Consider the following 40,973-nt stretch of genomic DNA (forward strand, 5'->3'; position numbering starts at 1 on the left):
CTACCCGGTCTGAGCCGCCGGAAATCCGGGGCGCGGCCCCGTCACAAGGTAAACTGCCCGCTGTTCCGCGTGGACCGGCGGGCTTTTTTTGGCCCGCGTCCCGCGCCTTCCCGATTCACCGCCTGACCCGCTGCCTGACCCGCCGCCTGACCGATATGCGCCTGCCTCCCGATTCGCTTGCCTTCCAGATGCTTGGTGCCGCCGCCGCGGTGCGCGCTGTCAGCGAAGGCACAGCCTTGCCCCAGGCGATCGAGGACGCCGCCGCGCAGCTGAAGCTGGACCGCGTGCGCGACGCCGCCACGCGCGGCGCGCTGCAGGACATCGCCTACCGCACCATGCGCCAGTTCGGCACCGCGCGTGCGCTGGTGACCAGACTGGTGACGCGGCCGCCCGGCGCGCAGGTCGATTCGCTGCTGGCGGTGGCGCTGGCACTGTTGCTGGAACACGGGCCGGGCCCGCGCGAGCGTCACGACGGCGCCGACCCGGCGCGCCACGATGCCGACGCCGGCCGTCCGGGCTACAGCACCTTCACGGTGGTCGACCAGGCCGTCAGCGCGGCCGCCTCCGAACCCAAGACAGCGCATGCGCGCGGACTGGTCAACGCGGTGCTGCGCCGTTTCCTGCGCGAGCGCAAGGCGCTGCTGGCCGAGGCCAACCGCGACGAGCAGGCGCGCTGGAACCTGCCGCCGTGGTGGCTGCGCATGCTGCGCGAGGCCTACCCCGACCAGTGGATGGCACTGGCCGCCAGCGCCAACGTGCGCCCGCCGATGACGGTACGCGTCAACACCGCGCGCGTGTCGGTGCAGCAGTACCGCACCGACCTCGCCAACGCCGGCCTGGCCGGCCACGTCGTCGGTCCGCAGGCGGTGCGCCTGGTGCGCGCGGTGCCGGTGAACCAGCTGCCCGGCTTTGCCGAAGGCGCGGTCTCGGTGCAGGACGCCGGCGCGCAACTGGCCGCGCCGCTGCTGGAGGTGGGCGACGGCATGCGCGTGCTCGATGCCTGCGCGGCGCCCGGCGGCAAGACCGGGCATTTGCTGGAGCTGGCGGATATCGAAGTGACCGCGGTCGAAAGCGATCCGCAACGCGCGACACGCATCGGCGAGAACCTGGCGCGCCTGGGCAAGTCGGCAAAGATCGTGGTCGGCGATGCCAGCCGGCCCGCCGACTGGTGGGACGGGCAGCCCTTCGACCGCATCCTCGCCGACGTGCCGTGCTCGGCCTCGGGCATCGTGCGGCGCCATCCCGATATCCGCTGGCTGCGCCGCGAAACCGATATCGCCAAGCTCATCACCGAGCAGCGCCGCATCGTCTCGCAGCTGTGGCCGCTGCTGAAGCCGGGCGGCATCCTGGTCTATGTCACCTGTTCTATTTTCCCAACGGAGGGCGAGGAGCAGGCGCGCTGGTTTGGTGAGCACCTGGCAGATGCGATACGATTGCAGGCGCCGGGGCAGCTGCTGCCCGGCACCCATGCAACGCTTGCCGCGGGCGCGGACGGTGACAAGGCCACCCTTGACAGCACCGGCCGCACCGACGGTACCAGCCTGCCATCCGATCACGATGGCTTCTTCTACGCCCGCTTCCAGAAACGCGCCTGATCTGATCCGATGCCGAGCATGCCGCGCCTGTCAGGCTTTCGCGTTGAAGTGGACCTACGCTGCAGACGGCTGACGCGCTGGGCCCTCGCGCTGCTGCTGGCGCTGGCCGCCGTGCTGTGGCTGCCGCGTGCCGCGCAGGCACAGGTCATCGAGGCCACCGAGGCCCGCGTCGAATACCAGGACGGCGGCTTCGAGCTTGCCGCCAGCTTCGACTTCGACCTGCCGCCCGCGCTCGAGGACGCGCTGCACAAGGGCATCTCGCTGTATTTCGCGGTCGACTTCCAGCTGTCGCGCTCGCGCTGGTACTGGTTCGACGACAAGCCGGTCAACACCACCCGCAGCGTGCGGCTGTCGTACCAGCCGTTGACGCGCCAGTACCGCATCTCCACCGGCGGCCTGCAGCTGCCGTTCACGCGGCTGAAGAGCGCACTGCAGTTTATCCAGCGCGTGCGCGGCTGGCGCGTGTTCGAGCGCAACGCGGTCAAGCCCGGCGAGACCTACAACGCCGAAGTGCGCATGCGGCTGGACCTGTCACAATTGCCCAAGCCGTTCCAGATCAATGCCGTCAACACGCGCGACTGGAACCTGGCGTCCGACTGGCGGCGCTTCACCTACACCGTGCCGACCGACCTGAGCACGCCGCCCGCGCCGCCGCCGCAGCCACCGGCACCGCCACCCGCAATGCCTGCATCGCCCGCATCGCCCGCACTTCCGGCCTCGCCGACCCTGCCCGCGCCCGCACCGTCTCCGGCCTCGATGCCTGCCGCGGCCAATGAGCGCGGCCTGATGGAAGGACGCGGCCTGTATCTGCAGGCCGCGTCGTACGCGCTGTCGCCGGCGATGCTGGCGCAGCCCGCGCCGAGCCAGCCATGAGCAGCCCGTTGTGGGACAGCCGGTTCCGGCGCGTGCTGTACCGCGTCGTGGCCGGCATCATCGTGTTCCTGGCGCTGGTGCTGGTGGGCCTGCTGGCCGGCGCCTCGGCCAATACCGAATTCTTCGATCGCTATTTCACGCTGCTGTTCAAGGTGAACCTGGTGATCGGCGCGCTGCTGGTGCTGACCGTCGGCGCGCTCGCGGTCACGCTGTGGCTGCGCTATCGCCGCGGCAAGTTCGGCACGCGGCTGATGACCAAGCTCGCGGTGTTCTTCGGCGTGGTCGGCGTGCTGCCCGGCGTGCTGATCTACCTGGTGTCGCTGCAGTTTGTCTCGCGCAGCATCGAGTCCTGGTTCGACGTGCGCGTGGAAACCGCGCTCGAGGCCGGACTGAACCTGGGGCGCTCCACCATCGACAGCTCGCTGGCCGACCTGCAGGTCAAGGCCCGGCTGATGTCCGAGCAGCTGGCCGGCGCTTCGGGCGTGGCCACTTCGCTGCAGCTGAACCGGCTGCGCGAGCAGTACGGCGTGCAGGAAGCCGCCATCTTCACCGGCAGCGGCCGCGTGCTGGCATCCGCTTCCAGCAACTATGCCTCGCTGGTGCCGGACCTGCCTTCCGGCGTGCTGGCGGAACAGGCGCGGCTGGCCGGTGGCTATGCCGCGGTGGAGGGCGGCACCGATCCGTCGAGCGATATCGGCCAGGCTGCCGAGCGTGTCGACAGCAGCCACCTGTATCGCCTGCGCGTGATCATTCCGCTGGGCGCGGCACCGGGACCCGCGCAGGATTCGGTCGGCGCCGCCAGCGCGCCGCGTGCGCTGTCGCGCTCGCCGCGCTGGGCCGGCTCGGGCCTGTCGGTGGAGCGCAGCCCGGAAGACTCGCCGTCGAGCGGCTTCGGCCTGGTCGGCGAGACCGTGCGCGAAGAGCGCTACCTGCAGGTGCTGCACCCGGTGCCGGCCGTGCTCGCGCGCAATGCCGACGAGGTCCAGCGCGCGTACCAGGAGTACCAGGAGAAGGCACTCGGCCGCACCGGCCTGCGCAAGATGTATATCGGCACGCTGACGCTGACGCTGTTCCTGGCGGTGTTTATCGCGGTGATGCTGGCGCTGCTGCTCGGCGGCCAGCTGGCGCGGCCGCTGCTGATGCTGCTGCAGGGAACCAAGGAAGTCGCAGAGGGCGATCTGTCGCCCAAGCGCGAGCTGAAGAGCCGCGACGAGCTGGGCATGCTGACGCAGCAGTTCAACCAGATGACGCGCCAGCTGGCCGAGGCGCGCCTGGCGGTGGAGGAAAACCGCGCCGCGCTGGAGCAGTCGAAGGCCTACCTCGAAAGCGTGCTGCAGAACCTCACCGCGGGCGTGCTGGTGTTCGACCGCCGCTTCGTGCTGATCACCGCCAACCCCGGCGCCGAACGCATCTTCCGCCAGCCCTTCGGCGCGGTGATGGGCCTGCCGATGGAACAAATCCCCGGCATGGGCACGTTCGGCGAGATCGTGCGGCAAGCCTTCTCGGACCAGAACACCAGCGAGGTGCTGGGCGGCGCCGAGCACTGGCAGAAGCAGATCGAGCTGCCGCAGGGCGAGGAGCAGCCGCTGACGCTGCTGGTGCGCGGCGCGCGCCTGCCCGGCGGCGAGCGTGACGAGCCCGGCTATGTGATCGTCTTCGACGATATTTCCGATGTGATTTCCGCTCAACGCTCGGTAGCGTGGGGCGAGGTGGCACGGCGCCTGGCACACGAGATCAAGAATCCGCTCACGCCGATCCAGCTCTCGGCCGAGCGCCTGCAGATGAAGCTCTCGCCCAAGCTCGAGGGCACCGATGCCGACGTGCTCAAGCGCGGCGCCGCCACCATCGTCAACCAGGTAGCCGCGATGAAGCGCATGGTCGATGATTTCCGCGACTACGCGCGCACGCCGCCGGCGGTGCTGCAATCGCTGCAGCTCAACAGCCTGGTGGCCGAGGTGCTGCACCTGTACGGCATCGACGATCCGGCGGTACACGAGCACCCGGTGATCCATCCGACGCTGGGCAGTGCGCTGCCCGATATCAAGGGCGATCCCACGCAGCTGCGCCAGGTCATCCACAACCTGCTGCAGAACGCGCAGGACGCGGCCGCGGAGAACGTCGCGGCCGGTAGGGCGGCGCCCCATATCACTCTGCACACCGAGACTGTAGAATACAAAGATTCTGCCGGCGAGAACCGGCAGGCCGTCAAGCTCACCATTGCGGACAATGGTCCCGGTTTTGCACCACGCATCCTGAGCCGTGCGTTCGAGCCTTATGTGACCACCAAAGCCAAGGGCACGGGTCTCGGGCTCGCGATGGTAAAGAAGATCATTGACGAACACGGCGCGCGCATCGAACTGCGCAATCGCATGGAAGGTGCCGAGATCGTCGGTGCGCAGATCTCGATCCTGTTCGTTAAACTGGCATAGTCAACATTGGCGTCCGGTCCCGGAACGCTGCGGTGGGGTTAAGAGGGGAAGTATGGCAACCATCCTCGTAGTCGATGACGAAATGGGAATCCGGGAGCTGCTCTCGGAGATCCTCAGCGACGAAGGCCATGTGGTCGAACTCGCGGAAAACGCGCAACAGGCGCGCGATTACCGTGCGGCGGGCACGCCCGATCTCGTGCTGCTCGATATCTGGATGCCCGATACCGATGGCGTCACGCTGCTCAAGGAGTGGTCCGCGCAGGGACAGCTGACCATGCCCGTGATCATGATGTCGGGCCACGCCACCATCGATACCGCGGTCGAGGCCACCAAGATCGGCGCGCTCAATTTCCTGGAAAAGCCGATCGCGCTGCAGAAGCTGCTGTCCGCGGTGGAGCAGGGCCTGGCCCGCGGCATCGAACGCCCGCGCAGCACCACCACGGCCGCGGCCGCACCCGCGACCGCGCCGGCCGCGGAGCCCGGCACGGCCGCCGCCACGCCCGAGGCTATCGCCGAAGCCGCACCCAACGGCAGCCCGGCGCGCGTGCCCGAAGCCGAGATGCAGTTCTCGTTCGACATGCCGCTGCGCGAAGCGCGCGACCTGTTCGAGCGCGCCTATTTCGAGTACCACCTGCTGCGCGAACACGGCAGCATGACCCGCGTGGCCGAGAAGACCGGGCTGGAGCGTACCCACCTGTACCGCAAGCTCAAGCAGCTCGGCGTCGAACTGGGCCGCAACAAGCCGGAACCGGCCGAACACTGACGCAGTGCCCTACATGACGCTTGACTGGCCCTGAAAGACCCGTTATAGTTTCGCTTCTTTGGCCCGGTAGCTCAGTCGGTAGAGCAGAGGATTGAAAATCCTTGTGTCGGCGGTTCGATTCCGTCCCAGGCCACCAGAACAGGAAAAGCCCGGCTCTTGCAGCCGGGCTTTTTGCATTGGACGGCTCACGTCTGTGTGCATGCCATGCCGCCCGCACGTCGCCGACGCGACGCAACACCCAATCCAGAAGTAAAAATCTTCTACTTGGCAGCCGATCCATGTCTCTCTAGGATGCCCTGACGCGCTGCCACCAGGCGGGGCGGCCGGGCCGGCCAAGCCGCATTGCGATGCGCAGCCATAACGCGGATACCCCGGCCCCGGGGCCGATACTTTCTTACCGGGGGTTGGATGGACACACTGATCGGGACGGACAAGCACTGGCCGCCGCAGACCGCGGCCGGCGAGCGCGGCTTGTGGAAGAGCACCATGGCGGCGGCCAGCCAGGCGCTGGGGGCGGCAGGGCGGATGCAGCAGGCGGTGTCGCAGACCCTGAAGCTGCAGAACAAGATCCGCGCGCTGCGCGACGAGCTGCATCAGATGGAAGCCGAGCGCGATGTCTACCGCGAGCTGCACGCGCGCACGGTGGAAGAGCTGCACCAGGCCATCGACCGCAGCCCCGCCGAGATCAGGCGGCTGCGCGCCGAGACCGAATCCATGCAGGTGCGCCATCGCGCCTACAAGCTGCTGGTGCAGCACTACATGCGCATCGGCACGCCGATCGATCCCGCCGTGTTTGCCGAACAGCGCAGCCGCGTGCAGCAGCACATCCTGTTCCAGCGCCGCAAGGGCATCCCGGTGGCGAATATCGTGGTCGAGGATATTGCGTTCCTGTTGCGCTGAAGGGCGCTGATTCTGCCTTGAACGGCGCGATTCGAAACCCGGCGTCAGCACACAACATCGTCGGCGCGCATTGACGCGCCCCGGCCGCGGCGGAACACTGTCGCGACCGCGCGCGCAGCCGCTGCGCCGCGGCGTTGCCCTGCTCAGGGCAACGACCTGCCACCGTTCGAGGCGTCGTCTCAGGCGACGTTGTCCATCTTGTTGCTGCGCGCTGTCCCCACCGTTTCCGCTACTGGTCCTGATACAAGTCCACGGACGTGCCTTGCTTCCACCCATGCTTCGCGCCGCTGCGCCGGCGCAGCGCAGCGATGAGTACGCTGGCACGCCGCCTGGTGGCGGAAGGACTTGGCACTGCGCTGCTGGTAGCGATCGTGGTCGGCTCGGGCATTCGTGCCGAGCGCCTCGCCGCCGGCGATACCGCGCTCGCGCTGCTGGCCAATTCGCTCGCCACCGGCGCCGGGCTGGTGGCGTTGCTGGTATCGCTGGGGCCGGTCTCGGGCGGGCATTTCAACCCGGTGGTGAGCCTGTCGGCGCTGGTGCAGGGGGTGCTGGCGCCGCGCGATGCGCTGCGCTATGTGCTGGTGCAGCTGGCGGGCGGCGTCTGCGGCGTGCTCGCGGCGCATGCCATGTTCGGTGAGCCGGCACTGGCGTGGTCGGCGCAGAGCCGCACCGGCGCGTCGATGTGGTGGAGCGAGTTCGTGGCCACCTTCGGCCTGGTTGGCGTGGCCATCGGCACGCTGCGCAGCCGGCCGCAGCTGGTGCCGTTCGTGGTGGCCGGCTACATCACCGCGGGCTACTGGTTCACGTCGTCGACCTCGTTCGCCAACCCCGCGCTGACGTTGGCCTGCGCGCTGACCGATACCTTCACCGGAATCCGGCCGCAGGACGTGCCAGGTTTCGTGCTGGCGCAGATCGGCGGCGGACTGGCGGCCACGCTGCTGTTCCACTGGCTGTTTCGCAAACCCGCCGCGGTGGCACCGGCGCCGGTCAGCAGCCTGGGGGGCGTGACCAGCGGCGCAGCTACCAGCGCAACTACCAGCGCCGATTGAGCTGCACGCCGAAGATCGAGCCGCTCGGCTGCGATGCCCATGCGTCCGCCGGCGCGGTGTAGCCGATGCCATCCACATCGCTGGCGCGGCTGTAGGTGTAGAAAGCGCGCAGATTGGCATTGCCGGCCGACTTGCCCAGCGTCAGCGTCGGCGCCACCGTCAGCGCAGTGCGCTGCCCGCTGACGCCGAAGCCCGACGAGATCTGGTCGTGCGACACCTCGAAGTTCAGCCGGAACTGGCTGCTGGCGACGTACGCGGGACGCAGGCGCGTGGTGGTCCATTGCAGCGTGCCGACCGGCGAACGGTCGAACTGCAGGCTCTGCTCCACGGCACCGCTCAGCCCCCAGCGGCTCTTCCATTCGATCGAATCGGCCACGCGCGTGCGCGACAGCGACGGTCCCATGCCGGTATAGCCGGTCATGGCGTTGCGCGAACCCGAGCCGAACTGCACCCCCAGCCGGTTGGTGCCGAACAGCACGCCTTTCTGCTCGTGCAGCGCCGACGCCCACCACGCCCCGCCCGAGTCCTCCACCAGCGGCTGGGCTTCCACCCGCGTGAAACCGAGCTGGACCGAACCCTGTTCATTGGTGGGGATCGGCGCGGTGCGCAGCGAATGGTAGCTGGGCAGGTTCTGGCCGTTCTGGTCGGCGCGCGCGGTGTACTGGTAGCTCAGGCCGATATCGCCGATCAGCCTGGCGTTGTCGACGCCGAAGCGCATTGCCGTCGAATTGGGCGGCAGCAGCCCGGACGACATCAGGAACGGCGCGTTGTCGCGCCGGCCGGCCCACATGGTGGCGCCGTCCAGCACCGCCAGTCCGCTCACCGCCGTATAGAACTGCGGCACCAGCGCATAGGGATCGATCGCCGCCGGGCGGCCGTTGACGGTGGTGGCGTCCGTGCCGCGCGCCTGCGCGATCAGCATCACCTGGGCGCCGCCGTCGAGGTCCAGCACCGACTCGCGGATCCGGACCTCGCCCGCGCTGCGGCAGGCCAGCCCGCTGCCGATGCCGGTGGACAGCGCGCCGCCGGGGCAGGCGCGCATGGTGGACGGGCGATCCTCGACCGCGGCGCGGCCGCTGTAGCTCAGGCGCCACACGGACTCGCCTGCCGGATCATCGGCGGGCAGCTGGGAATGCAATACCGGCGGCGCATCCGACGGGGTGCCGGCGTCCGCGGCGCCTTGAGCCGGGGCAGGGGACGCCTCCGCCTGGAACTCGCCAAGCCTGGGCGGGAACAGCACCAGCGGCGGTGGCGGCGGGGCCGGGGGTTCGGGTGGGCCGACGAAGTCTGGATCGACCGGCGGCAGGGCCGAGGCGACGCTGGTGTCCGCCGAAGCGGGTACGGTGACGCTCGCCGCGGGCGCGGCTTCGCCGGCGATCAGCGCGGCGAGCGGATCCTCGGTGGTGGCGGGCAGGGGCGCTGGCGCTGTGTCGGCGGTCGCCGCTGCCACCGCTTGGGCTGGTGCCGCCGCTGACGCGGTGACGGTTGCCGGCACCGCCGGCCGCGGCGCGATGCGCGGCGGCTGCAAGGCCGCCGCGGCCTCGTCAGCGCCCGTCACCGGAGCGCCGCTCTGCGCGCATGCCGCCAGCCCCCAGGCGGCCAGCACGGCAAAGCCGACGCGGCGCAGCGGCACGCGGCGGCCTGCGCAAGCGCCAGGCGGCTTCAAGGGGAGTAGACGAGAACAAGCAGGCAATTGGTACGGCAACGGGGCGATTCAGCGGGCAACGACGATATCCGGCAGGCAGGGCTCCGGAGGCGGGACTGTTTTTTATCAGCCGAGACCATTTGACCGCAAGCCGGGTTACAAAATCCATCACACCGTGCGGCGTCTCACAATACGAAAAACAGCGGAAATGACGCAATCGACTAGCGAAAACCCGCACTTGCGCGGGGCCCCGTGCCGAAAGGGCCACCGCTATAATCGGCTGGCTTGTCTTTCGGGTAAGACAGCCCTCGGCCGTGGGCGCGTTCCAGCGTCCGGCATGCAGGGCACGCCGCCGTGCCCGTTCGCCACAGGCACTGCGCTGCGCAGGCCGCCGTACCCCGGCGGCCGGTGCGTCACGGTCCGGCGCGCGGCCTCATGCAAGCCGGCGCCCGCATCCGAATCAATATCTATAAGAGGAGAAGTGGAGATGGAACGTCGTTCCTTTCTGTTGAAAGCGTCGGCCGTGGCTGCCACCGGGGCACTGGCCGCGTGCGGCAAGGGTGAAGAGAAGGCAGCGCCTGTCGCCGCCAGCGGCCCGGCCGCGCCGGCCGTAGTGGGCAGCAACCCCGCCGTGGAATGGCGCCTGGCCTCGAGCTTTCCCAAGTCGCTCGACACCATCTACGGTGGTGCCGAGCTGCTGTCGGCCCGCGTCAAGGAACTGACCGACGGCAAATTCAACATCAAGGTCTTTGCCGCCGGTGAAATCGTGCCGGGCCTGCAGGTGCTGGACGCGGTGCAGAACAACACCGTGCAGATCGGCCACACCGCCGGCTACTACTACTTCGGCAAGAATCCGACGCTGTGCTTTGACACCACCATCCCGTTCGGCCTGACCGCACGCCAGCAGAACGCCTGGATGATGCAGGGCAACGGCATGAAGCTGATGCGCGAGTTCTTCAAGGAATACAACGTCGTCAACTTCCTGGGCGGCAACACCAACGCACAGATGGGCGGCTGGTTCCGCAAGGAAATCAAGACCGTGGCCGACCTGCAGGGCCTGAAGTACCGCATCGCCGGGTTTGCCGGCGTGGTGCTGTCGCGCCTGGGCGTGGTGCCGCAGCAGATTGCCGGCGGCGACATCTACCCCGCGCTGGAGAAGGGCACCATCGACGCGGCCGAGTGGGTGGGCCCGTACGATGACGAGAAGCTGGGCTTCTACAAGGTGGCGCCGTTCTACTACTACCCGGGCTGGTGGGAAGGCAGCGCGCAGCTGTCGTTCTACGCCTCGGCCAGCGAGTTCGAGAAGCTGCCGGCGCTGTACAAGCGCGCGCTGGAAACCGCCACCATCGAGGCGCATACCAACATGATGGCCAAGTACGACACGGTCAACCCGCAGGCGCTGGCGCGCCTGCTGGAAAACGGCGTCAAGCTGCGTCCGTTCTCCAAGGAGATCATGGAGGCCTGCTTCAAGGCGACCCAGGAGTCCTACGCCGACGAAACCGCGAAGAACCCGTCGTTCAAGAAGATCTACGACGACTGGCGCGTGTTCCGCAACAACCAGGCGGCCTGGTTCAACGTGGCCGAGCAGGGCTACGCCCAGTTCAGCTTCGCGCGCAAGCTGTAAGCCGCTTGGCGCCCGGGCAGCCGGGCCCGCCGCAAAACCCCATGGTCCTCCGGGAGCATGGGGTTTTTTGTTGGCGGCGGCCGCACGCGGTGCGCGCCGGCGGGGATGGCGCGGCCCCGGTAGAATCGCCGGCATCGATCGGAAAACCTTATGCAACTCGGCATTCTCTACGCCCTGCTGGCGTACCTCATCTGGGGCCTGCTCCCGCTCTATATCAAGTCGCTTCCCGGCATCGCCCCGATGGAGATCCTGCTGCACCGGATGGTGTGGTCGCTGGTCTTCCTGGGGCTGATCCTGGCCTGGCGCCGCCAGTGGGCGTGGCTGGGCCAGGTGGCCAGGGACCGGCGCCTGTTGCTGTCGTTTGCCGCCAGCGCGGCGTTGCTGTGCGCCAACTGGTTCCTCTATATCTGGGCGGTTTCGGCCAACCGCGTGGTAGACGCCAGCCTGGGGTATTTCATCAATCCGCTGTTCAGCGTGCTGCTCGGCGTGGTGTTCCTGCATGAGCGCCTGCGCCGGGTGCAATGGCTGGCGATCGCGGTGGCGGCCGCCGGCGTGGCCTGGCTGACGGTGGCGGCGGGGCAGCTGCCGTGGATCGCGCTGGGTCTGGCCGCCAGCTTTGGCGGTTACGGGCTGCTGCGCAAGACCGGTGCGCTGGGCGCGCTGGAAGGGCTGTCGCTGGAAACGCTGCTGCTGTTTCCGCTCGCCGCGGCGGCGCTGGGCTGGCTGTTCACCACCGGCCAGGACAGCTTTACCCACGCAGCGCCGGGTACGCGGTGGCTGCTGTTGCTGGCCGGGCCGGTGACGGCGGTGCCGCTGCTGTTCTTTGCCGCCGGCGCGCGGCGCATTCCGCTGTCGCTGCTGGGCCTGCTGCAGTACACCGGTCCGACGCTGCAACTGCTGCTGGGCGTGTGGCTGTGGCACGAGCCGTTCCCGGCGCAGAAGCAGGTGGGCTACGCGCTGATCTGGCTGTCGCTGGCCTTGTATGCGGCCGAAGGGCTGTGGATGAATGCACGGCAGAAGCCCGCCGGCATCCAATCGATCAATGAGACGACTTGAAAATCGACATCAGTCATTCATCCAGCTGATAATTCTCATATAGCCGTTCCGCTGCCCCCATGTCCGCCCCGCCTGACGCCAGTGCCGCGGTCCAGCGCAAGATCATCCATTGCGACTGCGACTGCTTCTACGCCTCGGTCGAAATGCGCGACGACCCGTCGCTGCGCGGCCGGCCGATGGCCGTGGGCGGCGCGCCTGACCGGCGCGGGGTGATCGCCACCTGCAATTACGAGGCGCGCGCCTATGGCGTGCGTTCGGCGATGGCGTCGGCGCAGGCGCTCAAGCGCTGCCCGGACCTGCTGATCGTGCGTCCCGCGATGGACAAGTACCGCGAGGTCTCGCGCCGCATCTTCGCGATCTACCGCGAATACACCGCGCTGGTCGAGCCGCTGTCGCTGGACGAGGCTTACCTCGATGTCAGCTTGTGCACGCACCATGCCGGCAGCGCCACCCGCATCGCCGAAGAGATCCGCCAGCGCGTGCGCGAGGAGGTCGGAGTCACCGTGTCGGCCGGCGTCGGCCCCAGCAAGTTCGTCGCCAAGATCGCCAGCGACTGGAACAAGCCCGACGGCCTGTTCGTGGTCAGGCCGGCCGCGGTCGATGCCTTTGTCGCCGCGCTGCCGGTCGAGCGCATCCATGGCGTGGGCAAGGTCACCGCGGCCAAGCTGCGCCGGCTGGGGGCCGAGACCTGCGGCGATCTGCGGCCGTGGTCGCCGGACCGCCTGCAGCGCGAGTTCGGCGTGTTCGGGGCGCGGCTGTACAAGCTGTGCCGCGGCGTCGACGAGCGCGCGGTCACGCCCGAGCGCGAGCGCAAGTCGATCAGCGTGGAAGAGACCTATGCCGACGACCTGCCCGACCTGCAGGCCTGCCTGGCCGAGCTGGAGCCGCTGATCGCCATGCTGGAGGCACGCATTGGGCGCGCCCAGGCGCACGACACCATCGACAAGCTCACGGTAAAGCTGCGCTTCTCGGACTTCCGGCAGACCACGGTGGAATGCCGCGGCCATGCCCCGGACCGCGGCGTCTATGCGCGGCTGCTGGCCGAGGGCCATGCGCGCCGGGGCTTGCCGGTGCGGCTGCTTGGGGTTGGGGTGGGCACGAGCGACCGGGATACCGCGCAGCTGGAGTTGTTCGACTGACCGCCGGCTTATTTATGCGATTTATCAGCAATGACGTACTGAGCATACATCGATAAATCGCATCGATAAACCAGCTTACTGCAGGTCGTTGCGCATCACCAGCAGCCACGGCATATGCGAGTTGGTGACCCCGTCGAGCCGCCCCGAGTCGCCCAGCTCGATCTCTTCCATCGATACCGATTGCTGGACGTTGCCGCCGATGGCGCGCACCACACGCGCGGCCGGATCCACGGCGACCACGATGTCGCAATGCATCGGCGTGGTGCCGAAGCCGATCTCGGCGATGTCCTCGAGATAGCGGTCACGGCCGCGGCCGGCGCAGATGATGTCGCCGGGGCGCGGCATCGCCGGCACCGGCTCGATGCGGAACGCGGGGCGGGGCAGGATGCCGTCGCGGGCGTCGACCACGTACATCGAGTGCGACTGGCCGGTCAGGAACTGGCGCTCGTCCAGCCCCGCCTTGCGCAGCACCCATGACACGAAGACCGCCGACCAGGCCCAGGCGCCCTGCGTGACCTGCCTGCAGCTGGGCGTTTCGCCGACGATGCCCCAGTAGCGGCGCGCCAGCGTGCAGCCCAGCGGCGTGGCCTCCATGCCGGTGCCGTCCGGGAAGGACAGGCAGCTGGCTGCCGGCGGCGGATTGCCGTTGGTCTTGGACTCGGTATCGGTGGTGGCCACGGCGGGCGCCGCGGCGTCGGTGGGGGACGCCAGCGGCAGTTCGGGGGGCAATTCCGGCGCCGGCACCGGGCTGTAGGTCACGCAAGAGGTGTCATCGCGGCCCAGCCGCACCACCTGTCCACCCCAGCGGGCCCATTCCTGGGTGGCGATCTCGACGATGCGCTCGCGCGGCGTGGCGCCCGGGCTCGTCACCGGCCGCTCGGTATCCGGCAGCGCCCGCGCCTGCGGCCGGGCCGGTTCGATAACGGTGGTGCAGGCGCTCAGCAGCGCCAGCAACGCGGCCGCGCAGGCGGCGCGCAGCGGGGCGGGCGCCTGTGGAGAACACTGTGGAATCGGCTGTGGAAAGCGTTGTGCATAACGCTGTGGAGATCGGCGGCGCTGCGGACGGGCAAACATGTTGGCCCCACATGGCACGGCGCCCGGCATGGCGAATTCTGGCCAAGGCTGGACGCCTGTTGGAAGACTTGGCGCGCCATCGCCCAGGCGCTGAGCGGGCGATGCGGCAAATACTGCAGGATATTCAGATCACGACTGTGGATAACGTCCCCCGCCTGGCGCGCGCCTGCGCCCTCGGGCACCGGGGCGGCGGCATGGCGGGGTCAGGCAATGCCGGGCTCTGCAGTGCAGCCCGTCAGGATCACTGGTTGACAGCGTCCTTGAACTTCTGGCCAGCCTTGAACTTCACGGTCTTGGCGGCTTCGACCTTGATTTCTTCACCGGTACGCGGGTTGCGCGCCATGCGCTCGCCACGCTCGCCCTTGCTGAACGTGCCAAAGCCGATGAGGCTCAGCGTGTCACCCTTGGCCACTGCGTCCATGATGGCCGACAGGGTCACGTTCAGTGCCTGTTCCGCCTTGGCCTTGGTCAGACCGTCCACCCCGGCTGCGATAGCGTCGATCAGTTCGGTTTTCGTCATGCTTCACTCCGTATCGAGTTGATAAAACACAGGCGTCCGCGACCGGGCGGCCAGGCTGGCACCGCTCCGGCAAAGACGCCGCGGGCCACATGATACCGTGTCGGACAAGGCGCACCGGGAACAGATTGTTACCTGGCAGTTTCCGCGAGGCCGCGCCAGCACGGGGCTGGAGGCAAATCGAGCTTGCGGGAAGGGGGCTGCCGTAGGCGGCATAGCGGCGTAAATGGCAACTGCGCGGTAACTGCGCGGTAACTGCGCGGCAGATGCCGAAGGTCACGGGACGTGGCTGCCGCGATCGATGCAGCACGGTATACCCGCATGCCAGGCACCTTCAGAAGGCCGCTGACAGCCTCGAGATCCGCTGCGAGGGTCCGGGCACCCCTGGAGCTCCTGAACGGACTGGAGGCGCTGTACGGGCTGCAACGCATCCAACTGCACTATGGTGCATGCCCCAGACCGAGCTACCGCCGGCCTTGCCCGGCGTTATTCGGCCCATGCATGGGCCCCTCGGGTACCGCACCGAACCGTGATGAGCTGGCATCCGCGTATACCGCCGATTGCGGCCTTGCCGCCCGGTATACGTCGCGGGGTATACGTCACCGGTATACGCACCGCCCGAACGGGCAAACAGAAAGTCTCTCGCAAACCCGCCGTTTACGCCTGTCGCCTTTCGGACGAGGCCTCGGGCCTGGGCTCGTTCTTTCGGTTTACCTTTTTCTTTCATGTATACAAATAGTAGTAGTAGGTAAACACCCGCAGCCGCTGTGGAAAACCCCGTAAACATCTTTGCCTTCAAGGGTTTACGTAAACGAGAAGTGGTCTCATCGAATGTTGGCCGAAGTGGAAGACTCCACCCAATGGATGAGGTGCGAGCTGAACCCCCTCCGACTTATGCCCGAGGCATCCCCATGCCAGCCCCAGGCGGCCCACACCCAATCCGCGTGCTTGTCCACAGATCGGGCCAGGGTTATCCACACGCGGGGCGGTAAACGGCGCGGCGTATACCGGGTGCGGCGACTCGGCGGGGGAGGGGATGTATACGTCGTTCGTGCCGGCTGCAGCCAAGAACGGCAGCGTTGCCACGTATACGTGTCGCGGTCGCCCCGGTATCATCCCCGATCGCGCCGGGCGGCCGGCACCGGCCACCACCCAGGCACAACAGGCGAAAGCACGGAAAGGCAAATGGCGGACAAGGCAAAGCGCAAGGCAGCGGGCGAGGGCAGCAAGAAAACGGCGAGCGACCGGATCGAGGTGCGCCAGTCAGGCGTGCACGGCAAGGGCGTCTATGCCATCGCGCCGATTGCCGAGGGCGAGCGCGTGATCGAGTACAAGGGCGAGCACATATCGTGGAAGAAGGCGCTGGAGCGCCATCCGCACGATCCCAGCGATCCCAACCACACCTTCTACTTCAGCCTGGACGACGGCAGCGTCATCGACGCCAAGTACGGCGGCAACCGCGCGCGCTGGATCAACCACGCCTGCGAGCCCAACTGCGAGGCGCGCGAAAAGAAGGGCCGCGTCTTTATCCACGCGCTGCGCGACATTGCCCAGGGCGAGGAGCTGTTCTATGACTACGGCCTGGTGATCGACGCGCGCTATACCGCCAAGCTGAAGAAGGAATTCGAGTGCCGCTGCGGCAGCCCGCAATGCCGCGGCACCATGCTGGCGCCGAAGGAAAAGAAAAAGAAGGCCAAATAAGGCCGCCGCCCGCGCAGCAGCGGGTTCAGGCCACCGACCCTGCCGGCTCGCAGGGGATCCGGATCACGAAGCGCATCACCGCGCGCCGCTCGGGCGTGCTGTCCGTGGCGGAAGGTTGAGTCGCCGCGCCTGGCGCTGGCGGCACGTCCTCGATGCGGATGGTGCCGTGGTGCAGGGTCACGATCTCATGCACTATGGCCAGCCCCAGGCCGGCTCCGCCCGCCTGGTCGGCGCGGCCGCCGCCGGGCTCCGGGGCGCGGTCGCCGCGGAAGAAGCGCTTGAATACTTCCTCGCGCCGCTGCGGCGGGATGCCGGGGCCGTTGTCTTCCACCATTACCACCGCCATGCCGCGGTGGCCCATGGCCTCGCCGCCGGCGCGCACCGTGATGCGCCCGCCCGACGGCACGTATTTCACCGCATTGTCGATCAGGTTGGACAGCGCCTCGCGCATCAGCAGCCGGTTGCCGCGCACCACCGCCGGCGCGCTGCCGGTGAAGGTGGGGCCGGGCAGGATCTCGAAGCCCAGGTCGATGCGTCGCGCCAGCGCCTGCGGCACCCATTCGGCGCCGATCTCGAAGGCCAGCTCGGCCAGGTCGAAGTGTTCCACCGGGCCCAGCCGTTCCAGCGACAGCCCGGGCTCGGCCCGCGCCAGCGACAGCAGCTGGTTGGACAGCCGCACCGCGCGGTCGGCCGCGGTCTGCACTTCGCGCAGCGCATGGCGGGCCACTTCCAGCGAATCGGCGGTCTGGGCCCGGTCGGCATGCAGCTTGACCGCGGTCAGCGGCGTGCGCAACTGGTGCGCGGCATCGGCAATGAACTTGCGCTGCGCGTCGAGCGCGTCGCGCAGCCGCGCCAGCAGCGCGTTCAGGCCGCGGATCAGCGGCGCCACCTCGGCCGGCACCTGGGTTTCGTCCAGCGCCGCCAGCGAGCGCGCGGTCTGGCGATTGAGCTTGTCGGCCAGGATCTGCAGCGGCACCAGCTCTTCCTTGAGCACGTGCGACAGGATCAGGCTGCCGACCAGCAGCAGCAGGATCAGCGGCACCGACACCGACAGCAGGATCTCGTTGGCGGCGGTCTCGCGCCGGTCCAGCAGTTCCGCCACTTCCACCACGATGGGCCCGCGCGCCGGCTTGCCGGCCTCGCTGGTACCCAGCTCGTCGACCGCGGCGCTGGGCAGCATCACCGGCAGGCGCACCGCGCGCACCTGGCGTCCGCTGAACCAGGCGTAGAACAGCCGCGCATCGTGCAGCGTGGTCTGGCCGGTGCCGTAGCCCAGCCAGGTATCCATGCCGCCGATCAACCCGTCCGGGCCGTGGATGCGCCAGTAGATGCGGTCGGTGCCCTCGGCCTCGACCAGCGTCTGCGCGATCATCGGGATGTCCTGCTCCAGCCGCGGGCCGGCGATGCGGATCTGCTGGGCGATATTGTTGGCCACCCCGTACAGCGCGCGGTCGAACACCTGCGTGGTGTAGTGCGCCGCCAGCCAGTAAGACAGCGAGCCGCTGGTCAGCACCAGCGCGAACAGCGGCGTGGCCAGCGCCCGCAGCAGGTGCACGCGCAGGCTGATATTGGAGCCGGGGCGGGCGGACTGGCGCGTCGATGCGGGCGCGGCGCCGCCGGGGTCAGCCGCGGCGGAAGCGGGAGGCACGTTGCGCGTTGCAATGCGCGAGGCGGTGCGCCAGGAGACTTGGGAGGAGGTGCGGGAGCGGGGCCACATTGCCGGTTGGGCCTGGGACAGCGCCGGGGATCAGGACCGTGCGCCGGGCGGCGCAAGCGGCAGGAGCGCTTTCATTGTCCGGCGCGGATCTGCAGCAGGTAGCCGAAGCCGCGCACGGTGACGATCTCGACGTCGCTGTCCTCGAGCTTTTTGCGCACGCGGTGCACGTAGACCTCGATCGCGGTGTCGCCGACGGTATCGCCGCCTTCGCCTGCGGGGTGGGCAAAGGTGGCCAGGTGGTCCTGCAACTGAGCCTTGCTGACCACGCGGCCCTGGCGTTGCAGCAGCAGCTCCAGCACCGCGAACTCGCGCGGCGACAGCTCCAGCGGGCGCGCGTCGATAAACATGCGGCGATCGTTGCCGGACAGCCGCAGCCGGCCCAGGCGCACGTCGCGCTCGGGCGCGGCCTCGCCGTGCTGGCTGCGGCGCAGCAGCACGCGCACGCGCGCTTCCAGCTCGGGCAGGGCGAAGGGTTTGATCAGGTAGTCGTCGGCGCCCGCGTTCAGGCCGGAGAGCTTGTCTTCGAGCTCGTCGCGCGCGGTCAGGATGATCACGGGGGTGGTGCGGTTGCGGGCTCGGTAGCGCGCCAGCAAGGTCATGCCGTCGATGCCGGGCAGGCCCAGGTCGAGGATGACCAGGTCGTGCTGCTCGCGCAGCAGGTGTTCGGTGGCATAGACGCCGTCGTGGACGACGCGTACCTGGTGGCCGGCGCGGGACAGGCCGGCTTCGACGCCGCTGGCAATCTGGCGGTCGTCCTCGATCAGCAGGATACGCATGGCGGCAGCTCGGGAAGGACGTTGGGCATGGCTGGCAGGCAGACAAACAGGGCAAGAGGCCCACGGCCCACACGGCGGCGCGGGCCTGCCGCAGATTGTACTAGGCGCCGCCCCACGCTTCCTTACGGTTAGCCTACAGCCGCCCGCCACGGCGGCCGCGCCATCAGTTGGTCACCGCGTCGGCGGCGCGCTCGATGAAGTGGGCCAGGTCGATGTCGCGCTGGGTCAGGCCGTTGGCGTCGTGCGTCGACAGCGTGATGTCGACCCGGTTGTAGACGTTGAACCATTCCGGGTGGTGGTCGGCCTTCTCGGCCTGGATCGCCACGCGCGTCATGAAGCCGAAGGCGGCGTTGAAGTCGTGGAAGGTAAAGCGCTTGAAGATCGCATCGCGGTCGGCGACGGTGGTCCAGCCGGGCAGTTCGGCGAGCAGCGTGGCACGGGCTTGCGGGGACAGAGGGGTCATGGTGGGCTCGATCTGGTTCTGGGAAAAAACGAGGGCCGCGCAGTGCGGACGATGCGCACCATGCGGACAGCCGGCCCGCCCGCGCCGGGGCGGCGGGCATGCCGGCATTGTTTCACAAAGCGGGGAATGGGGCAGGGCGGGGCAGGCCGCCCCGGGGTTGGCGCGCGGGAGCCGGATCAGATGTCTTCGGTATCGGCCCAGCCTTCACGGGTGCCGGCGTTGAGCACCTGGTCGCCTTCGGCGATGTCGCCCGCGCCCAGCGTCGGCTGCGCGCGCAGCGCTTCGTACAGCGGCGCGAAATCCGGGCGGGTGGCGTCGAACAATTGCTCGAAGCTGTCGATCACGAAGTAGGTCTTCTGGAAGGTGTCGATGCGGTAGCGCGTGCGCATGATGCGGCGCACGTCGAAGCCGATCCGGTTGGGGCTGGCCGAGTCCAGGCTGTAGATCGACTCGCCCTGGCTCGACACGATGCCGGCGCCGTAGATGCGCAGTCCCTGCTCGGTGCGGATCAGGCCAAACTCGACCGTGTACCAGTACAGGCGCGACAGCATGTCGAGCGCGCCCAGCCCGGCCGCCTTCAGGCCGCCCTTGCCGTAGGCCTCCATGTAGTCGGCAAACACCGGGTTGATCAGCAGCGGCACATGGCCGAACACGTCGTGGAAGCAGTCCGGCTCCTGCAGGTAGTCGAGCTGCTCGGGCTTGCGCATCCACCAGCTGGCCGGGAAGCGGCGGTTGGCCAGGTGGTCGAAGAAGACCTCGTCGGGCACCAGCCCGGGCACGGCCACGACCTGCCAGCCGGTGGCGCGCATCAGGGTCTCGTTGAGCTGGTCGAAGTCCGGCACGCGGTCCTTTTCCATGCCCAGCGTGGCCAGGCCCTGCAGGAATTCGTCGCTGACGCGGCCGCGCAGCATCTCGGCCTGGCGCTCGTACAGCTTGCGCCAGATCGCGTGGTCGATGCTGGTGTAGCGGTGCACGGGCTGGGCGATGGTGAAGTCCGGGCGCAGTTCCTGGCCCGACAGCAGGCCGGCGTCGAACTGTTCCTTGAGTTTGTCGGTCAGGGTGCCCTGGAAGGCGCCGGGGGCTTCGGTGGCCATGGCGATGGACATAGTGCTGGTGTCTCCTTGGAATGCGCGCTGGCTGCGTGGGCGCCAGCATGGATGCGGATTTACTGCGTAGTTTAGGCGCCGAATGCCGCAATCTGTCCGCATAGTCCGCTTGATTTCGATGGAGCATGCATATAATGCGCATTTATGGATTGAGATATGCGGGATTTGTGTATGGCCACCCATAGTGTTTCCCTCGATGCGTATGACCTGGCCTTGCTGAGCGCGCTGCAGGCCGACGGCCGCACCACGCACCAGCAGCTGGCCGAGCGCGTGCACCTGTCGCCCAGCCAGGTCGGGCGCCGGCTGGCGCGGCTGGAAGCCGACGGCGTCATCACCGGCTACCGCGTCAGCCTGTCGTCGCAGGCGCTCGGGCTGGGCGTGGTGGTCTTTGTCAGCGTCAAGCTGGCGCATCACGGCGACACCATCATCGAGCGCTTCCGCGAAGAGATCCTGCTGCTGGAAGAGGTGCAGGAGTGCTATTCCGTCGCCGGCGAGGCCGACTACCTGATCCGCGTGGTGGTGCCCGACCTGCCCACGCTGGCCGAATTCACCATGAAGCGGCTGATGCGCGTGCCGGGCGTGGAGAGCGTGCGTTCCAACATCGTGCTGACCGCGATCAAGTGCGAGGGACCGCTGCCGCTGTCGCACCTGCGCTGAAACGCTTGCCTCAGCACCTGGCCGGTGCGTGTCGGCCTTGCGCTCTTGTGGCGTGCGTGTCACCCTCGCCGGGTGCCGCAGACGTGGCGGGAACGGAGGATGGCAGGATGAAGGGAATCGTCGCCCGAGCCGATCGGGGTCTTGGCAGTTCGCTACAGCAATCGCACCGGGCGCGGGTATCCGCGGCGGTGGCCCTGGCGGCCGCGCTGGCGAGCCTGACCGGCGGCGCGCTGGCCGCGCAGGTGAGCCGTTTCTCGCCGGAAGGCACGGTCGGCCAGGTGCGGCAGGTGGCGATCCGCTTCGACGAAGCCATGGTGCCGATGGGCGATGTCCAGGCCGCGGCACCCGCGGCGGTTTCCTGTACCGGCGCCAGCACCAGCGGCCAGGCCCGCTGGATCGACGCCAAAAACTGGGTCTACGACTTCGCCAGCGACCTGCCGCCGGGCGTGCGCTGCACCGTGCGCATGCGCGCCGGGCTGCGCAGCGAGGCCGGCAATGCCTATGCCGGCAAGGCGGAATACCGCTTCGAGACCGGCGGCCCGACCGTGGTCTCGAGCCGGCCCTCCGGCGGCGAGATCGAGGAAGACCAGGTCTTCGCGCTGCGCTTCAACGGCGCCGCCACCGCGGCCTCGGTGCGCGAGCACGCCTGGTGCCAGGCGCAGGGGCTGGGCGAACGCATCCCGGTGCGGCTGCTGGCCGGCAAGGAGCGCGAGGCCGTGCTCGAAGCGATCCGCTGGGACCGCCTCGCCAAACCGATGCCCGACGCGGTGCACCTGCTTGCCTGCCAGCAGCGGCTGCCGGCCGCGGCGCGCGTGCAGCTGGTGCTGGGCGCGGGCATCGCCACGCCGTCCGGCGTCGCCACGCGCGAGGAACGCCGCTTCGACTACACCGTGCGCGAGCCGTTTACCGCCAGCTTCAGCTGCGAACGCGAACACGCGCAGTCGCCCTGCACGCCGCTGCGGCCGATGACGGTGACGTTCTCCGCGCCGGTGCCGCGCAAGCTGGCCGAGAGCGTGGTGCTGAAGACCCCGTCGGGCCCGCGCGCGCCGCAGTTCGACCCTGACCTCGCGCCGGACGCCAGCGTCAGCGCGCTCACCTTTGCCGCACCGTTCGCCGAGAAGGCGCAGTTCACCATCGAAGTGCCACGCAAGCTGCAGGACGACAGCGGCCGCGCGCTCGCCAATGCCGACCTGTTCCCGCTCAAGGTGGCCACGGCCGCGATGCCGCCGCTGGCCAAGTTTGCCGCGGCGCCGTTCGGCGTGGTCGAGCGCTTCGGCGAGCTGCCGCGCGGCAAGTCGGCGCAAGACTACCCGCCGCTGCTGCCGGTGACGCTGCGCAATGTCGAAGCCGACCTTGCCGTGCGCGGCGTGCAGGCCCGTGCCGGCACCGTGATGAAGCTGCGCGTCGACGACGATGCCGCCGTGATGCAGTGGCTGGGCCTGGTGCGCCGCCTGCACGAGGCCAGCTACACGCGCGGCGAGCTCGACGCCGTGCTGGCGGGCCGCTCGCCGTACCGCGTCAACAACCCGCGCAACGCGGTGTCGATCGAAACCCGCTCGGTATCGCTGCTCGAGCGCGCCCCGGGCGTGCAGAAGCTGGCGGTGCCGAAGCCGTCGGGCGATGCGCCGCGGCCGTTCGAAGTGGTCGGGATCCCGTTGCCGGAGCCCGGCTTCCATGTGGTCGAGATCGCCTCGCCGATGCTGGGCGAGGCGCTGCTGGGCAAGCGCGCGCCGATGTACGTGCGCACCGCGGCGCTGGTGACCAACCTGGGCGTGCATTTCAAGCTGGGCCGCAGCACCGGCAACGAAGACGATGGCAGCCGCAGCGCGGTGGCCTGGGTCACCGCGCTGGACGACGGCAAGCCGGTGCGCGACGCCGCGGTGGCGGTGCGCGACTGCAGCGGACGCCTGCTGGGCGAAGGCCGTACCGATGCCAGCGGGGTGGCGCGCTTTGCCAGACTGGCCGCGGCACCCGAGAGCGCGTGCGACCAGAACGGGCTGTCGGGCTATTTCGTCTCCGCCCGCATCGCCGCCACGCACCCCCAGGCGCGCGGCAAGGCCGACATGGCCTTCGTGATGTCGGACTGGAACCGCGGCATCGAGAGCTGGCGCTTCAACGTGCCGACCGACACCAGCGCCACGCCCACCGTGCGCGCCCACACCATCTTCGACCGTACCCTGCTGCGCGCCGGCGAAACCGTGTCGATGAAGCACCTGATCCGCGCCGAGACCGCGCAGGGCTTTTCCTTGCCGCCGGCGAGCCGTCCACTGCCCACGCAAGTGACCATCCGCCATGAAGGCAGCGGCCAGAGCTATGAGCTGCCGCTGCAATGGCGCCAGACCGCAACCGGCGGGCGCAGCGCGGAGAGCACCTTCCAGGTGCCGGCGGCGGCCAAGCTCGGGGTCTATACGGTCGAGCTGGAGACGCAGAAGGGCGAGGGCGCGCAGGACGACGGCGGCGCGCGCAGCTACGCCAGCGGCAGCTTCCGGGTCGAGGCTTTCCGCCTGCCGGTGCTGGCCGGCACGCTGCAGGTGGCGGGCAAGGCCGGGCCGGTGGTGGCGCCGGCCGAACTGCCAGTCGGGGTCGAGATCCACTATCTGTCCGGCGGCGGCGCGGCCGGGCTGCCGGTGCGCGTGTCCGCGCTGCTGCGCGACAAGTACGTGAGCTTCCCCGGCTACGACGAGTTCTCGTTCACCCCGCCGCGCGCGCAGCGCGAAAGCGGCGGCGACGAGGAGATGGATGAAGACCAGCAGGGCGATGCCAGTGCCGACGGCCAGCAGCTGGTCGCCGACAAGCTGCCGCTGACGCTGGACAAGAACGGCAATGGCAGCGTGACGCTGCGCAAGCTGCCCAGGAACGAAGCGCCGCGCGACCTGGTGCTCGAGGCCGGCTTTGCCGATCCCAACGGCGAGATCCAGACGTTGCGCCAGACCGTGCCGGTCTGGCCGGCGGCGGTGGTGGCCGGCATCCGCACCGACGACTGGGTCTCGGTGAAGCAGAAGCTGGCGGTGCATGGCGTGGTGCTCGACGTCAACGGCAAGCCGGTGGCGGACGCCCCGGTCAAGGTCAATGCGCGCGCGCGCATCACCACCTCGGCGCGCAAGCGCGTGGTGGGCGGCTTCTACCGCTATGACAACCGCACCGAGACGCGCGACCTCGGCACCGTGTGCGAAACCCGCACCGATGCGCAGGGCCGTGCGCGCTGCGAGGTGGCGCTGGAGCAGGCCGGCCAGATCGAACTGGTGGCCAGCGCGCGCGACAAGGACGGCCGCACCGCGCAGGCCGCCACCACGGTGTGGGTCACGCGCCAGGGCGAGCTGTGGTTCGGCGGCGAGAACCATGACCGCATCGACCTGCTGCCGGAGAAGAAGTCCTACGCGCCGGGCGACACCGCGGTGTTCCAGGTGCGCATGCCGTTCCGCCACGCTACCGCGCTGGTGGCGGTGGAGCGCGAAGGCATCTACCAGACCCAGGTGGTGGAACTGCACGGCAGCGATCCGACCGTGCGCGTGCAGGTCAAGCCGGAGTGGGGGCCCAACGTCTACGTCTCGGTGCTGGCCTTGCGCGGGCGCCTGCACGAGGTGCCGTGGTATTCGTTCTTCACCTGGGGCTGGCGCCAGCCGGGCGAGTGGTGGCGCGCATTCCGCAGCGAAGGGCGCGAGTATGCGGCGCCAACCGCGCTGGTGGACCTGTCCAAGCCGGCGTTCCGGCTCGGGCTGGCCGAGATCCGCGTCGGCAACGCCGGCCACCGGCTCGACGTCGCCGTGACCCCGGACAAGACCAGCTACCCGGTGCGCGGCAAGGCGCGCGTGGCGATCCAGGTCAGGCTGCCCGACGGCAAGCCCGCCGCCAACGGCGAAGTGGCGCTGGCCGCGGTGGACCAGGCGCTGCTGGAACTGATGCCCAACACCAGCTGGGACCTGCTCGACGCGATGCTGCAGCGGCGCGGCTACGGCGTCGAAACCTCGACCGCGCAGATGGAAATCATCGGGCGCCGCCACTACGGGCGCAAGGCGGTGCCGGCGGGCGGCGGCGGCGGCAAGAGCCCGACGCGCGAACTGTTCGACACGCTGCTGCTGTGGAACCCGCGCGTGCAGCTCGACGCCGAGGGCCGGGCCAGCGTCGAAGTGCCGCTCAACGATTCGCTGACCAGCTTCCGCATCGTCGCGGTGGCGGACCTGGGCCTGGGCCGCTTCGGCACCGGCAGCGCCACCATCGCCGCGACGCAGGACCTGCAGGTGATTTCCGGCCTGCCGCCGCTGGTGCGCGAGGACGACCGCTACCGCGCCATGTTCACGCTGCGCAATACCACCAGGCGTGCCATGACGGTGCAGGCCAGCGCGCGCGGCACGCTGCTCGGCAACGAGGCCGGCCTGCCGGCGCAGACCGTGCAGATTCCCGCCGGCGAGGCGCGCGAGATCGGCTGGGACGTGACCGCGCCCGCGCTGCTGGCCTATGCGCGCACCGGCACGGTGATGTGGGAGGTGCAGGCGAGCGAGCAAGGCACCGGGGGCGCCTCCGACCGCATCAAGGTGTCGCAGCAGATCGTGCCGGCGGTGCCGGTCACGGTGCAGCAGGCCACCCTGGCGCAGCTGGCGCCGTCGCTGTCGATCCCGGTCAAGGCGCCGCCGGGCGCGCTGGCCGATCCGGCCGGCAAGCTGCGCGGCGGGGTGCAGGTCGACTTCCAGTCGTCGCTGGCGGGCGGCATGCCGGGCGTGCGCGAGTGGTTCCGCTACTATCCGTTCACCTGCCTGGAGCAGCGCGCCTCGAAGGCCATCGGCCTGAACGACAGCGCCGCGTGGGACGCGCTGATGGCGCAGCTGCCGTCCTACCTCGATGCCAACGGTTTGGCCTCTTACTTCCCGCTGAACAGCGACAGCGACTACGGCAGCGAAGTGCTGACCGCTTACCTGCTGGCGGTGACCGACGAGGCCGCGCGCGCCGGGCAGGCGCTGCGCATCCCCGACGCGCAGCGCGCGCAGATGGAGCGCGGCCTGGCCGATTTCGTCGAAGGGCGCATCCGCCGCGACAGCTGGTCGCCGGTAGGCGGCACGCAGTATCTGGAGGTACGCAAGCTGGCCGCGCTCGAGGCGCTGTCGCGCACCGGCCATGCGCAGGCGCGCATGCTCGGATCGATCCAGATCCTGCCGGCGCAATGGCCGACCTCCGCGCTGCTGGACTGGACCCTGCTGCTGACGCGCGTGCAGGACATCCCGCAGCGCGAGCAGCGCCTGGCCGAGGCGCAGCAGCTGCTGCGCTCGCGCCTGACGGTGCAGGGCACGCGCCTGGCGTTCTCCACCGAGCGCAACGACAACTGGTGGTGGATGATGGCCGGCGGCGACGTCAATGCCGCGCGCCTGCTGGCGCTGGCGTCGGAATTGCCGGGCTGGAAGGAAGATGCGCCGCAACTGGCCACCGGACTGCTGGGACGCCAGGTGCATGGCGCCTGGGGCACCACCACCGCCAATGCCTGGGGCATGCTGGCGGTGACGCGCTTTGCGCAGGCGTTCGAGAAGACGCCGGTGGCCGGCACCACGCGCGCCAGCATCAGCCATGCTGCTGACGCCGCGCGCAGTTTCGACTGGGCGCGCGCGCAGCGTACTGACGGCGTGGCGCAGGGCAGCATCGACTTGCCGTGGCCGGCCGGGGCCGACGGTGGCACGCTGCAGGTGGAACAGGCCGGAGCGGGCCAGCCGTGGGCCACGGTGCGCGCCATGGCGGCGGTGCCGGTGACCGCGCCGCTGGCGGCAGGCTACCGCATCCAGCGCACCGTGACGGCGCAGGAGCAGGCGGTGCCGGGCAAGTGGTCGCGCGGCGACGTCTATCGCGTCAAGCTGGAGATCGATGCGCAGGCCGACATGACCTGGGTGGTGGTCAGCGATCCGGTACCTGCCGGCGCCACCATCCTCGGCAGCGGGCTGGGCCGCGACTCGGCCATCGCCACGCGCGGCGAGCGGCGCCAGGGCGCGGCCTGGCCGGCCTATATCGAACGCACGCCGCAGGCCTACCGCGAGTACTTCGGCTACCTGCCCAAGGGCAAGGTCTCGGTCGAATACACGGTGCGGCTGAACAACGCCGGCGACTTCGCGCTGCCGCCCACGCGGGTCGAAGCGATGTACGCGCCCGACGTGTTCGGCGTGGCGCCCAATGCGCGGCTGGCGGTCGGGGCGCGCCCATGAGCTGGCTTTCCGCGATGATGCCGGCGCGCGTGCGCGAGTGGTGGCTCGCGGGCGCGATGGCCGGCCTCATCTATGGCGCGCTGCTGGTGCAGGTGGCGCTGGACCTGCCCGACGGCGCGCCGCTGACCGGGCATATCGCCATGCAGCCGGCATGGAAGACGGCGATGGCGGTGCTGCTGGCGCGCGCCGCGTGGTTCCATCGCGTGCCCGGCGAGCGCCGCTGGCTGGTCACGGCGCTGCTGTGCTCGGCGCTGGGCGATTTCCTGCTGGCGCTGCCGACGCTGTCGTTTTCGTTCGTCGGCGGACTCGGCGCCTTCCTGCTGGCGCACCTGGCCTACCTGCGCCTGCTGGTGCCGCTGGCGGGCGATACCCGCCCGCACCGGCTGATTGCCTGCGGCGCCATGCTCGGCGTGGCGGGCACCATGCTGGGCCGCTTCTGGCCCAACCTCGGCACGCTGGCCGTGCCGGTGACGCTGTACGTGGGCGTGCTCGCCGCCATGGTGTGCAGCGCGCTGGTGGCGCGCCTGCCGACGCCGCTGGCGGCGCTGGGCGCGCTGTGCTTTGCCGCGTCGGACCTGATGATCGGCATCGCACGCTTCCTGGTGCCGTTCGAGTCGTTCCAGCTGGGCATCTGGTGGACCTACGCCGCGGCGCAGGTGCTGCTGGTCGCGGGCCTGGTATCGGGACGCAAGCAGCCATGACACCGCGCCTGGCCCTGATTGCGATGGCGGCGGCGCTGGCCTGGTCCACGCCGGCGGCGGCATTGCCCAGCTTCGCGCAGGTGCGCGCCGACTGGCGCAGCGCCGATGTGGTGGTGCTGGACCGCGACGGCGAGCCGGTCGGCCGCGTGCGCGACGACTTCCGCGCGCGCCGCGGCGACTGGGTGGCGCTGGCCGACACCTCGCCCGCGCTGCGCACGGCCATCGTGCTGTCGGAGGACCGGCGCTTCTACGCGCATAGCGGCGTCGACTGGCAGGGCGTGGCCGCGGCCGCCTGGGCCAACCTGTGGAACACGCGCACGCGCGGGGCTTCCACGCTGACGATGCAGCTGGCCGGCCTGCTCGACGAGGACCTGCGCCGGCCGGGCGCGCCGGGGCAGGGGCGCAGCCTGACGCAGAAGCTGGGGCAGGCCGCCGGTGCCGCAGTGCTGGAGCGCAGCTGGAGCAAGGACCAGATCCTGGAGGCCTATCTCAACCTGGTGCCGTTCCGCGGCGAACTGGTGGGCCTGTCGGCGATGTCGCAGGTGCTGTTCGGCAAATTCCCCGAGGGCCTCGATGCGCGCGAAGCGGCGCTGGCGGTGGCGCTGGTGCGCGCGCCCAATGCGCGCGCCGCGCAGGTGGCCAGCCGCGCCTGCGGCATCCTGCGCGAGATGCGGCTGCCGCGCGAGTGCGACGGCCTGGAAGGCTTTGCGCAACTGGCGCTGCTGCGCACCGGCCCGGTGGCGCAGCGCGCCGCGGCGGCAGCGCCGTCGGCGGGGTTCAGACAGCTGGCGCCGCACCTGTCGCGGCACCTGATCAGCGAGACGCGCGCGCAGCTGCCGGCCGGCGCCGCCATGCCGGCGCGCATCGCGTCGACGCTCGACGCCCGCCTGCAGCGCGCTGCCGTGGCCAGCCTGGACCGCCACCTGCGCGAACTGGCCGGGCGCAATGTCGAGGACGGCGCGGTGGTGGTGATCGACAACGCCAGCGGCGACGTGCTGGCCTACGTGGGCTCGTCCGGCGCGCTGTCCGGCGCCGCGCAGGTGGACCACGCGGCGGCGCTGCGCCAGGCGGGATCGACGCTCAAGCCGTTCCTGTACCAGCAGGCGCTCGAAGAGAAGCGGCTGACCGCGGCCTCGCTGCTCGATGACCGGCCGGTGAACCTGCCGGTCGGCGGCGGGCTCTATGTGCCGCAGAACTACGACCACCGCTATGCCGGCTGGGTCAGCCTGCGCGCGTCGCTGGCCGCATCGCTGAATGTGCCGGCGGTGCGCACGCTGGTGATGGTGACCCCGCACCGCTTCCACAAGCGCCTGGTGGCGCTAGGGCTGCCGCTGACCGAGGCGGGCGACTACTACGGTTACAGCCTGGCGCTGGGCAGCGCGGATGTGTCGCTGCTGGCGCTGACCAATGCCTACCGCGCGCTCGCCAATGGCGGCAGCTACGCGCCGCCGCGCTTGCGGCAGGGGGCTCCTGCGGTGGCGGCGAAGGCCGTGATGCAGCCGGGCGCCAGCTACGTGATCGCCGACATCCTGTCCGACCGCCACGCCCGCGCCCGCACCTTCGGCCTCGACAGCCCGCTCACCACGCGCTTCTGGACCGCGGTCAAGACCGGCACCAGCAAGGACATGCGCGACAACTGGTGCATCGGCTGGTCGCAGCACTACACCGTGGGCGTGTGGGTCGGCAATGCCAGCGGCGCCAGCATGCGCGACGTGTCCGGGGTGTCGGGCGCGGCCCCGGTGTGGCACGACGTGATGGAAGTCCTGCACCGCGCGCAACCGAGCCAGGCGCCGGCCATGCCTGCCGGCGTGGAGCGCGGGGCGCTGGGCTTCGACGACGGGCTGGAGCCTGCGCGCGATGAAGTGTTTCTGGCGGGCACCGCGGTCCGGCACGTCAGCGTGGCGGCGCCCTCCGCGCGCCCGGGCGCGCCCATGATCGCCACGCCGGCCGACGGCACCGTGTTTGCGCTGGATCCCGACATGCCGCCGGCCGCGCAGCGGGTGTGGTTCCATGCGCAGGGCGTGGCTGGCCAGACGGCACGCGCGGTCAGCTGGCGCATGGACGGCAAGCCGCTCGGGCGGGGCGGCGAAGTGGCGTGGCTGCCATGGCCGGGCCGGCACCAGGTGGAGCTGCTCGACGCCGCCGGCAAGGTGGTGGACCGCATCGGCATCGAAGTGCGCGGCGCTTCGGTGCGCGCGCCCGTACCCGCGGCCCGGCGCTGAGGCCCGTATCGAAGGGTTCGGACCGCGCCACGGCCAGCGCCGCCGGCCGTGGGCAATAATGGCGCTTCGCCATATCCCCGCAGGAGCCCGCGCATGTCCCTCGTTGCCCTCGATGCCGCCGCCACCGCGGCGCGCCTGCCGTATCCCCAACTGGCGCAAGCCATCGCCGACATGCTGGCCGAACTGCGCGACGGCACCGCCATGGCGCCGCCGCGCATCGCGCTGCCGGTCGGCGACGCGCAGCAGGGCGCGGGCACGCTGCTGGTGATGCCCGCGCGCAACCGCGAGCTGGTGATGACCAAGAACATCACCGTGCATCCCGGCAACCCGCAGCGCGGCCTGCCCAGCATCCTCGGCGAAGTGGTGGTGGCCGATGCGCATACCGGCGCGCGCATCGCCATGCTCGACGGTCCCACCGTGACCGGGCGGCGCACCGCGGCGGTGTCGCTGCTGGCGGCGCAGCGCTTTGCCGCGCGCCCGGACGGCGAACTGCTGATCGTCGGCGCGGGCGTGCAGGCGCTGACGCACCTGGAGGCCTTCGTCGCCGGGCTGGGCGTGCGCCGGCTGTGGCTGCATTCGCGCACGCGCGACAAGGCCGAGGCGCTGGCCGCGCATGCGCGCACGCTGGGGGTGGAAGCGCAGGTGGCCGAGTCGGTCGCGGCGGTATTGCCGCGCGTGTCGATGGTGGTCACGGTGACGTCGAGCCGCAGCCCGGTGCTGCCGGACCTGGACAGCGGGCTCTGGCACGACCATCACTTCATTGCCGCGGTCGGCGCGTTCCGGCCCGACATGTGCGAACTGCCGGCTGCACTGTGCCATGCCGCCGCGGACCATGGCCGTTTGCTGGCCGATACCCTGTTCGGCATCGAGGACGAGGCCGGCGACCTGCTGCAGGCCGGCATCGACTGGGCCGCCGTGCAGCCGTTCGAGAGCGCGATCCTGCAGGCCGACGCGATCCGCGCGCGCACGGGCAGCCCGCTGGTGTTTAAGAGCGTGGGCTATGCGCTATGGGACCTGGCCGCGTGCGTGCTCGCCAGCCGCGCCTGATCAGCGCTCGCGGTCGCGCTCGCGCAGCCAGTCGCCGAACAGTTCGCGCGCGGGCGCCAGGAAGGCGGCGATCGGTTCGCTGCGGTCGCTGGCGTACCAGTGGCAGTAGCAGCCGTGGATGGTGGCGATCATCAGGCGCGCCATCGGTGCCGGCAGCGGACGGCCGGGCGCCGACAGCGCGGCGACCAGGTCGTGCACGTGGCTGTCCCAGCTGCGTCGGATTTCCTCGCGCACGCTGGCCGGCACGCTGCCGGAGAACAGCAGCGCCAGCACCACGCCCTTGGCCTCGGGATTGGCGCTGAGATAGCCGGCGACCCGGTCGAAGCTGTTCTCGAGCCGCCGTGCCGCGGTCCTGCCGTGCTGCGGTTCGGCGCCCAGTTCCTCGCCGATCTGCCGGAACAGGCTGGTGGCGGCCTCCGCCAGCAGCATCTCCTTGCTGCCGAAATGCCACAGCAGGCTGCTCTTGGCCACGCCGGCCTCGGCGGAAATCTGGTCGAGCGTCACCTCGGCGTAGCCATGTGCGCTGATCAGCCCGCGCGTGACCGCGAGCACGCGTTCGCGCGTTTCCAGTCCGCGCCGGTTCTTTGCGACCGGGGCGGAGGCGGTGGTTGCAGGCTCGGTGGACTGACGGTTCGGGGGCATGGTGGGGGCGGTAACAGGGCGGTAACAGGGCTGCAAATTGGCGAGACACGGCGTCGCGGCGCCTGCATGGGCGGCCGGGCTCTATTTGACAGTAGACGCGGTCTGCCAGCAAACTCCGTAATTGTACTGAACGTTCAGCACAATGACATGAGTCTTGCCGGCCGCACCGTTGCGTCCGGCGCAGGATCCAGGAGACCAGGATGCCGTATCCGACCACCTTGGCCGCCGCCGCCGCGCTGGCCGCCGCCACCTTCAGCCTCGCCGGGAACGCCGTTGCCGCCACCGCCGCGCCCGGCGCCGGCAAGCCCGCCACCGATGCCACCGCCCGCGCCAACGCCGCGGTGCTGCAACAGCTGCCGTTCCAGGACCAGCGCGACTTCGACGCGGCGCGCCGCGGCTTTATCGGCACGCTCGACAACACCGAGATTCGTGACGCCAAAGGCAACGTGGTGTGGTCGCTCGAACCCTATGAGTTCCTCAAGCCGGATACCGCGCCTCCTACCGTGAACCCCAGCCTGTGGCGCCAGGCCCGGCTCAACCTGCATCACGGCCTGTTCCAGGTGACGGATCGCATCTACCAGGTGCGCGGTTTCGATATCGCCAACATGACCATCATCGAGGGCGAGTCCGGGCTGATCGTGATCGACCCGCTGACCGCGATGGAAACCTCGCGCGCCGGCCTCGAGCTTTACTTCAGGCACCGGCCGAAGAAGCCGGTGGTGGCGGTGATCTACACCCACAGCCATGGCGACCACTTCGGCGGCGTCAAGGGCGTCATCAGCGAGGACGACGTCAGGGCCGGGCGGGTCAAGGTGCTGGCGCCGGATGGCTTCATGGAAGAAGCCGTCAGCGAGAACGTCTTTGCCGGCACCGCCATGAGCCGCCGCGCGCAGTACATGTATGGCTTCAACCTGCCGCGCTCGGCCACCGGCCAGGTCGATGCGGGCCTGGGCAAGGCGGTCGCGCACGGCACCCTGACGCTGATCCCGCCGACCGACCTGATCCACAAGACCGGCGAGACCCGCACCATCGACGGCGTGCAGATCGAGTTCCTGATGGCGCCCGGCACCGAGGCGCCGGCCGAGATGCTGATGTACTTCCCGCAGTGGCAGGCCTTGTGCGCGGCCGAGGACGCCACCCACAACCTGCACAACCTCTACACCATCCGCGGTGCCCAGGTGCGCGACGCCAACCAGTGGTGGCGCGCGCTGGACGAGACCATCGACCGTTACGGCGCCCGCACCGAGGTGCTGTTCGCCCAGCACCACTGGCCGACCTGGGGCCGCCAGGAGATCGTCACCTACCTGGGCAAGCAGCGCGACGGCTACAAGTACATCCACGACCAGTCGCTGCGGCTGGCCAACCAGGGCTACGTGCCGGCCGAGATTGCCGAGCGCGTGAAGCTGCCGCCGTCGCTGGCGAGCGAGTGGCACTTGCGCGACTACTACGGCACCGTCAGCCACAACGCCAAGGCGGTGTACCAGCGCTACCTGGGCTGGTATGACGCCAACCCGGCCAACCTGAACCCGCTGCCGCCGGAAGAGGCGGGCAAGCGCTATGTCGAATTCATGGGCGGCGCCGCGCGCGTGCTGGAGCAGGCCCGCGCGGCCTATGCGCGCGGCGAGTACCGCTGGGTCGCCGAGGTGGTCAAGCACGTGGTCTTTGCCGACCCGTCCAACCAGGCGGCGCGCCAGCTCGAGGCCGATGCGCTGGAGCAGCTCGGCTACCAGGCGGAATCGTCGACCTGGCGCAACGCCTACCTGAGCGGCGCCGCGGAACTGCGCAGCGGCCCGCCCAGGACCGGCCGCCGCGCCGGCAGCCCCGACGTGCTGCGCGCGATGACGGACACCATGTTCCTGGACTACCTGGCGATCAGCCTCAACGGCGACCGCGCCGCCGGCAAGACGCTGGCGCTGAACTGGGTACAGCCGGACACCGGCACGCGCTTCGCGCTGAGCGTCGAAAACGGCGTGTTCCGCTACAAGGCCGACGCGCAGCATGCCGCGCCGCAGGCCACGCTGACCATGCCGCGCGCCGTGCTGATGGGCGTGCTGGCCGGCCAGACCACGCTGCAGGCCGAAACCCAGGCCGGCCGCGCACGCGTCGAGGGCGACCCGCAGGCGCTGGCGGCGTGGGCCGGGCTGATGGACAAGGCCGAGCCAAACTTTGCCATCGTCACGCCCTGACGACTATCGCGCAGGCGAGGCGCGCGGCCGCTATTGCGCGCCGGGCGCCTAAAACCGCTTCCACGTGAGGGTTTTTTCCGCCGCACGGCATAAACCGTTGCGTGGATGCTGCGGACGGTGGTCCGGGGAGCCGCTGCCGCCGCTTTTTTTCATGGTTAACCCTCCCTTTAGGGGGCTGCCTCTACGAATCCGTGTCATTGATGAAACAACCCCGCGCGGGCTGGCCGGATAATGCACGCGGCAGTTACCGAAAGAGGAGTAAGAGGATTATGAAATCGACCTATAAGAAGATGCTGGCCGCGGGCGCCGTGATGGCGCTGACCGGAGCCGCACACGCGCAGTCCGCGGGCAGCAATATCGTCAGCATGGGCTGGTTCCGCGTGATGCCGAACAGCTCCGCCGATCCACTGACCGTGGACAGCATTGGCGGTCGCCCGGTCGGCATGACCCGGCCGAACACCGGCGCGGAAATCGAGTCCGCCGACACGCTCGGCCTGGCCTTCACCCACTTCTTCACCGACAACATCTCCGGCGAGATCGTCGCGGGCATTCCACCCAAGCATGACGTCAAGGGCACCGGCAACTACGCCCAGTACGGCAAGCTCGGCTCGGTCAAGCAGTGGAGCCCGGCACTGGTGGTCAAGTACCACTTCTTCGATGCCAAGACCAAATTCCGTCCCTATGTCGGCATCGGCGTGAACTACACCTGGTTCACCGACGAGACCATCACCAACCAGAACTTCGTCAACCGCGAGTTCGCGCCGGGCGCGCGCATGACCGCCAGCGCCAAGCCGTCGTGGAACCCGGTGTTCAATATCGGCGCCACCTACGCCATCAACGACAACTGGTTCGTCGGGCTGTCGGTGTCCTACGTGCCGATTTCGACCCGGGCATCGTTTACGACCCAGGCTGGTCCGGTGACGATCCGGTCGCACACCAAGATCAAGATCGATCCGGTGGTGACGTACCTGAACGTGGGCTACCGCTTCTGAGCGCGGCACAACGCAGGCTGAACAATAGGGCGCCCGGGGCGCCCTTTTTTGCTGAGGCGGCGACGGCTCAGGCCACCGATTTGACAGGGTAGCCGGCTTCCTCGATGGCCTCGCGCAACGCCTGCGTGTCGGCGCCGCTGTCGACGCGAACGGACTGGGCCGGCACATCCGCGCTGACGCGCGCGGCGGGGTCGACGGCAAGCACGGCACGCGTGATGGCGCCGACGCAGTGGTTGCACGTCATGCCTTCTACCTGGAACTGGATCATGTTGGAACGCTCCTGAACGGGATGGAAACGCGGCATCGGGCCGCGACAGACATAGTGTGAACCTTGCCACGATGGGAAGCGCAAGGGGAAATTTCTCATGAGACGTGGCGCTGGCGTCATCTGCAGGGGGCCTTGACCTTCCAATGATGGTAAGGTCCATGATGCTGACATCGACACTGTGGATGACTCAGAACCATGCCAGATTCCAGCGCTGTGCTTGCTTCCCAACCGGTCCGCACCGACCGCAACCCGCCCGCCGACGCCATGCCCGAGTGGCGGCTGCCGGTCGAAGGCATGACCTGCGCCTCCTGTGTGGGACGCGTCGAAAAGGCCCTGGCCAAGGTGCCCGGCGTGCGCGACGTCGCCGTCAACCTGGCCACCGAGGCCGCCACGCTGCGCGCGGCGTCCGCCGCGGTGCTGCCCGCCGCCGCGCGCGCCGTGGCCGACGCCGGCTACAGCGTGCCCCATGACACCGTCGAACTGAATATCGCCGACATGACCTGCGCCTCGTGCGTCGCGCGGGTCGAAAAGGCGCTGCGCGCCGTGCCGGGCGTGGTCGAGGCCACCGTCAACCTGGCCACCGAGCGCGCCAGCGTGACGCTGTTGCGCGGCGCCACCGATGCCCCGGCGCTGGCAGGCGCAGTCGTGCGCGCCGGCTATGGCGCGACACTGGTGGCGGATGCAGCGGCCGCTGCGGGCGCCTTGGCCCAGCCCGGCCAGCCGGGGCAGGCCACCCGCCCGGCCTTCTGGGAGGGCCCGTGGCCGGTGGCGATCTCGGCGGCGCTGTCGTTGCCGCTGGTGGCGCCGATGGTGCTCGAATGGTTCGGCGTGCACTGGATGCTGCCGGCGTGGGTGCAGTGGCTGCTGGCCACGCCGGTGCAGTTCGTGTTCGGCTGGCGCTTCTACAAGGCCGGCTGGAAGGCAGTGCGCGCCGGCGCCGGCAATATGGACTTGCTGGTGGCGCTCGGCACCACCGCCGCCTACGGGCTGTCGCTGTGGCTGATGTGGCGCACCCCGGCCGATGCCATGCCGCACCTGTATTTCGAGAGCGCGGCGGTGGTGATCACGCTGGTGCGCCTGGGCAAGTGGCTCGAGACGCGCGCCAAGCGCCAGACCGCCGATGCCATCCGCGCGCTGGCGGCGTTGCGCCCCGATACCGCGCGGGTGCGGCGCGGCGGCGTCGAGCAGAGCGTGCCGCTGTCCACCGTAACGGTCGGCGATGAAATCGTGGTGCGGCCCGGCGAGCGCATCCCGGTGGACGCCGAAGTGGTCGAAGGCACCAGCCATGCCGATGAATCGATGCTGACCGGCGAAAGCTTGCCGGTGCCGAAGCAGCCTGGCGACCGCATCACCGGCGGCGCCATCAATTTCGAAGGCCTGCTGGTGGCGCGCACCGTGGCGGTGGGCGCCGAGACCGTGCTGGCGCGCATCATCCGCATGGTCGAGCACGCGCAGGCGGCCAAGGCGCCGATCCAGCGCCTGGTCGACCGCGTCAGCGCGGTGTTCGTGCCGGTGGTGCTGGTCATTGCACTGGTGACGGTGCTTGGCTGGGGCCTGTTTGCCGGCGACTGGGAGGCGGCGCTGCTCAATGCCGTGGCGGTGCTGGTGATCGCCTGCCCGTGCGCGCTGGGGCTGGCCACGCCCACCGCGATCATGGCCGGCACCGGCGCCGGCGCGCGCGCCGGCATCCTGATCAAGGACGCCGAGGCGCTGGAAGTGGCGCACCGGGTCGGGGTGGTGGCGTTCGACAAGACCGGCACGCTGACGGTGGGCAAGCCCGAGGTGGTGGCGCTGCATGCGGCCGATCCTGCCGACGCCGACGGCAGCGCGTTGCTGGCGCAGCTGGCCGCGCTGCAGGCCGGCAGCGAGCATCCGCTGGCGCGGGCGGTGCTGGCCGCGGCGCAGGCGCGCGGCATCGCCGTGCCGTTGGCCAGCGGCGTGCAGGCCCTGCCGGGCCGCGGCATTGCCGGCGTGGTCGACGGCCAGGCGCTGCAACTGGGCAGCGAGCGCCTGCGCGAGTCGCTGGGCGCGCCGGCCGGCGCGCTGGGCGCCGTGGCGCAGCAACTCCAGGCGGAAGGCCGCACCGTGTCGTGGCTGGTGCAGACCACGCCGCCGCGCGTGGCCGGGCTGGTCGCGTTCGGCGATGCCATCAAGCCGGGCGCGCCGGCGGCGATCGCCAGGCTGCGTGCCGCCGGCGTGCGCACGGTGATGCTGACCGGCGACAACGCCGGCGCCGCGGCGCGGGTGGCGCAGGCGCTGGGGCTGGATGACGTGCAGGCCGAAGTGCTACCCGAAGACAAGGCCGCGCGCGTGCAGGCGCTGGGCCGCGACGGCGCGGTGGTGGCAATGGTGGGCGACGGCATCAACGATGCGCCGGCGCTGGCCGCGGCCGACGTGGGCATTGCCATGTCGACCGGCACCGACGTCGCCATGCATGCCGCCGGCATCACGCTGATGCGCGGCGACCCGGCGCTGGTGGCCGATGCGCTGGCGGTCTCGCACCGCACCGTGCGCAAGATCCGCCAGAACCTGTTCTGGGCCTTTTTCTATAACGTGGTAGGGATCCCGCTGGCCGCGGCCGGCATGCTCAATCCGGTGGTGGCGGGCGCGGCGATGGCGTTCTCCAGCGTCAGCGTGGTCGGCAATGCGCTGCTGCTGCGCCGCTGGCGCGCCCAGGCCGGCACCACGCAAGCCGCTTCCCTCGCGGCGCAAGGAGGCGAGTGATGAATATCGGCGAAGCGGCACAGGCCTCGGGCGTATCGGCCAAGATGATCCGCCACTATGAATCGATCGGGCTGGTGGCGACGCCGCCGCGCACCGACGGCGGCTACCGCCGCTATGACGAACGCGCGGTGCATACCTTGCGCTTCGTGCGGCGGGCCCGTAATCTGGGATTTTCGCTCGACGAGATCCGCAACCTGCTGTCGCTGTGGCACGACCGCGACCGCGCCAGCGCCGACGTCAAGGCGCTGACGCTGCGGCACGTGGCCGACCTGGAGCAGCGCATCGCCGAACTGGCGGCGATGCGCGACACGCTGCGCGAACTGGCGCAGCACTGCAGTGGCGACGACCGGCCGGACTGCCCGATCCTGGCCGACATGGCGCAGCCGGAGGCGCCGGCCTGCCACAGCTGAAGGCGCGCTTGACGCCACGGTTGCAGCCACAGCAGGGCCGGCACCTGCCGGCGCCGCGGACTCCATAACAACAACGATAGCTGGCGTCGCGCCTGGCCCGCGCGCGCCGGCAGGAGACCTGTGCAAATGGAACAGCCGATGACGGACGATCCGGCCCTGGCCGGCGTTGCCAGCAAGCCCGCCGCGAGCCCGGCGGGCACTCATGCGCCGGTGCAGAGCCGCCAGCGCATGCGCGACGGCACCGAACTGTTGCTGCGCACGTGGCAACCCGACCCGGCACGCTTTGCCGAACCGATCGGCTCGGTGCTGCTGGTGCACGGACTTGCCGAACACGCCGGGCGCTACCAGCATGTCGCCGATCTGCTGTGCGGCCTGGGGCTGCGCGTGCGTGCCTTCGACCTGCGCGGCCATGGCGCCAGCGGCGGCGCGCGCATGGTCGCGGACCATCCGGACACCTACCTGAACGACCTCGCCGAGATCTACGATGCCGCGGTGCCGGGCTGGCATGAATTGCCGATCCTGCTCGGCCACAGCATGGGCGGCCTGATCGCGGCGCGCTTTGCCACCGCGCGGGTGCGGCCGGTGCGCGCGCTGGTGCTGTCGTCGCCGGCGCTGGCACTGCGGCTGTCGCGGCCGGCGCTGACGCTGCACCGCGTGCTGCTGACGCTGGCGCCGCGGTTGCGCGTGCCTAACCCGATCGATGCACGGCACCTGTCGCATGACCCGGCGGTGGTCGCGGCCTACCGCGCCGATCCGCTGGTGCAGACCACCATCACCGCCGGCGTGCTCGAAGGATTTATCCGCGGCATGGCGCAGGCGCAGGCCGACGCGGCGCTGCTGGAAGCGCCCATGCTGATGCTGGTCGGCGGCGCCGACCGCATCGTCGACCCGGCCGGCAGCCGCACCTTCTTCGACAGCGCGCCGCCCGACCTGCGCGAACAGGTCTGGTTCGACCACGGCTACCACGAGATCTTCAATGAAGCGCAGCCGCTGCGCGGCGAAGTGTTTGCGGCGCTGACCGGCTGGCTGCAGCGCCGGCTCGGCAGCCCGCAGCGCTAGGTACGGAACACCGACTCGGCGACGCCAAACACCGCCGCAACCACCGGATCGTCGCGGCGCGCGGCCAGGCAGACCAGCGTCAGCTCGGTCTGTACCGAGACCCCTTCGACGATCACCAGCCCATGCGCATGCGACTCGCGTAGCGCAATGGCATCGCGCACCAGCGACAGCCCCACACCCGAGCGCACCAGGTCGCGCATCGACGCTTCTTGGTCGACGTGCGCCACCTTGGGCACAGTGGCCGGATCCACGCCTGCCTCTGCGAAGTGCGCCGACAGCAGCCGGTTGTGCGCCGATTCGGGCGGGGTCCAGATCCATGGCAGCGTCGCCAGCTGCGCCCACGAGCGCAGCGCGGTGCGCTCCTTCCAGCCCTTGGGCGCGACCACGTAATACGAGAACGGCGTCAGCGTCAGCGCATGGAAACCGGCTTCGGACGGCTGGCCCAGGTAGAAGCCCACATCGAGCGCGCCGCTGCGTACCTGCTGCAGCACCCAGCCCGACATGCCGTGGCGCAGCTCGGTGCCGATCTGCGGATGGCGCTCGACCAGCGTGTGCAGCATCGGGCCCAGTCGCGTGAATTCCGGGTCGAGGATGGTGCCGATCGCCAGCCGCCCGCGCACGGTGTGATGCATGGCGTTGACGGTGTGCTGCAGGTCACCCACGCCATCGAGGATGCGTTCGGCGAGCGGCAGCAGCGCGGCGCCATCGGCGGTCAGCGTCAGGCCCGCCGCGGTGCGCTCGAACAGCCGGATGCGCCAGGCCGCCTGCAGCGCCTTCAGCTGCAGGCTGACCGCGGGCTGGGTCAGGTGCAGGCGCTGCGCGGCGCGGGTCAGGTTGCCTTCGCGTGCGACGGCGACAAAGGCGCGCAGGTGGTGGAGGTCCAAGGGGGCGGCGGAACGGTGAGGTGTGGTGCGGCGCAATATTTTGCGCGGCTTATATTGCGATTGACGATAAATCATTGGACGGGGCCGCGCAACTGCACCAAGCTTGCGCTCAACCATGGCCCGAAGTCTTGTGCCGCACGCCATACGTGCCACGGCGTGCTGTGGCCGGTGCGCGGCGCAGCGTGGCAGCGTCTTCACCGGACGCAAAGATCGACGGGACGGACCGGAGGCAGAATCGCCCCGGGGAACCAGCATCCAGGAGCGGAAGTGGAAGACATCCTTGCAGAGGCCAGCGCAGTGCAGGCCATCATCGGCCATAGCATCGCGGGCCGGCAGACACGCGGCGCCTCGCAGCGCCTGGCCGACGTATTCAATCCCGCCACCGGCGAAGTTGCCGCGCGCGTCGCGCTGGGCACCGCGCAGGACGTGGCCGATGCCGTCGCCGCCGCCAAAGCCGCGTTCCCGGCGTGGGCCGATACGCCGCCGCTGCGCCGCGCGCGCATCCTGTTCAAGTTCAAGGAGCTGCTGGACCAGCACCACGACGACCTCGCCGCGCTGATCACGCGCGAGCACGG

Annotated in this window: 32 protein-coding genes and 1 tRNA gene (1 of these 33 running past the window's edge); 23 read left to right on the forward strand and 10 right to left on the reverse strand. The window is 69.8% G+C overall.

Annotated features, from left to right (window positions below; genetic code table 11):
* The 8 genes from htpX to C7416_RS20895 all read left to right on the forward strand — a co-directional run.
* Window positions 1–13: the 3' portion of a zinc metalloprotease HtpX gene (gene htpX / locus C7416_RS20860; RefSeq protein ID WP_111520680.1), read on the forward strand. It extends 848 nt beyond the left edge of the window; only the last 13 of its 861 coding nucleotides appear in the window; its start codon lies off the left edge, out of view; its stop codon occupies window positions 11–13.
* Between the two features lie 142 nt (window positions 14–155).
* Complete coding sequence (gene rsmB / locus C7416_RS20865; protein WP_111520681.1) at window positions 156–1,595, forward strand: 16S rRNA (cytosine(967)-C(5))-methyltransferase RsmB; 1,440 nt, start codon at window positions 156–158, stop codon at window positions 1,593–1,595.
* Between the two features lie 9 nt (window positions 1,596–1,604).
* Entirely contained in the window at window positions 1,605–2,468 is an 864-nt protein-coding gene (locus tag C7416_RS20870; RefSeq protein ID WP_111520682.1) for a DUF4390 domain-containing protein, read from the forward strand.
* Window positions 2,465–4,897, forward strand: a complete 2,433-nt coding sequence (locus C7416_RS20875; protein ID WP_111520683.1) for a sensor histidine kinase — start codon at window positions 2,465–2,467, stop codon at window positions 4,895–4,897. The genes C7416_RS20870 and C7416_RS20875 overlap by 4 nt, the downstream gene beginning before the upstream one ends.
* Before the next feature lie 52 nt (window positions 4,898–4,949).
* Entirely contained in the window at window positions 4,950–5,660 is a 711-nt protein-coding gene (locus C7416_RS20880) for a response regulator (RefSeq protein ID WP_111520684.1), read from the forward strand.
* A 60-nt stretch (window positions 5,661–5,720) separates the two neighbouring features.
* Window positions 5,721–5,796: transfer RNA gene (locus C7416_RS20885), tRNA-Phe, on the forward strand.
* Between the two features lie 272 nt (window positions 5,797–6,068).
* A complete protein-coding gene (locus C7416_RS20890; protein ID WP_111520685.1) occupies window positions 6,069–6,560 on the forward strand; it encodes a hypothetical protein in 492 nt (163 codons plus the stop codon).
* A gap of 308 nt (window positions 6,561–6,868) precedes the next feature.
* The gene (locus C7416_RS20895; RefSeq protein ID WP_111520686.1) at window positions 6,869–7,609 is read left to right on the forward strand and encodes an aquaporin; all 741 of its coding nucleotides are present in this window, start codon (window positions 6,869–6,871) and stop codon (window positions 7,607–7,609) included.
* On the opposite strand, the gene C7416_RS20900 is transcribed toward C7416_RS20895, so the two are convergent.
* The gene (locus tag C7416_RS20900) at window positions 7,593–9,242 is read right to left on the reverse strand and encodes a carbohydrate porin (protein WP_111520687.1); all 1,650 of its coding nucleotides are present in this window, start codon (window positions 9,240–9,242) and stop codon (window positions 7,593–7,595) included. The genes C7416_RS20895 and C7416_RS20900 overlap by 17 nt on opposite strands.
* 499 nt (window positions 9,243–9,741) lie before the next feature.
* Between C7416_RS20900 and C7416_RS20905 the strand changes: the two genes are divergently transcribed.
* The 3 genes from C7416_RS20905 (at window position 9,742) to dinB (ending at window position 13,073) form a co-directional block, all read left to right on the forward strand.
* Window positions 9,742–10,878, forward strand: coding sequence for a TRAP transporter substrate-binding protein (locus tag C7416_RS20905; RefSeq protein WP_018005015.1), 1,137 nt, complete (start codon window positions 9,742–9,744; stop codon window positions 10,876–10,878).
* A gap of 150 nt (window positions 10,879–11,028) precedes the next feature.
* Window positions 11,029–11,934 (forward strand): EamA family transporter RarD, encoded by a 906-nt coding sequence (rarD, locus tag C7416_RS20910; protein WP_111520688.1) that lies wholly within the window; start codon window positions 11,029–11,031, stop codon window positions 11,932–11,934.
* Between the two features lie 59 nt (window positions 11,935–11,993).
* Window positions 11,994–13,073: a DNA polymerase IV gene (gene dinB, locus C7416_RS20915; protein ID WP_111520689.1), complete on the forward strand. Its 1,080-nt coding sequence runs from the start codon at window positions 11,994–11,996 to the stop codon at window positions 13,071–13,073.
* A gap of 75 nt (window positions 13,074–13,148) precedes the next feature.
* On the opposite strand, the gene C7416_RS20920 is transcribed toward dinB, so the two are convergent.
* Window positions 13,149–14,147: a DUF2272 domain-containing protein gene (locus tag C7416_RS20920; RefSeq protein WP_111520690.1), complete on the reverse strand. Its 999-nt coding sequence runs from the start codon at window positions 14,145–14,147 to the stop codon at window positions 13,149–13,151.
* 241 nt (window positions 14,148–14,388) lie between these two features.
* The gene (locus tag C7416_RS20925) at window positions 14,389–14,667 is read right to left on the reverse strand and encodes an HU family DNA-binding protein (RefSeq protein WP_012354324.1); all 279 of its coding nucleotides are present in this window, start codon (window positions 14,665–14,667) and stop codon (window positions 14,389–14,391) included.
* Window positions 14,668–15,849: 1,182 nt separating this feature from the next.
* On the opposite strand from C7416_RS20925, the gene C7416_RS20930 reads away from it, so the two are divergent.
* Window positions 15,850–16,365: an SET domain-containing protein gene (locus C7416_RS20930; RefSeq protein ID WP_012354323.1), complete on the forward strand. Its 516-nt coding sequence runs from the start codon at window positions 15,850–15,852 to the stop codon at window positions 16,363–16,365.
* Between the two features lie 25 nt (window positions 16,366–16,390).
* On the opposite strand, the gene C7416_RS20935 is transcribed toward C7416_RS20930, so the two are convergent.
* From C7416_RS20935 to phhA, 4 genes are all read right to left on the reverse strand, one after another.
* Window positions 16,391–18,013 carry a sensor histidine kinase N-terminal domain-containing protein gene (locus C7416_RS20935; protein ID WP_373424912.1) on the reverse strand — a complete coding sequence of 541 codons (1,623 nt, stop codon included), beginning with the start codon at window positions 18,011–18,013 and terminating at the stop codon, window positions 16,391–16,393.
* 140 nt (window positions 18,014–18,153) lie between these two features.
* On the reverse strand, window positions 18,154–18,858 hold the full coding sequence (locus C7416_RS20940) for a response regulator transcription factor (RefSeq protein ID WP_012354320.1): 705 nt from the start codon (window positions 18,856–18,858) through the stop codon (window positions 18,154–18,156).
* A gap of 163 nt (window positions 18,859–19,021) precedes the next feature.
* On the reverse strand, window positions 19,022–19,321 hold the full coding sequence (locus C7416_RS20945; RefSeq protein ID WP_026164049.1) for a 4a-hydroxytetrahydrobiopterin dehydratase: 300 nt from the start codon (window positions 19,319–19,321) through the stop codon (window positions 19,022–19,024).
* 176 nt (window positions 19,322–19,497) lie between these two features.
* Window positions 19,498–20,427, reverse strand: a complete 930-nt coding sequence (gene phhA / locus C7416_RS20950; protein ID WP_111520693.1) for a phenylalanine 4-monooxygenase — start codon at window positions 20,425–20,427, stop codon at window positions 19,498–19,500.
* 171 nt (window positions 20,428–20,598) lie between these two features.
* Here phhA and C7416_RS20955 point away from each other — a divergent pair, with 171 nt between their 5' ends.
* The 5 genes from C7416_RS20955 (at window position 20,599) to C7416_RS20975 (ending at window position 31,233) form a co-directional block, all read left to right on the forward strand.
* Window positions 20,599–21,084 carry an Lrp/AsnC family transcriptional regulator gene (locus C7416_RS20955; RefSeq protein WP_111520694.1) on the forward strand — a complete coding sequence of 162 codons (486 nt, stop codon included), beginning with the start codon at window positions 20,599–20,601 and terminating at the stop codon, window positions 21,082–21,084.
* A gap of 107 nt (window positions 21,085–21,191) precedes the next feature.
* Window positions 21,192–27,263 carry an alpha-2-macroglobulin family protein gene (locus tag C7416_RS20960; RefSeq protein WP_111520695.1) on the forward strand — a complete coding sequence of 2,024 codons (6,072 nt, stop codon included), beginning with the start codon at window positions 21,192–21,194 and terminating at the stop codon, window positions 27,261–27,263.
* Window positions 27,260–27,964, forward strand: coding sequence for a lysoplasmalogenase (locus C7416_RS20965; protein ID WP_111520696.1), 705 nt, complete (start codon window positions 27,260–27,262; stop codon window positions 27,962–27,964). The genes C7416_RS20960 and C7416_RS20965 overlap by 4 nt, the downstream gene beginning before the upstream one ends.
* The gene (gene pbpC, locus C7416_RS20970; RefSeq protein WP_111520697.1) at window positions 27,961–30,186 is read left to right on the forward strand and encodes a penicillin-binding protein 1C; all 2,226 of its coding nucleotides are present in this window, start codon (window positions 27,961–27,963) and stop codon (window positions 30,184–30,186) included. Before C7416_RS20965 ends, pbpC begins: the two co-directional genes overlap by 4 nt.
* A gap of 93 nt (window positions 30,187–30,279) precedes the next feature.
* Entirely contained in the window at window positions 30,280–31,233 is a 954-nt protein-coding gene (locus C7416_RS20975) for a delta(1)-pyrroline-2-carboxylate reductase family protein (RefSeq protein ID WP_111520698.1), read from the forward strand.
* On the opposite strand, the gene C7416_RS20980 is transcribed toward C7416_RS20975, so the two are convergent.
* Complete coding sequence (locus tag C7416_RS20980; RefSeq protein ID WP_111520699.1) at window positions 31,234–31,875, reverse strand: TetR/AcrR family transcriptional regulator; 642 nt, start codon at window positions 31,873–31,875, stop codon at window positions 31,234–31,236.
* A gap of 200 nt (window positions 31,876–32,075) precedes the next feature.
* Here C7416_RS20980 and C7416_RS20985 point away from each other — a divergent pair, with 200 nt between their 5' ends.
* Both C7416_RS20985 and C7416_RS20990 read left to right on the forward strand, forming a co-directional pair.
* Window positions 32,076–34,061 carry an alkyl/aryl-sulfatase gene (locus C7416_RS20985; protein WP_111520700.1) on the forward strand — a complete coding sequence of 662 codons (1,986 nt, stop codon included), beginning with the start codon at window positions 32,076–32,078 and terminating at the stop codon, window positions 34,059–34,061.
* Between the two features lie 269 nt (window positions 34,062–34,330).
* On the forward strand, window positions 34,331–35,053 hold the full coding sequence (locus C7416_RS20990) for an OmpW/AlkL family protein (RefSeq protein WP_111520701.1): 723 nt from the start codon (window positions 34,331–34,333) through the stop codon (window positions 35,051–35,053).
* Window positions 35,054–35,120: 67 nt separating this feature from the next.
* On the opposite strand, the gene C7416_RS20995 is transcribed toward C7416_RS20990, so the two are convergent.
* Complete coding sequence (locus C7416_RS20995) at window positions 35,121–35,321, reverse strand: heavy-metal-associated domain-containing protein (protein ID WP_111520702.1); 201 nt, start codon at window positions 35,319–35,321, stop codon at window positions 35,121–35,123.
* A 195-nt stretch (window positions 35,322–35,516) separates the two neighbouring features.
* Here C7416_RS20995 and C7416_RS21000 point away from each other — a divergent pair, with 195 nt between their 5' ends.
* The 3 genes from C7416_RS21000 to C7416_RS21010 all read left to right on the forward strand — a co-directional run bounded on the left by C7416_RS21000 (window position 35,517) and on the right by C7416_RS21010 (window position 39,514).
* Window positions 35,517–38,045, forward strand: coding sequence for a heavy metal translocating P-type ATPase (locus C7416_RS21000; protein WP_111520703.1), 2,529 nt, complete (start codon window positions 35,517–35,519; stop codon window positions 38,043–38,045).
* Complete coding sequence (gene cueR / locus C7416_RS21005; RefSeq protein ID WP_111520704.1) at window positions 38,045–38,455, forward strand: Cu(I)-responsive transcriptional regulator; 411 nt, start codon at window positions 38,045–38,047, stop codon at window positions 38,453–38,455. Before C7416_RS21000 ends, cueR begins: the two co-directional genes overlap by 1 nt.
* 126 nt (window positions 38,456–38,581) lie before the next feature.
* Window positions 38,582–39,514 (forward strand): alpha/beta hydrolase, encoded by a 933-nt coding sequence (locus tag C7416_RS21010; RefSeq protein ID WP_111520705.1) that lies wholly within the window; start codon window positions 38,582–38,584, stop codon window positions 39,512–39,514.
* Here C7416_RS21010 and C7416_RS21015 read toward each other — a convergent pair.
* Window positions 39,511–40,398, reverse strand: coding sequence for a LysR family transcriptional regulator (locus C7416_RS21015; RefSeq protein ID WP_111520706.1), 888 nt, complete (start codon window positions 40,396–40,398; stop codon window positions 39,511–39,513). The two genes, C7416_RS21010 and C7416_RS21015, sit on opposite strands and share 4 nt — an antisense overlap.
* 297 nt (window positions 40,399–40,695) lie before the next feature.
* On the opposite strand from C7416_RS21015, the gene C7416_RS21020 reads away from it, so the two are divergent.
* Window positions 40,696–40,973, forward strand: a 278-nt coding sequence (locus C7416_RS21020; RefSeq protein ID WP_404851326.1) for an aldehyde dehydrogenase family protein, incomplete at its 3' end; no start/stop codon positions are given.

Source organism: Cupriavidus phytorum, from assembly GCF_003254285.1.
In the GTDB taxonomy this organism is placed as follows: Bacteria; Pseudomonadota; Gammaproteobacteria; order Burkholderiales; family Burkholderiaceae; genus Cupriavidus; species Cupriavidus phytorum.

Excerpts from the sequence above, each read along its gene's own strand:
- phhA (WP_111520693.1), bottom strand. The coding sequence starts at position 20,427 with ATGTCCATCGCCATGGCCACCGAAGCCCCCGGCGCCTTCCAGGGCACC.
- C7416_RS21000 (WP_111520703.1), top strand. The coding sequence starts at position 35,517 with ATGCCAGATTCCAGCGCTGTGCTTGCTTCCCAACCGGTCCGCACCGAC.
- C7416_RS20870 (WP_111520682.1), top strand. The coding sequence starts at position 1,605 with ATGCCGAGCATGCCGCGCCTGTCAGGCTTTCGCGTTGAAGTGGACCTA.
- C7416_RS20925 (WP_012354324.1), bottom strand. The coding sequence starts at position 14,667 with ATGACGAAAACCGAACTGATCGACGCTATCGCAGCCGGGGTGGACGGT.
- C7416_RS20985 (WP_111520700.1), top strand. The coding sequence starts at position 32,076 with ATGCCGTATCCGACCACCTTGGCCGCCGCCGCCGCGCTGGCCGCCGCC.
- dinB (WP_111520689.1), top strand. The coding sequence starts at position 11,994 with ATGTCCGCCCCGCCTGACGCCAGTGCCGCGGTCCAGCGCAAGATCATC.
- C7416_RS20940 (WP_012354320.1), bottom strand. The coding sequence starts at position 18,858 with ATGCGTATCCTGCTGATCGAGGACGACCGCCAGATTGCCAGCGGCGTC.
- C7416_RS20955 (WP_111520694.1), top strand. The coding sequence starts at position 20,599 with ATGGCCACCCATAGTGTTTCCCTCGATGCGTATGACCTGGCCTTGCTG.
- C7416_RS20905 (WP_018005015.1), top strand. The coding sequence starts at position 9,742 with ATGGAACGTCGTTCCTTTCTGTTGAAAGCGTCGGCCGTGGCTGCCACC.
- cueR (WP_111520704.1), top strand. The coding sequence starts at position 38,045 with ATGAATATCGGCGAAGCGGCACAGGCCTCGGGCGTATCGGCCAAGATG.
- C7416_RS20965 (WP_111520696.1), top strand. The coding sequence starts at position 27,260 with ATGAGCTGGCTTTCCGCGATGATGCCGGCGCGCGTGCGCGAGTGGTGG.
- C7416_RS20930 (WP_012354323.1), top strand. The coding sequence starts at position 15,850 with ATGGCGGACAAGGCAAAGCGCAAGGCAGCGGGCGAGGGCAGCAAGAAA.
- C7416_RS20880 (WP_111520684.1), top strand. The coding sequence starts at position 4,950 with ATGGCAACCATCCTCGTAGTCGATGACGAAATGGGAATCCGGGAGCTG.
- C7416_RS20960 (WP_111520695.1), top strand. The coding sequence starts at position 21,192 with ATGAAGGGAATCGTCGCCCGAGCCGATCGGGGTCTTGGCAGTTCGCTA.
- rsmB (WP_111520681.1), top strand. The coding sequence starts at position 156 with ATGCGCCTGCCTCCCGATTCGCTTGCCTTCCAGATGCTTGGTGCCGCC.
- C7416_RS20875 (WP_111520683.1), top strand. The coding sequence starts at position 2,465 with ATGAGCAGCCCGTTGTGGGACAGCCGGTTCCGGCGCGTGCTGTACCGC.
- rarD (WP_111520688.1), top strand. The coding sequence starts at position 11,029 with ATGCAACTCGGCATTCTCTACGCCCTGCTGGCGTACCTCATCTGGGGC.
- C7416_RS20895 (WP_111520686.1), top strand. The coding sequence starts at position 6,869 with ATGAGTACGCTGGCACGCCGCCTGGTGGCGGAAGGACTTGGCACTGCG.
- C7416_RS20980 (WP_111520699.1), bottom strand. The coding sequence starts at position 31,875 with ATGCCCCCGAACCGTCAGTCCACCGAGCCTGCAACCACCGCCTCCGCC.
- C7416_RS20990 (WP_111520701.1), top strand. The coding sequence starts at position 34,331 with ATGAAATCGACCTATAAGAAGATGCTGGCCGCGGGCGCCGTGATGGCG.
- C7416_RS20975 (WP_111520698.1), top strand. The coding sequence starts at position 30,280 with ATGTCCCTCGTTGCCCTCGATGCCGCCGCCACCGCGGCGCGCCTGCCG.
- C7416_RS20945 (WP_026164049.1), bottom strand. The coding sequence starts at position 19,321 with ATGACCCCTCTGTCCCCGCAAGCCCGTGCCACGCTGCTCGCCGAACTG.
- C7416_RS21010 (WP_111520705.1), top strand. The coding sequence starts at position 38,582 with ATGGAACAGCCGATGACGGACGATCCGGCCCTGGCCGGCGTTGCCAGC.
- C7416_RS20995 (WP_111520702.1), bottom strand. The coding sequence starts at position 35,321 with ATGATCCAGTTCCAGGTAGAAGGCATGACGTGCAACCACTGCGTCGGC.
- C7416_RS20890 (WP_111520685.1), top strand. The coding sequence starts at position 6,069 with ATGGACACACTGATCGGGACGGACAAGCACTGGCCGCCGCAGACCGCG.
- pbpC (WP_111520697.1), top strand. The coding sequence starts at position 27,961 with ATGACACCGCGCCTGGCCCTGATTGCGATGGCGGCGGCGCTGGCCTGG.
- C7416_RS20920 (WP_111520690.1), bottom strand. The coding sequence starts at position 14,147 with ATGTTTGCCCGTCCGCAGCGCCGCCGATCTCCACAGCGTTATGCACAA.